57 protein-coding genes, 1 tRNA gene, 1 other RNA gene and 1 riboswitch (1 of these 60 only partly in view) are annotated in these 56,931 nt (G+C 56.4%); of the genes, 31 read left to right on the top strand and 28 right to left on the bottom strand.

Features of this window, described 5'->3' with window-relative positions; genetic code table 11:
- Nucleotides 1-87 precede the first annotated feature (87 nt).
- A complete protein-coding gene (locus G9Q73_RS16300) occupies nucleotides 88-1,269 on the bottom strand; it encodes an efflux RND transporter periplasmic adaptor subunit (RefSeq protein WP_177420713.1) in 1,182 nt (393 codons plus the stop codon).
- Nucleotides 1,270-1,378: 109 nt separating this feature from the next.
- On the opposite strand from G9Q73_RS16300, the gene G9Q73_RS16305 reads away from it, so the two are divergent.
- From G9Q73_RS16305 to pdxA, 3 genes are read left to right on the top strand one after another with little or no spacing between them, the layout of a single operon-like run.
- On the top strand, nucleotides 1,379-3,646 hold the full coding sequence (locus G9Q73_RS16305) for an LPS-assembly protein LptD (protein ID WP_177420714.1): 2,268 nt from the start codon (nucleotides 1,379-1,381) through the stop codon (nucleotides 3,644-3,646).
- 5 nt (nucleotides 3,647-3,651) lie between these two features.
- Nucleotides 3,652-4,959, top strand: coding sequence for a peptidylprolyl isomerase (locus G9Q73_RS16310; RefSeq protein ID WP_177420715.1), 1,308 nt, complete (start codon nucleotides 3,652-3,654; stop codon nucleotides 4,957-4,959).
- Entirely contained in the window at nucleotides 4,956-5,933 is a 978-nt protein-coding gene (gene pdxA / locus G9Q73_RS16315) for a 4-hydroxythreonine-4-phosphate dehydrogenase PdxA (RefSeq protein ID WP_304956615.1), read from the top strand. Before G9Q73_RS16310 ends, pdxA begins: the two co-directional genes overlap by 4 nt.
- A gap of 97 nt (nucleotides 5,934-6,030) precedes the next feature.
- Here the strand turns inward: pdxA and G9Q73_RS16320 are convergent, their stop codons facing one another.
- The 3 genes from G9Q73_RS16320 to G9Q73_RS16330 form a co-directional block, all read right to left on the bottom strand.
- Nucleotides 6,031-6,972: a Gfo/Idh/MocA family protein gene (locus tag G9Q73_RS16320; protein WP_177420716.1), complete on the bottom strand. Its 942-nt coding sequence runs from the start codon at nucleotides 6,970-6,972 to the stop codon at nucleotides 6,031-6,033.
- A gap of 71 nt (nucleotides 6,973-7,043) precedes the next feature.
- Nucleotides 7,044-7,208 carry a hypothetical protein gene (locus tag G9Q73_RS16325; protein ID WP_177420717.1) on the bottom strand — a complete coding sequence of 55 codons (165 nt, stop codon included), beginning with the start codon at nucleotides 7,206-7,208 and terminating at the stop codon, nucleotides 7,044-7,046.
- A 175-nt stretch (nucleotides 7,209-7,383) separates the two neighbouring features.
- On the bottom strand, nucleotides 7,384-7,854 hold the full coding sequence (locus tag G9Q73_RS16330; RefSeq protein ID WP_246345331.1) for an ankyrin repeat domain-containing protein: 471 nt from the start codon (nucleotides 7,852-7,854) through the stop codon (nucleotides 7,384-7,386).
- Nucleotides 7,855-7,972: 118 nt separating this feature from the next.
- On the opposite strand from G9Q73_RS16330, the gene apaG reads away from it, so the two are divergent.
- From apaG to G9Q73_RS16370, 8 genes are all read left to right on the top strand, one after another.
- Nucleotides 7,973-8,356: a Co2+/Mg2+ efflux facilitator ApaG/CorD gene (apaG, locus tag G9Q73_RS16335; protein WP_177420719.1), complete on the top strand. Its 384-nt coding sequence runs from the start codon at nucleotides 7,973-7,975 to the stop codon at nucleotides 8,354-8,356.
- Nucleotides 8,357-8,381: 25 nt separating this feature from the next.
- On the top strand, nucleotides 8,382-9,014 hold the full coding sequence (locus G9Q73_RS16340) for a DUF2238 domain-containing protein (RefSeq protein WP_177420720.1): 633 nt from the start codon (nucleotides 8,382-8,384) through the stop codon (nucleotides 9,012-9,014).
- A 16-nt stretch (nucleotides 9,015-9,030) separates the two neighbouring features.
- Nucleotides 9,031-9,870, top strand: a complete 840-nt coding sequence (locus G9Q73_RS16345; protein WP_177420721.1) for a symmetrical bis(5'-nucleosyl)-tetraphosphatase — start codon at nucleotides 9,031-9,033, stop codon at nucleotides 9,868-9,870.
- 60 nt (nucleotides 9,871-9,930) lie between these two features.
- Nucleotides 9,931-10,683: a TIGR00266 family protein gene (locus tag G9Q73_RS16350; protein WP_177420722.1), complete on the top strand. Its 753-nt coding sequence runs from the start codon at nucleotides 9,931-9,933 to the stop codon at nucleotides 10,681-10,683.
- A 239-nt stretch (nucleotides 10,684-10,922) separates the two neighbouring features.
- Entirely contained in the window at nucleotides 10,923-12,389 is a 1,467-nt protein-coding gene (locus G9Q73_RS16355; RefSeq protein ID WP_246345333.1) for a multiheme c-type cytochrome, read from the top strand.
- Between the two features lie 132 nt (nucleotides 12,390-12,521).
- Nucleotides 12,522-13,568, top strand: a complete 1,047-nt coding sequence (locus tag G9Q73_RS16360) for a peptidylprolyl isomerase (protein WP_177420723.1) — start codon at nucleotides 12,522-12,524, stop codon at nucleotides 13,566-13,568.
- A 167-nt stretch (nucleotides 13,569-13,735) separates the two neighbouring features.
- Nucleotides 13,736-14,914: an FIST signal transduction protein gene (locus G9Q73_RS16365; RefSeq protein ID WP_246345335.1), complete on the top strand. Its 1,179-nt coding sequence runs from the start codon at nucleotides 13,736-13,738 to the stop codon at nucleotides 14,912-14,914.
- A gap of 134 nt (nucleotides 14,915-15,048) precedes the next feature.
- Nucleotides 15,049-17,361, top strand: coding sequence for a PAS domain-containing hybrid sensor histidine kinase/response regulator (locus G9Q73_RS16370; protein ID WP_177420724.1), 2,313 nt, complete (start codon nucleotides 15,049-15,051; stop codon nucleotides 17,359-17,361).
- 91 nt (nucleotides 17,362-17,452) lie between these two features.
- Here G9Q73_RS16370 and folA read toward each other — a convergent pair whose 3' ends face one another.
- Genes folA through lgt form a run of 3 tightly spaced genes read right to left on the bottom strand, consistent with a single transcriptional unit; the run spans nucleotide 17,453 to nucleotide 19,576 of the window.
- Nucleotides 17,453-17,956 carry a type 3 dihydrofolate reductase gene (gene folA, locus G9Q73_RS16375; RefSeq protein ID WP_177420725.1) on the bottom strand — a complete coding sequence of 168 codons (504 nt, stop codon included), beginning with the start codon at nucleotides 17,954-17,956 and terminating at the stop codon, nucleotides 17,453-17,455.
- The gene (locus G9Q73_RS16380) at nucleotides 17,953-18,747 is read right to left on the bottom strand and encodes a thymidylate synthase (protein ID WP_177420726.1); all 795 of its coding nucleotides are present in this window, start codon (nucleotides 18,745-18,747) and stop codon (nucleotides 17,953-17,955) included. The genes folA and G9Q73_RS16380 overlap by 4 nt, the downstream gene beginning before the upstream one ends.
- The gene (gene lgt, locus G9Q73_RS16385) at nucleotides 18,731-19,576 is read right to left on the bottom strand and encodes a prolipoprotein diacylglyceryl transferase (RefSeq protein WP_177420727.1); all 846 of its coding nucleotides are present in this window, start codon (nucleotides 19,574-19,576) and stop codon (nucleotides 18,731-18,733) included. Before lgt ends, G9Q73_RS16380 begins: the two co-directional genes overlap by 17 nt.
- A 239-nt stretch (nucleotides 19,577-19,815) precedes the next feature.
- Between lgt and G9Q73_RS16390 the strand changes: the two genes are divergently transcribed.
- A complete protein-coding gene (locus G9Q73_RS16390; RefSeq protein ID WP_246345337.1) occupies nucleotides 19,816-20,190 on the top strand; it encodes a helix-turn-helix domain-containing protein in 375 nt (124 codons plus the stop codon).
- A 39-nt stretch (nucleotides 20,191-20,229) separates the two neighbouring features.
- Here G9Q73_RS16390 and G9Q73_RS16395 read toward each other — a convergent pair whose 3' ends face one another.
- From G9Q73_RS16395 to gcvT, 10 genes are all read right to left on the bottom strand, one after another.
- Nucleotides 20,230-21,426 (bottom strand): class I SAM-dependent rRNA methyltransferase, encoded by a 1,197-nt coding sequence (locus tag G9Q73_RS16395; RefSeq protein WP_177420728.1) that lies wholly within the window; start codon nucleotides 21,424-21,426, stop codon nucleotides 20,230-20,232.
- Nucleotides 21,427-21,522: 96 nt separating this feature from the next.
- Complete coding sequence (gene moaE / locus G9Q73_RS16400; RefSeq protein ID WP_177420729.1) at nucleotides 21,523-21,984, bottom strand: molybdopterin synthase catalytic subunit MoaE; 462 nt, start codon at nucleotides 21,982-21,984, stop codon at nucleotides 21,523-21,525.
- Between the two features lie 70 nt (nucleotides 21,985-22,054).
- Nucleotides 22,055-22,306, bottom strand: a complete 252-nt coding sequence (gene moaD, locus G9Q73_RS16405) for a molybdopterin converting factor subunit 1 (protein ID WP_177420730.1) — start codon at nucleotides 22,304-22,306, stop codon at nucleotides 22,055-22,057.
- Nucleotides 22,303-23,553, bottom strand: coding sequence for a molybdopterin molybdotransferase MoeA (locus G9Q73_RS16410; RefSeq protein ID WP_177420731.1), 1,251 nt, complete (start codon nucleotides 23,551-23,553; stop codon nucleotides 22,303-22,305). Before G9Q73_RS16410 ends, moaD begins: the two co-directional genes overlap by 4 nt.
- A 13-nt stretch (nucleotides 23,554-23,566) precedes the next feature.
- Nucleotides 23,567-24,097, bottom strand: a complete 531-nt coding sequence (moaB, locus tag G9Q73_RS16415) for a molybdenum cofactor biosynthesis protein B (protein ID WP_177420732.1) — start codon at nucleotides 24,095-24,097, stop codon at nucleotides 23,567-23,569.
- 17 nt (nucleotides 24,098-24,114) lie between these two features.
- Entirely contained in the window at nucleotides 24,115-25,050 is a 936-nt protein-coding gene (locus G9Q73_RS16420; RefSeq protein ID WP_177420733.1) for a carbohydrate kinase family protein, read from the bottom strand.
- A 339-nt stretch (nucleotides 25,051-25,389) separates the two neighbouring features.
- A complete protein-coding gene (gene gcvPB, locus G9Q73_RS16425) occupies nucleotides 25,390-26,847 on the bottom strand; it encodes an aminomethyl-transferring glycine dehydrogenase subunit GcvPB (protein WP_177420734.1) in 1,458 nt (485 codons plus the stop codon).
- 7 nt (nucleotides 26,848-26,854) lie between these two features.
- A complete protein-coding gene (gene gcvPA, locus G9Q73_RS16430) occupies nucleotides 26,855-28,252 on the bottom strand; it encodes an aminomethyl-transferring glycine dehydrogenase subunit GcvPA (RefSeq protein WP_177420735.1) in 1,398 nt (465 codons plus the stop codon).
- A gap of 16 nt (nucleotides 28,253-28,268) precedes the next feature.
- Nucleotides 28,269-28,661: a glycine cleavage system protein GcvH gene (gene gcvH / locus G9Q73_RS16435; protein ID WP_177420736.1), complete on the bottom strand. Its 393-nt coding sequence runs from the start codon at nucleotides 28,659-28,661 to the stop codon at nucleotides 28,269-28,271.
- Nucleotides 28,662-28,796: 135 nt separating this feature from the next.
- Nucleotides 28,797-29,888, bottom strand: coding sequence for a glycine cleavage system aminomethyltransferase GcvT (gene gcvT, locus G9Q73_RS16440; protein WP_177420737.1), 1,092 nt, complete (start codon nucleotides 29,886-29,888; stop codon nucleotides 28,797-28,799).
- A 140-nt stretch (nucleotides 29,889-30,028) separates the two neighbouring features.
- A riboswitch (glycine riboswitch) is annotated at nucleotides 30,029-30,116 on the bottom strand.
- A 333-nt stretch (nucleotides 30,117-30,449) separates the two neighbouring features.
- Here gcvT and G9Q73_RS20075 point away from each other — a divergent pair.
- A complete protein-coding gene (locus G9Q73_RS20075) occupies nucleotides 30,450-32,918 on the top strand; it encodes a nitrate- and nitrite sensing domain-containing protein (RefSeq protein WP_177420738.1) in 2,469 nt (822 codons plus the stop codon).
- Nucleotides 32,919-33,101: 183 nt separating this feature from the next.
- The gene (locus G9Q73_RS16450; protein ID WP_177420739.1) at nucleotides 33,102-34,052 is read left to right on the top strand and encodes a DUF4382 domain-containing protein; all 951 of its coding nucleotides are present in this window, start codon (nucleotides 33,102-33,104) and stop codon (nucleotides 34,050-34,052) included.
- A 159-nt stretch (nucleotides 34,053-34,211) separates the two neighbouring features.
- Here G9Q73_RS16450 and G9Q73_RS16455 read toward each other — a convergent pair whose 3' ends face one another.
- The 4 genes from G9Q73_RS16455 to G9Q73_RS16470 are packed head-to-tail and all read right to left on the bottom strand — an operon-like array spanning nucleotide 34,212 to nucleotide 38,553.
- Entirely contained in the window at nucleotides 34,212-35,459 is a 1,248-nt protein-coding gene (locus tag G9Q73_RS16455; RefSeq protein WP_177420740.1) for a UbiH/UbiF/VisC/COQ6 family ubiquinone biosynthesis hydroxylase, read from the bottom strand.
- The gene (ubiH, locus tag G9Q73_RS16460) at nucleotides 35,452-36,675 is read right to left on the bottom strand and encodes a 2-octaprenyl-6-methoxyphenyl hydroxylase (RefSeq protein ID WP_177420741.1); all 1,224 of its coding nucleotides are present in this window, start codon (nucleotides 36,673-36,675) and stop codon (nucleotides 35,452-35,454) included. Before ubiH ends, G9Q73_RS16455 begins: the two co-directional genes overlap by 8 nt.
- 5 nt (nucleotides 36,676-36,680) lie before the next feature.
- Nucleotides 36,681-38,000, bottom strand: coding sequence for an aminopeptidase P N-terminal domain-containing protein (locus G9Q73_RS16465; protein ID WP_177420742.1), 1,320 nt, complete (start codon nucleotides 37,998-38,000; stop codon nucleotides 36,681-36,683).
- On the bottom strand, nucleotides 37,987-38,553 hold the full coding sequence (locus G9Q73_RS16470; RefSeq protein ID WP_177420743.1) for a UPF0149 family protein: 567 nt from the start codon (nucleotides 38,551-38,553) through the stop codon (nucleotides 37,987-37,989). The genes G9Q73_RS16465 and G9Q73_RS16470 overlap by 14 nt, the downstream gene beginning before the upstream one ends.
- A gap of 109 nt (nucleotides 38,554-38,662) precedes the next feature.
- Here G9Q73_RS16470 and G9Q73_RS16475 point away from each other — a divergent pair, with 109 nt between their 5' ends.
- The 5 genes from G9Q73_RS16475 (at nucleotide 38,663) to G9Q73_RS16495 (ending at nucleotide 40,807) form a co-directional block, all read left to right on the top strand.
- On the top strand, nucleotides 38,663-38,881 hold the full coding sequence (locus tag G9Q73_RS16475) for a TIGR02449 family protein (protein WP_177420744.1): 219 nt from the start codon (nucleotides 38,663-38,665) through the stop codon (nucleotides 38,879-38,881).
- A complete protein-coding gene (locus G9Q73_RS16480; protein ID WP_177420745.1) occupies nucleotides 38,878-39,192 on the top strand; it encodes a cell division protein ZapA in 315 nt (104 codons plus the stop codon). Before G9Q73_RS16475 ends, G9Q73_RS16480 begins: the two co-directional genes overlap by 4 nt.
- 27 nt (nucleotides 39,193-39,219) lie before the next feature.
- Nucleotides 39,220-39,404, top strand: a non-coding RNA gene (gene ssrS / locus G9Q73_RS16485) — 6S RNA.
- Between the two features lie 26 nt (nucleotides 39,405-39,430).
- A complete protein-coding gene (locus G9Q73_RS16490) occupies nucleotides 39,431-40,015 on the top strand; it encodes a 5-formyltetrahydrofolate cyclo-ligase (protein WP_177420746.1) in 585 nt (194 codons plus the stop codon).
- Nucleotides 40,016-40,411: 396 nt separating this feature from the next.
- On the top strand, nucleotides 40,412-40,807 hold the full coding sequence (locus G9Q73_RS16495) for a hypothetical protein (RefSeq protein ID WP_177420747.1): 396 nt from the start codon (nucleotides 40,412-40,414) through the stop codon (nucleotides 40,805-40,807).
- Between the two features lie 75 nt (nucleotides 40,808-40,882).
- Here the strand turns inward: G9Q73_RS16495 and ilvA are convergent, their stop codons facing one another.
- A complete protein-coding gene (gene ilvA, locus G9Q73_RS16500; RefSeq protein WP_177420748.1) occupies nucleotides 40,883-42,403 on the bottom strand; it encodes a threonine ammonia-lyase, biosynthetic in 1,521 nt (506 codons plus the stop codon).
- Between the two features lie 161 nt (nucleotides 42,404-42,564).
- On the opposite strand from ilvA, the gene rpiA reads away from it, so the two are divergent.
- Nucleotides 42,565-43,224 (top strand): ribose-5-phosphate isomerase RpiA, encoded by a 660-nt coding sequence (rpiA, locus tag G9Q73_RS16505; RefSeq protein ID WP_177420749.1) that lies wholly within the window; start codon nucleotides 42,565-42,567, stop codon nucleotides 43,222-43,224.
- A gap of 73 nt (nucleotides 43,225-43,297) precedes the next feature.
- On the opposite strand, the gene G9Q73_RS16510 is transcribed toward rpiA, so the two are convergent.
- From G9Q73_RS16510 to rplM, 6 genes are all read right to left on the bottom strand, one after another.
- Nucleotides 43,298-43,990 (bottom strand): transposase, encoded by a 693-nt coding sequence (locus tag G9Q73_RS16510; protein WP_177420750.1) that lies wholly within the window; start codon nucleotides 43,988-43,990, stop codon nucleotides 43,298-43,300.
- 989 nt (nucleotides 43,991-44,979) lie between these two features.
- A complete protein-coding gene (locus tag G9Q73_RS16515) occupies nucleotides 44,980-45,948 on the bottom strand; it encodes a porin (protein WP_177420751.1) in 969 nt (322 codons plus the stop codon).
- 412 nt (nucleotides 45,949-46,360) lie between these two features.
- Nucleotides 46,361-46,434 (bottom strand) — tRNA-Gln (locus G9Q73_RS16520).
- A gap of 14 nt (nucleotides 46,435-46,448) precedes the next feature.
- Nucleotides 46,449-46,832 (bottom strand): four helix bundle protein, encoded by a 384-nt coding sequence (locus G9Q73_RS16525; protein ID WP_177420752.1) that lies wholly within the window; start codon nucleotides 46,830-46,832, stop codon nucleotides 46,449-46,451.
- 44 nt (nucleotides 46,833-46,876) lie between these two features.
- Nucleotides 46,877-47,266: a 30S ribosomal protein S9 gene (rpsI, locus tag G9Q73_RS16530; protein WP_177420753.1), complete on the bottom strand. Its 390-nt coding sequence runs from the start codon at nucleotides 47,264-47,266 to the stop codon at nucleotides 46,877-46,879.
- A 25-nt stretch (nucleotides 47,267-47,291) separates the two neighbouring features.
- Entirely contained in the window at nucleotides 47,292-47,720 is a 429-nt protein-coding gene (gene rplM / locus G9Q73_RS16535) for a 50S ribosomal protein L13 (protein ID WP_177420754.1), read from the bottom strand.
- Nucleotides 47,721-48,050: 330 nt separating this feature from the next.
- On the opposite strand from rplM, the gene G9Q73_RS16540 reads away from it, so the two are divergent.
- From G9Q73_RS16540 to rapZ, 11 genes are all read left to right on the top strand, one after another.
- Entirely contained in the window at nucleotides 48,051-49,019 is a 969-nt protein-coding gene (locus G9Q73_RS16540; protein WP_177420755.1) for a calcium/sodium antiporter, read from the top strand.
- A 74-nt stretch (nucleotides 49,020-49,093) separates the two neighbouring features.
- Nucleotides 49,094-50,092, top strand: a complete 999-nt coding sequence (locus G9Q73_RS16545) for a KpsF/GutQ family sugar-phosphate isomerase (RefSeq protein WP_177420756.1) — start codon at nucleotides 49,094-49,096, stop codon at nucleotides 50,090-50,092.
- A 208-nt stretch (nucleotides 50,093-50,300) separates the two neighbouring features.
- The gene (gene kdsC / locus G9Q73_RS16550) at nucleotides 50,301-50,822 is read left to right on the top strand and encodes a 3-deoxy-manno-octulosonate-8-phosphatase KdsC (RefSeq protein WP_177420757.1); all 522 of its coding nucleotides are present in this window, start codon (nucleotides 50,301-50,303) and stop codon (nucleotides 50,820-50,822) included.
- 12 nt (nucleotides 50,823-50,834) lie between these two features.
- Nucleotides 50,835-51,398, top strand: a complete 564-nt coding sequence (gene lptC / locus G9Q73_RS16555; RefSeq protein ID WP_177420758.1) for an LPS export ABC transporter periplasmic protein LptC — start codon at nucleotides 50,835-50,837, stop codon at nucleotides 51,396-51,398.
- Nucleotides 51,385-51,894 carry a lipopolysaccharide transport periplasmic protein LptA gene (gene lptA, locus G9Q73_RS16560; protein ID WP_246345339.1) on the top strand — a complete coding sequence of 170 codons (510 nt, stop codon included), beginning with the start codon at nucleotides 51,385-51,387 and terminating at the stop codon, nucleotides 51,892-51,894. The genes lptC and lptA overlap by 14 nt, the downstream gene beginning before the upstream one ends.
- A complete protein-coding gene (gene lptB / locus G9Q73_RS16565) occupies nucleotides 51,891-52,616 on the top strand; it encodes an LPS export ABC transporter ATP-binding protein (RefSeq protein WP_177420759.1) in 726 nt (241 codons plus the stop codon). The genes lptA and lptB overlap by 4 nt, the downstream gene beginning before the upstream one ends.
- Nucleotides 52,617-52,820: 204 nt before the next feature.
- Entirely contained in the window at nucleotides 52,821-54,302 is a 1,482-nt protein-coding gene (locus G9Q73_RS16570; RefSeq protein ID WP_177420760.1) for an RNA polymerase factor sigma-54, read from the top strand.
- A 46-nt stretch (nucleotides 54,303-54,348) separates the two neighbouring features.
- A complete protein-coding gene (gene hpf, locus G9Q73_RS16575; RefSeq protein ID WP_177420761.1) occupies nucleotides 54,349-54,675 on the top strand; it encodes a ribosome hibernation-promoting factor, HPF/YfiA family in 327 nt (108 codons plus the stop codon).
- An 18-nt stretch (nucleotides 54,676-54,693) separates the two neighbouring features.
- Nucleotides 54,694-55,164 (top strand): PTS IIA-like nitrogen regulatory protein PtsN, encoded by a 471-nt coding sequence (gene ptsN / locus G9Q73_RS16580; protein WP_177420762.1) that lies wholly within the window; start codon nucleotides 54,694-54,696, stop codon nucleotides 55,162-55,164.
- Nucleotides 55,161-56,108, top strand: coding sequence for an HPr(Ser) kinase/phosphatase (gene hprK, locus G9Q73_RS16585; protein ID WP_177420763.1), 948 nt, complete (start codon nucleotides 55,161-55,163; stop codon nucleotides 56,106-56,108). Before ptsN ends, hprK begins: the two co-directional genes overlap by 4 nt.
- A gap of 140 nt (nucleotides 56,109-56,248) precedes the next feature.
- Nucleotides 56,249-56,931, top strand: the 5' portion of a protein-coding gene (gene rapZ / locus G9Q73_RS16590; protein ID WP_177420764.1) for an RNase adapter RapZ. Its footprint extends 184 nt past the window's final position; the window shows 683 of its 867 coding nt (coding positions 1-683); it begins with the start codon at nucleotides 56,249-56,251; the stop codon falls past the right edge of the window.

Consider the following 56,931-nt stretch of genomic DNA (forward strand, 5'->3'; position numbering starts at 1 on the left):
GCATGGCATACCAGGAGAGCACTCCGGCCAGCAGAATGATCGCCAGCAGCAGGTTGACGATCAGTGGGTTGCGGATGGAGAACTCGATCACCGACCGGACTCCACTGCCTCAACCGTTACCTTGATCCCGTCACTCAGCACCTCCACATCCCGTGCCACCAGCGGCTCCCCCTCAGCCAGACCGGAGAGAATCACCTGCAGACCGTTGTAGCGAATGCCCGGCACCACCGCACGCCGCTGCAGCCGCCCAGCGTCAACCACGAAGACATAGGCCAGCCCCTCTTCGCGCAGCAGTGCCGCCGGCGGTACGACCAGTGCGCCGTTGCGGGGTTCCAGAGGCAGCAACACCTCTCCCAGCATGCCTGGCAGCAGACCATCTGCGGGGAGACGGATCTGCAACGGATGAGTATGGGTCTTGGCTTCAGGATCCGGCTGCAGTGCCGTCAGTTCACCCTCCAGCTCGGCGCCATCAATCTTTATGATCAACTTCTGACCCATCGTCAGGGCCGCCGCCACGTCGCCACTCACCTCGACATAGAGTTCGAGGAATTCACCCTGAATCAACTCCACCACACGGCCACTGGTCTGCAGATAGTCACCCACCTCCGCCTCGACCCGGTTGATCAGACCATCGAAAGGCGCGAGCAACCGGGTTCGCTGCAGATTACGTTGCGCCCGTTTCAGGGCCGCCTCCTCCCGTACCAGCCGGGCCTGACTGCTCTCGATACTGAAGGCCAGCCGTGCCTCGTCACTCGACAGTTTGAGCAGTTGTTGGCGAGCGCTGCCACGGGTGGAGGCGGAGGAGAGAGAACCCTCCCCCAGTTTCACCAGGCGCCGATACTCCTGCTCCGCCAGTTTGCGGTTCTCCTTGGCCAATCCCAGCAGGGAGCGGTCACGCCGGATAGCCGCACGGGTCTCGGTGAGACGGGCTTCGTTCTCGGTTACCGCATCCCGGTAGTCCGCATCGTCCAGCCGCAGCAGCAACTGGCCGTGTTCAACCTTCTGCCCCGGCTCGACCAGCCGCTCCACCAGATCCCCTTTCACCTCGAATCGCAGAGAGGCCACACGCCAGGGGCGCAGCAGGCCGGTCTGCCGCACCAGGGGGTTGATATCCCGGGCCACCGCCTGCACCACCTCTACTCGTGTAACCTGGGGCTTTTTCAAAACCACTTCCGGCTGAGGACGGGTACGCCACAGTGCCATCACCACAAAAACAGTCAGCAACAGGATCAAAAAGGTCAGCAGTGTACGGCGCAAAGAAGATGCCACAATGGTTTCCAGCAATCAGAGGAATTGAAGATTAGACGATTCTATGCGATTTTATGCCGCGCGACAGCTCAGTCACCAACCACAAGGCATCACAACCCCAACAAAAGACATGAATCGACTGAGTCTCCGACACCTTCGCATCTGGCCGGTTCCCCTCCTGCTGATTGCCGCCCCGACCCTGGCAGCCGACAATGACGGCGAGAACCTGCGTATCGACCAGGGACTGAACTGGGAATACTGCGATCCTGCCACCGCCCACGAATCCACGCCCCTGCCCTTGGAAGCGGGTCAACCCGGCAGCACCCAGGTCGAAGCGGATGCCGCGGAGTTGGATCAGCTCAATAACCGCACTTATTTTTTTGGCGGCGTGCAGGTCAGACAGGACGACCACTATCTTGAAGCCGATCACGCCTATTATCAGCGGGACACCCGACTGCTCGAACTCGACGGCAACATCTATCTTGAGAAACCGGGACTCAGGGTCGGCGGCAAAGAGGGGCAGATGGATCTGGACAACAATAACGGCTGGCTCACGGAGACGGAATTCCGCCTGCCGGAACGCAACGCCAGAGGCAGCGCCAGCCGGGTGGATATAGAGTCGAAGACACTCTCCCATTACGAGGATGTCTCCTACACCACCTGCCGCCCTGGCGCCGGCGACTGGAATATCGAGGCCGAGACGCTCGATATCAATATGGACGAGGGCTGGGGCGTGGCGCGCAATGCCAAGCTGCGATTCGGCGGCGTCCCTGTCTTCTATACCCCCTACTTCAGCTTCCCGGTGGACGACCGGCGCAAATCGGGCTTCCTGCTGCCTGCCATAGGTTCATCCAGCCGCGGCGGCGGTGAGTTCTCCATCCCCTACTATCTGAACCTGGCGCCCGACTACGACGCAACCATCACCCCCCGTCTGATGAGCAAGCGGGGCCTGATGCTGGGTGGCGAGTTCCGCTTTCTCAGTGAAAACCAGAAAGGCAACTTCACCGGTGAGATCCTGCCCAACGATGGAGACGCCGACAACGACCGCCCCTCCACCCGCGGCGCGTTCAATATGCGCCACAACAGTTGGCTGGCCCCAGGACTGACCACCACCATCGACGCAGGTTATGTGAGCGACAAAGAGTATCTGACCGACTTCGGCAAGGGGCTCGCCATCACCAGCAGTCGGCATATCGAACAGCGGGGCGATATCAGCTACACCAACGGCGATTGGTCACTGTTGGGCCGCCTGCAGAATTTCCAGACCGTGGACAAGGATATCGCCCGCATCGACTATCCCTACAGCCGGCTGCCGCAACTGCTCGCCAGTTATGAGCACAGCTTGGACGAAACGGGACTCGATCTGTCACTGGAGGCCGAATATGTCTATTTCGACCACGTCGAGCAGGTACGGGGACACCGGGTCGCCATCTCGCCCTATCTGAGCCTGCCACTGCGGCGCTCCTGGGGCCATGTGACCCCCAGAGTCGGTCTCAACTACGCCAATTATCAGCTCAGCAATACGGACGCGGGGGATAATTCCGCCCCAAGCCGGATGGTGCCCACCCTGAGCCTGGACAGCGGCCTGATCCTCGAACGGGACAGTAACTGGTTCGGCAGTGCCGCCACCCACACGCTGGAGCCACGTCTCCACTACCTCTACGCCCCTTACGAGGATCAGAGCGACACACCAAATTTCGATTCATCCGAGCTCGACTTCACCTTCTCCAGCCTGTTCCGGGACAACCGATTCAGTGGCCGAGACCGCATCGGCGATGCCAATCAGATCACACTGGCGCTCACCTCACGTTTGCTGGAGAGCGACAGCGGCCGGGAACGATTTCGCGCCAGTCTCGGTCAGATACTCTATTTCGAAGATCGCAAGGTGCAACTCAATGGCACGGACGTTACCGCAACCACAACCTCGTCGGTGGTGGCGGAACTCTCCTCCCGGTTGAACAGCAACTGGAGCAGTTCCGCCACCCTGCGTTGGGATCCGCATCTGGAAGGCGGCCGCATGGACAAAGGCAAGTTCGCACTGCGCTACAATACCTCTGCCGGGCAACTGCTCAATTTTGATTACAACTACACCCGCGAGAGCATTGAAGATATCAACGTCTCGGCCTATTGGCCCATCGGTCATAAATACACCCTGCTGGGTGTCTGGAAACATTCATTGCTGTTTGAACGGGACATGAACCAGATCCTGGGAATGGAGTATTCAGGACACTGTTGCTGGAAGCTGCGGGCACTGTTACAGCGTTATGTCACGGATGCCGACGCGGCAGCGGACACCAGTTTCATGATACAACTGGAACTCACTGGACTGGGCGCACTGGGTGACAACATTCAGGACACCCTGGAAGAATCCATCTACGGTTATCAATCGGGAAATTAGATTTCATGCAGTCATTCTTTAGACCCCTGCAACTGCTAGCTACTCTGCTGTTGCTCTTGAGCACACTGCCACTCAGCGCCGCCGTCGAGGAACTCGACCAAATCGTAGCCGTGGTGAACGAAGATATTATCGCCCGCAGCGAACTCGACAGCAGCACCCGCGAACTGGCCGCCCAACTGCTGGAGAAAGGCACCGGTTTGCCAGCAAGGAGCATCCTGGAACGGCAGGTGTTGGAGCGCATGATAAGCAAGCGTCTGCAGATGCAGGCGGCAAAGCAACTCGGCGTCGGCGTGGATGACGCCACCCTGTCGAAAACCATCTCCAACATCGCCAAACGCAACAACATCACCCTGGGAGAACTCCGAGACACCCTTGAGTCGGACGGCATCAATTTCACCCTTTTCCGCGAGAAACTGCGCCGGGACATCATCATCAACCGGCTGAAGCAGAAAGAGGTGATCAATCGCATCGTGGTCACCGACCAGGACATCCGCAACTTTCTCGCCCGCGAAGCCGGGGGAAACCGGCAACGCTCCGCCCTGCTTCTGCAGCATATCCTTATCGCCACCCCGGAAGGCGCAGCACCGGAGGATGTCCAGGCCGCTAAAAAGCGCTCGGAGGAGCTGGTCGTCCAGTTGCGGGAAGGTGCCGATTTCGGCGAGGCGGCCGTGCGGGAATCCGATGGTCGTCAAGCACTGGAAGGCGGTGACCTGGGCTGGATCGAGGCAGCCCGTGTTCCCTCCATCTTCACTCAGGTGGTGGATAATATGGAGCCGGGAGATATCAGTGATCCGATACGTAACGCCTCCGGTTTCCACATCGTCAAACTGCTGGAGACAAAAGGTGCAAAACGCCATCTGATCACCCAGACACACGCCCGCCACATCCTGATCAACACCAATGAAATCGTCTCGGATTCCGAGGCTCGCCACAGTCTGGAGACCCTGCGAACCCGCCTGGAGAATGAGGAGGACTTCGGCACGCTGGCACGCTCGCATTCCAATGACAAGGCATCCGCCATCAAGGGCGGCGACCTGGGATGGACCAGCCCCGGTGACATGGTGCCGCAATTTGAAAAACAGATGGACACCCTGGAACCCGGCGGGATCAGCCACCCTTTTCAGACTCAATTCGGCTGGCATATCGTGCAGGTGCTGGAGCGCCGCAAGCACGACAATACCGAAGAGGTGATACGCACCAACGCACGCAAGGCGATCCGCAAACAGAAGGCGGAGGAGGCCACCGACCTCTGGTTGCGCCGTCTGCGCGACGAGGCCTACGTGGAGATACATCTGGAGCAGGAACCGGGTTGAAGGCGTTACGCATCGCCCTGACCCCTGGCGAACCCGCCGGGGTCGGGCCGGATCTATGCGTGATGTTGGCCCAGGGGCCGCTGACAGCCCCGGTTGTCACCATCGCCGACCCTGGACTGCTGGAGCGGCGCGCCGAACAACTGGGGCTGCCGCTGACGTTGATCCCGCATGATGCCGTAGAAGCGGAACCGGGCAGTCTCCGCATCCTGCCGGTTCCGCTCGCTGCCGCAGAGCAGTGCGGCAGGCTCAATCCGGCCAACGCCGGTTATGTCCTCGACACCCTGCGCCTGGCAACCGAAGGGTGCCTGAACGGCAACTTCGATGCGCTGGTCACCGGCCCGGTGCATAAAGGCGTCATCAACGATGCCGGACACACATTCACCGGGCATACCGAGTTTCTCGCTGAACTCACCCAGGCACACCCGGTGATGATGCTTGTGACCAAAGGCCTGCGGGTGGCTCTCGTCACCACCCACCTGCCGCTGAGCGAGGTCAGCCGCCAGATCACATCCCAACGGCTCGAACGGGTCATCCATATTCTGCATAACGACCTGCGTCGGCACTTTGGTCTGACAGATCCCCGCATACTCGTCTGCGGCCTCAATCCCCACGCCGGGGAGGGCGGCCACCTTGGGCGGGAGGAGATAGAGGTCATCGAGCCGACCATCGACCGGCTGCGGCAGAGGGGCATAAACCTCACCGGCCCGCTGCCCGCTGACACCCTCTTCACACCCAAGTATCTGCAACAGGCAGACGCCGTGCTCACCATGTATCACGACCAGGGCCTGCCGGTGCTCAAACACCTGGGGTTCGGCAGGGCGGTCAATGTCACACTGGGTCTGCCCATCATCCGCACCTCCGTGGATCACGGCACCGCTCTCGATCTGGCGGGAAGCGGTCAGGCGGGGATCGGCAGTCTACAGGCGGCTGTCGCCATGGCAGTGGAGATGGTTGGGGCAAAACGCAGGGTGTAGGAGCCGCGCCCTCGCGGCGAAAGTTCGGATTCCATGCCCGTTCGCGGCGGAGCGCCGCTCCTACCGATTAATTGTCATTTTGACCGGGAAAGAGAGATCACCCCGGCTGCAGAATCTTCGCTTTCACCTGCATCGCCACTTCCAGCGCCTTCTGGCCGACCTTCCCATCCACCAGCGGGACTTCGCCACTGTTGATGCAATCGATAAAGGCCTGCAGCTCGGTGTCCAGCGGCTTCACCGGCTCCACCTGCAGACGCTCGGTGACGATCTCGGGCCACTCCTCACCAGGTTGTGGTCGTGGATGGGCGGTATCGATGGTCTGCGCGATGAAGTCGAGAGATTCGTAACGGTTCTCCTCGAACACCCGGATACGGCGCGTCGTCTTGTCCGATACCCGGCTGGCAATGATGTTGGCGACGGTACCATTGGCAAACTCAAGCCTGGCGTTGGCTATATCCACATGGGATGTCAGTACCGGGGTGCCGACTGCGGCAATGGAGGTGATCTCCGACCCCACCAGCGAGAGGATGATATCGATATCGTGAATCATCAGATCGGAGACCACATCGACATCGGTTGCCCGGGCGACGAACTCACCCATGCGGTGGGCCTCGATGAAACGGGGCTTCTTGATCCGCTCCGCAAGTTTCATGACGCCTGCATTGAAACGCTCCAGATGACCGATCTGCAGCACTGACCCGGAAGCCTTCGCCAAGGCCACAATCTTTTCTCCCGCCTCGACAGTGGATGCTATCGGCTTCTCCAGCAACATGTGGATGCCTTTTTCAAGGAAGGGACGGGAGACGTCCAGGTGCAGAGAGGTGGGAACCACGATGCTGACCGCATCGACCTTGTCCAGTAGCTCGTGAAAATCGGTATAGGCGGCACATCCGGCTTCTTGCGCCACCCGATCAGCCGTCTCCTGATCGGTATCCACCACACCGACCAGTTCCACATCACTCATTCTGGAGTAGATAAGGGCATGAAAACGCCCAAGATAACCCACCCCAACTACGCCAACACGTCTCTTTTCCGCCATCGTCTGTAACCCTGTTTTTCAAACAGGCGGCAATCTACCACATCAGAGAAAAAACTTGTCAGAAAACCAGGTTACCCTTGATTCAGATAGAACCCGGACGCCACCGGCGCAGCCATGATCTCCGTCGTATCCGCCGAGCGCATCTGCAGGGAGACGCTTAAAGTGACTCCGAGCAGGACCAACATGACCAGCACGAAGAAGAAGTCGGGTTTTCGATGAGGATGTTGTAATTGCATGACAAAACTCCTGAAACACCATTTGCCTTGACCGAAGCATGGTTCAGTCTGTAGACAGCCGCTTTGAAACCGGTCACATTCACCATAGAATGGCGACAGTCTTTGTTTAAAGTGTGAAGTAAAAACAGTCGGTTATGGTTCCAGCTCACACTCCTGGAAGTCACAAGGGATCCGGCTATTTCTTTTTATCCCCCTCTTCAGCGACCTCGACGGCACCAGCTGCGGTGAGCATCTTCACCATCGCCCCATGTCCTCCCCTGCCGGCAAGACTCAAAGCCGTATTTCCGCCCTGGTCCCTGGCATTCACATCCGATCCCGCCTGGATCAGCAGGGTGACCACCTTGGGGTGATTGAAGGAGGCCGCCTGCATCAGTGCGGTGGCTCCCTTTGCGTCAACGAGATCGACATCCGCCCCCGCACTCACGAGTGCGCGGACGCTGTGCAGGTTCCCGTTGAACGCTGCCAGCAGCAGGGCTGGGCGCCCAGCCGCATTTTTGCTGTTGGCATCCGCGCCCTGCGCCAGCAGGTCGTGCAGCGTCTCCACCCGGCCACTCATCGCGGCTGCCACCAGTTCCTGAGCCTGATCCGCCGCAAAAACCGGGAAGATCAGGAGAAAAAACAGGGCAAAAAAAGTCTTTTTGCGCATCACAAACACCATATAATCCATTTATAATAGATGATCGGCCAGACGCCAAAAAACTTGATTCCACTGCACATTGGCAGAATTTCCCGCCTTTGCGCCCTAGATGAAACCAGCAAAATTAATGACCTCAAAAAATCCGCACCAGATTGGCATCCAGGTAGAGACAGAGTATGTCGAGTCCCAATCCACCCCCAGGACAAACCGTTACGTCTTCTCCTACACCATTACCATCCGTAACGATGGTACCGAGGCGGCACGTCTGTTGAACCGGCACTGGGTCATCAGCGATGCCAACGGCAAGGTACAGGAGGTGCGTGGCGAAGGGGTGGTGGGCGAACAGCCCCGCCTCGGTCCCGGCGAGTCTTTCCGCTATACCAGTGGCACCATACTCGACACTCCGGCAGGCAGCATGCAGGGCAGCTATGACATGGTGGATAGCCAGGGCAACCACTTCGATGCGACCATCCCCCCTTTTTCTCTGGCCAGACCGGGCAGTCTGCACTAGAAACCCTGTTGCCTCCGGACCCTTAATGAGAACATCTTTTCAAAACGAACCCCTGGTGTTGGGAGCAGGCATTCTGCTGATCCTTATCCTCAGCGGCCTCGATCCTGTTGCCGACCGCCTGACCTGGCTGCTGGAAACGGTGCCGGTGATGATCGGACTGGTCCTGCTTACGATGACTTGGCAGCGATTTCCCCTCACTCCCCTGCTCTATCGCCTGCTTGCGCTGCATGCCGTCATTCTTATGATCGGTGGTTACTACACCTACGCAGAGGTTCCGCTTTTCAACACGCTGCGCGACAGCCTCGATCTCTCCCGCAACCACTATGATCGCATCGGCCACTTGGCGCAGGGGTTTATTCCCGCCATCCTGGCCAGAGAGATCCTGCTGCGTCGCTCGCCTTTACAAGCTGGCCGCTGGCTCGCCTTTACGGTGATCAGTATCTGCCTCGCCTTCAGTGCATTTTATGAACTGATCGAATGGTGGGTTGCGTTGGCAAGCGGTGAGGCGGCAGAGGCCTTTCTCGGCACCCAGGGCGACCCCTGGGATACCCAGACAGATATGTTTCTGGCGCTGATCGGCGCTATCATGGCGCTGCTGCTGTTGCAGCGAGTCCACGACCGGGCGCTGGCAAATCTGCTTAGCGTTAACAAGCAGTAGAATGGAGGCATCCTAATTGGCCGTCTACGCCATTGGCGACATACAGGGTTGTTACGATGAACTGCAGCGCCTGCTGGAGTTCATCGAATTCGATCCATCCAAGGACAAACTCTGGCTGGCGGGAGACATCGTCAATCGCGGCCCAAAATCCCTGGAGGTGATGCGGTTCGTCAAATCCCTCGGCAAACGGGCCATCACTGTGCTGGGCAACCACGACCTGCACCTGCTGGCACTCTCCCAGGGTAATCGGCGTCACTCCAAACACGGTACCCTCGACAAGGTCCTGCAGGCTCCCGACCGCGATGAACTGCTTCACTGGCTGCGACACCGGCCGGTGATGCACCATAGCCGCAAGCAGGACTTCAGCATGGTTCACGCCGGACTGCCACCACAGTGGGACATCCCTACGGCCCTGGCCCTGGCCGGGGAGTTGGAAGCGGTAATACGTGGCCCGAATTTCCACAAGTTCTGTCGCCAGATGTACGGCAATGAACCCGACCTCTGGTCCACTAACCTGACCGGCATGGCGCGGCTCCGTTTCATCACCAACTGCTTCACCCGTCTGCGCTTCTGCACCCCCGGCGGCAGGCTCGCCCTGCAGGAGAAGGGCTCTCCCAACTCCCAGCATGGCAAGCTTTTGCCCTGGTATGAGATGCCGAAACGGGCAAGCCGAAACGACCGCATCCTTTTTGGCCACTGGTCGACGCTGGGCTACCATGTGGCACACCAGATCTGGTCTCTGGACACCGGTTGCCTCTGGGGCGGCGCACTGACCGCACTGCGTCTACGCAAAAAGAAAAAGCCCAAACCCATCCACCTGCCATGCTCAGGCGCCCTAAGACCCGGCAAGGGTTGAGCACTACCGCAAACGTTGCCTGTCATGACACCTGTTTGAAGCACCTCGGGAGAAACCACCATGAAAGCCCACGAAATCGACTACAAAATCATCGGCCACGACATGCAGCTGGTGGAGATTGAACTCGACCCAGAAGAGACAGTCATTGCAGAGGCCGGCGCCATGACCTACATGGAACAGCAGATCAGCTTCGAGACCAAGATGGGTGATGGCTCCAATCCGGACCAGGGCATCTTCGGCAAGATGTTCAGTGCGGGCAAGCGCATGATCACCGGCGAATCCGTCTTTATCACCCACTTCACCAACAGCGGCAGCTCGGGTAAACAGTGTGTCGCTTTTGCAGCGCCCTACCCGGGCACCGTCATGCCTCTCGACCTGTCCCAACTCGGGGGACGCATTATCTGTCAGAAAGATGCCTTCCTCTGTGCCGCATTGGGCACAAAACTTGGGATCGCCTTCAACAAGAAACTGGGCACCGGACTGTTTGGCGGCGAAGGCTTCATCCTGCAGAAGCTGGAAGGGGACGGCCTCGCCTTCATCCAGGCCGGCGGCACGGTTGTGGAAAAACGGCTAAACGGCGAGACCCTGCGCATCGACACCGGCTGCCTGGTGGGCTTCACCGACGGCATCGACTACAGCATTGAGATGTCCGGCGGACTCAAGTCGATGGTCTTTGGCGGGGAAGGGATCTTTCTCGCCACCCTCACCGGTACCGGCACCGTCTGGATCCAGAGCCTGCCTTTCTCCCGTATGGCAGACCGGATCCTGAAACACGCCCCACAAGGTGGTGGCAAGGAGCAGGGAGAGGATTAGCGTCCACTTATCCGGCAACCCAATTTCACGCCGGGAATCTCATGGGGGATCCGGATCCCCCCAAGAGAGCGTCAGATCACTTCAGGCCTTTTCATGGTTTTTGATGCCAATCAAGTAAAACCACACGAATTATAAGTATAATGGAGTCGTTATTTGAGACCTGTTTAAGACGCATAGAGATTCACTCACTATTTCCATCTCTCAACGCACCGTCATCGGGAAGGGGTATAGTCATGAGCATGAGACCGATACGATCCATGGCGATCGTCATCACCGCCTTGATCGGCAGCCTGTGTTTTTCGGGCCAGGCGTTCGCCGAGGAAACGCAGAAAAAACTATTCAGCGCAAAGATTGAACACAAGGATCAATCATGCATTGAGTGCCATGTGCAAGAGACGCCGGGCATCGTCCGGCAGCATATGTCGAGCAAGATGGGCAATCCGAGCAACGCCGCTGACTATGTCGGCTGCAACGACTGCCACGGCGACACCCACAATGAGTCAGACGACGCCAATCTCGCCGAAATGCCGACGCCTGCAACCTGTACCGTATGTCACAAGGAGCAGGTCGAGCAATACGAGGCAGGCAAGCACAATCTGGCCTGGTATGGCATGAAGACGCAGGCCGCCTGGCATCATCAGCCGGCATCCATCGTCAAGCAGGGTTATCGCGGCTGCTCGGGCTGCCACAAGCTCGGCACCAAGGGCCTGCTCGGCGTCAAGGAGGGCAACTCCGGGCCACTCAAGCATGATGGCGGCAAGGAGGCAAGCGAGTATCGTTACGGTAACGCCCAGTGCGATGCCTGCCATACGCGGCACAACTTCTCCAAGGCCGAGGCGCTCAATCCACGCGCCTGCTCCAATTGCCATATGGGTTTTGACCACCCACAGTGGGAGATGTGGATCTCATCCAAACACGGCATCGGATACCTGAGTAATCCCGATGATTCCAATCATGGCGGCTATCCGAGTTGCCAGACCTGCCACATGAACGGCGGCAACCACGAAGTCCGCACACCCTGGGGTTTCCTGGGGCTACGTATTCCCACCAAGGAGAATGTGCTTGCCCTGATCGATGTTGCCCCCTCCCTGAAGGAGCAGTTGACCTCGTTGGCCGCAGCCTTGCCGAGCGGCAATTTCATCGATCTCGATGACGACCCGCAGTGGACCTTCGACCGTGCCCTGATTCTGCAGGCCGCTGGCGTGCTGGATGCAAACCTGCAGCCGACCGAGCGTTTCGTCGATGCCGTCATTCAGGCAGAGATCGCACGCGGTCCTGAGGCGTTCAACGAAGAACGCACGCGCATGAAGCTGATCTGCAGCAACTGCCACAGCAACTCCTATGTCGATGACTTCTTCAAGAGCTCAGATGACGTCCTGAAAAACGTCGATCACGTCTTCGCCAAGGGCATTGCCGCAGTGCAGGGTCTATACAAGGACGGCATACTGACGAAACCCGAAGGCTGGGAATATGGTCCTGATCTGTTGATGTACTATGACACCAAGACGGCCATTGAACAGGAGCTGTTCATGATCGTGCTCGAGTACAAGCAGCGTGCATTCCAGGGGGCCTACCATGCCAGTAACGACTACATGCACTGGTATGGCTGGGCACCGTTGAACCGTGCGGTCAACGAGATCCTCGAGGAAGCTGAAAGACTGCGCTTCGAACATGAAGTGAAGCAGAAGCTAAAAATAAAGGGATGATTCTCAGCGAGTGAATCATTCGGCGGGTGCAGCTCACGCTGCACCCGCATTTTTTTGCCATGGGACTGGTAGTCTTTCCATGCAGCAGGCTATTCTTCCAGTCCTTTTCACTCATCGGTGGGAGTTATCTCGATGCAAAGTAGCCTCTCTTGTCCCAGCTTTCAGGCACTCATCCTTACCACATTGTTGGCCATCACCGGCTTTTCTGCAGCAAATGCCGCAGACGAAGGGCTTTTCGCCGAAATCCACACAGGCAAGGGCGTTATCACCGCACGACTCCATTATAAGTTGGCGCCTTTGACGGTGATGAATTTCATCGGGCTGGCCGAAGGTACGACAGAATGGACGGATCCCGGGACAGGAGAAAAAAGGCAGCAGCCTCTCTACCGCGAACTCACCTTTCATTCGGTCAAGGAGTTCATGATCCAGACCGGTGATCCAAGCGGGTCAGGCAGGGGGGGGCCAGGATATATTTTCGATGATGAGCTTCACCCACAACTCACACACGACAAGCCCGGTATTCTGTCGATGGCCAATCGCGGCCCCAACACCAACGGCAGTCAGTTTTATATCACCAAGGTTCCGGCGCGCTGGCTAGACCGCCACAGCGTGTTCGGTGAAGTGGTCTCGGGTCTCGATATTACCAACAACATAGTCCAAGGCGATCTGCTCAGGAAAATCAAAATAGTACGTAAAGGCGAGGCAGCCCAGGCATTCAATGCCAAACGCGCCCACAGGTTAGCCGAGCAAAACCTGGTCGCGCTAAAAGAAGCGGCAAGAAAAACCATTCCTGACGCCACCTCCCCGCTGGATTCATCTAAGGCGCCGGGCAATGATCAGCCCGCAGTCTCTCCCGGAAATTTTGAATTTCTCGTTATCGGTCACACTGGAATCAAGGATTTTTCCCGGCTCAACCGGGTCTTCTATTACGACCATGACGGAGCAATTGAAGTGGCCCGCAAGCTTGTGCGTCTGGCCCGTGCCGATGGCGTCGATTTCACCACGCTGATCGAGAAATACACAGACATGCCCGATAACCGGTTTCGGAGGGGGGTCAAGGATACGTTGTATCTTCCCGCTGGCTTGAAGAAGATATTCCATCTTAAACCGGGTCAGATCAGCGATCCTGTCGATCTTTCCACTGGTGTTTATGTTTTCCGGCGCCTGCCGCATAGTTAGTGCTCACCTGGCGACACCGTTTCAACCACGAAGCGCCCTTGAGGTTTTAAGGAATCTGCTAAGATTACACAGGTACAGGAATTGCGATAATGCCCCTAAAGGGTCTAACACTGTTGTCGATATAGTCAATAGGCGACACAGAGCAATAAAAGGCAACGTTAGTCCAGATGAAATCAGATGGCATGAGTTCCGGCAACAACGCAATCCGACACCTTCCATTGAATACGGCGTCACTCAAGGCCCTGCTGCAAACGTGGCGCACCGAATATCCGCATGCAGGCGTACTCGCCCTATTGCCGGAGAGCGAAAAAGATAATCTGCACATACTCCAGAGCTGTTGCGGTGACCAGGGCATCCCCCTCGCAGGCGCTATTTTTCCTGCCCTGCTGATCGGTAACGATTTTCACCAGGAGGGCGTATTACTGTTTCGCTTCGATGAGTGGGTGCCCAGTTTTCTGATCCCTGAGATCAATGACGGCCAATCCCTGCCAGAGGAAAAAATCTCCCAAGCGCTCATTCCGACAATCGAGGCTATAGATCCCGACGCAGCCAAGCCGTCGCTCTATATGATTTTCGATGGTTTACTGCCGAATATTGCCAGCATTCTCGAAGGTCTCTACCTGCAGCTATCGGATCGGGTGAGTTATGCCGGCGTCAACGCAGGGAGCGAGACTTTTCAACCCATGCCCTGTCTGTTCGACGGTGACCGCATTGTCGGTAACGGCGTCCTGTGCCTGCTTATACCGACTCACAATGTAACCGTGCTCGAACACGGTTACACGGCCCCCAAACATGCCATGAGCGCAACCTCCACCAATGGAAACCAGATTCTCAGCATCGACTGGCGTCCGGCATTCGAAGTCTATCAGGAGATCATCAAACGGGAGTATGGGATTGCCCTGACCCAAGAGAACTTCTATCACCATGCGGTGCATTTTCCATTCGGCATCCCCCGAGCCAACGAGGATCTGGTAGTACGGATTCCGGTGGCCCTGAGTGAAGACGGCTCCCTGTTCTGCGTCGGAGAAGTGCCGGAGAACGCCATGCTGGTTCTGTTGCGGGCGCCGGAAGCCGGAGAAGGAGACTGCATCAACCATCTTGCTGCCGACCTGCAGTCAAGCAACGGTTCGTTACGGGGCCGCAGTATACTGACCTTCTATTGTGCCGGACGCCGCATGCACCTGGGCGAAAACTCGCGCCAGGAACTCACGGATCTCCTGAAGGAGACAGGTGCAGCACATCTTGCGGGCGCGCTTTCCCTGGGCGAAATCGGCGGCACCGGAGAGTGGGACTATCCGATGTTCCATAACGCCACCCTGGTCTGCACCCCCTGGGGAACCAATTGATGGAGCGAGAGTACATCCTCTCGGTCCTATACGATCTAACCCTGACAATCGGGGGAGAAACACAGCGGGACACCCTGTTCAGAAGGGTCTTGCAACGTTTGCTCTACCACACCGCATTTCCAGCTGGCCTAGTATTGACTGACAACAAAACCGAGGGCGAAACCACATACGCTCGTATCGCCACAGTTATTGGCGACCACCTGCTGGAACAGCGCCGCGGACAGATACTCGAACTGCCCGCGACTTTGACCGACACTTCTATCGAACTGCTCAACGCTACAGCCTTGCCCACCGACCTGAACAGCAGTGAAAAATACCACTACTGCCTGAAACTCCCGATCGATGACACCAGTCTCATCCTGCTGCTCTCTCCACACAAACCCACCAGCAAGCTGCCACTGACCCAGATATTCAAACCGGTGCTGGCCAACCTCTCCAGGTCCATTCTGTTGTGCCGCCACAGTGAGCAGCTCACCCGCACCCTGGAGTCTGACCGCGATCAGGCGCGCTCAGACCTGGCCGTCGCCCTGGAACGATCCGAACGCGAACGCACCCTCCTGCGAAGCCTCAATGACACCATCCCTGACCTGGTGTGGCTGAAAGATCCCGACGGTATCTATCTCGCCTGCAACCGGGCGTTCGAGGGACTGTATGGCACTACGGAGGAAAAACTTATCGGAAAAACTGATGCCGATTTCGTCAGCGTCGATTTGGCCGACTTCTTCCGCAAAAACGATAAGGCAGCCCTCAAAGCCGGTATTCCGAGCATCAATGAAGAGTGGCTGACCTTCGCCTCCAATGGCTATCGAGGCCTGTTTGAAACCATCAAGACGCCTCTCAAGACGGAAGATGGCAAGGTCCTTGGGGTGCTCGGCATCGCCCGCGATATCACCGGGCGCAAGCAAGCCGAGCAGGCCCTGCGAGCCAGCGAGGAGCGCTTCGAATTGGCAATTCAGGCAGCCAATGACGGCCTGTGGGACTGGAATCTACAGACCAATGAGGTCTATTACTCACCGCGCTGGAAATCAATGCTCGGGTACGAAGATCATGAACTGGAGAATGCGTTCAGCACCTGGGAGCAATTGGTCAATGCGGATGATAAATCAAAGACTCTGGCGCTAATCGATGATTGTATGGCAGGTAAATCCGATGGCTTTGTGACCGAGTTCCGCATGCGCCACAAAGAGGGTCATTGGGTATTTATCCTCTCACGAGCGGTCATGGTACGTGATGACAAAGGCCTGCCGGTACGCATGGCTGGCACTCATGTGGATGTCTCCGAACGCAAGGCGGCTGAACGCGCCATATTGGAGAAGGAGCAAGCTGAAGCGACTGCACTGGCCAAGAGTCAGTTCCTGGCCAACATGAGCCACGAGATCCGCACGCCGTTGAATGGGGTGCTGGGTCTGGCGAAGATGGGTGAACGTGAAAACTCGCTGGAACAGTCACATAAACTCTTCCAGCGGATTGGCACCTCCGGGCAGCACCTGTTGAATGTCGTCAACGACATTCTCGATTTCTCCAAAATCGACGCAGGAAAGTTGGTGGTGGAAAATCAGCCCTTCATGCTGATGACCTCGGTGGATAATGCAGCGAATCTTATTAGAAGCCAGGCAGAAGAAAAACACCTGCTGTTTCATGTGGACGTGGCAGATAAGTTGCCGCCCTGGGTAAAAGGTGATGCATTGCGACTGGAACAAATCCTGGTCAACATGCTCTCAAATGCAGTGAAGTTCACGCCGCAAGGTGAGGTCAGTCTGCGTGTGACGGCACAGGAAAAAAGCCTGCTTTTCCGGGTAAGCGATACCGGCATTGGCATGTCGGAAAACCAATTGGCTCAGCTGTTTAAACCCTTTGAACAGGCTGACAGCTCCACCACCCGCCGTTTTGGCGGGACCGGGCTGGGACTGGCCATCAGCATCAACCTGGCGAAGATCATGGGCGGGGATATACAGGCGGCCAGCCGGGTGGGCGAAGGAAGTGAATTTACCCTTACCATGCCTCTTGTCCCAGCAGTCCAGGTCAACGAGCCAAATGCACCTGTCACACCAATCACCGGGAGTCGTCTGCAAGGAGTGCGTCTTTTGGCGGCGGAGGATGTTGACATCAACCGGCTTATTTTAGAAGACCTGCTGATGGAAGAGGGCGCCCAGGTGATCTTTGCTGAGAATGGCCAGCAAGCCCTGAAACAGTTGGAAGATCAAGGGGTGTCCAGTTTCGATCTGGTGTTGATGGATGTACAGATGCCTGTAATGGATGGTTATGAGGCGACTCGCCGGATCCAGGAGATGGCCCCTGGGCTGCCGGTAGTTGGACTAACAGCCCATGCCCTTGAAAAGGAACGGGAGAGGTGCTTTGCCGCTGGCATGGTGGATCACATAACCAAGCCAATCGACCCGGATCACCTCATAGCAACAATACAGCGCCATATTACGAGGCGCTCATAAGCGCCTGAGTCCGGTGGGAATGGTAATTTAAGGTGCACACCCAGCAATCTTTTGAGAATGGTCCGGCAGCATCTTGATGCGCAGGCCCTCACTAATTTTCACGTTCGAGGGTAACAAAACTATAGGCGAAGCAATTTTTTTCGTCAGCGGAAAAATCCTCCCGCCCGACCTCCCGCCAGACCGACAGATCAAATTCGGGAAACCAGGCGTCACCCTCCACCTCCGTATGCACCAAGGTGAGATAGAGCCTGTCCGCCCGCGGCAACATCTGAGCATAAAAGGCGCCGCCGCCGACAATCATGATCTCCTGCGCATCCCCCGCAGCAGCGACGGCCTCATCGATGGAGTGAACCACCAGGGCGCCCTCCGCCCGATAGTCCCGATTGCCGGTGACCACGATATGCTGCCGCTTCGGCAACAGTCCCGGCAGGGACTCCCAGGTCTTGCGCCCCATTACAATGGGCTTGCCCAGTGTGAGCCGTTTGAAGTGCTGTAGATCTGCGGACAGATGCCAGGGCAGCTGGTTATTGCGCCCGATCACCCGATTCTCCGCCATCGCCCAGATCAGGGAGATTGTGGGCCTATCTCCACTCATACGGCAACCTGCGCCTTGATGTGCGGGTGCGGATCGTAATCGACCAGCTCGAAGTCTTCGAAGCAAAACCCGAAGATATCCTTCACCTCCGGGTTGATGCGCATACGGGGCAGATTGCGCGGCTCGCGGCTCAACTGCAGATCTGTCTGTTCAAGGTGGTTGGAGTAGAGATGGGCGTCACCGAAGGTATGCACAAAATCCCCCGGTTGCAGCCCCGTCACCTGGGCCATCATCATGGTCAGCAGGGCGTAGGAGGCGATATTGAACGGTACGCCGAGAAATATGTCCGCGCTGCGCTGGTAGAGCTGGCAGGAGAGCCTGCCCTCCGCCACATAGAACTGGAACAGACAGTGGCAGGGGGGCAGCGCCATCTCATCCACGTCCGCTGGATTCCAGGCGGTCACCATGAGGCGGCGGGAGTCCGGATTGCTGCGAATCTGCTCCACCAGTTGGCTGATCTGATCGATACTGCGCCCACCGGATGCCGGCCATGAGCGCCACTGATAGCCATAAACAGGACCCAGGTCGCCATTCCCGTCCGCCCACTCATCCCAGATACGCACCCCATTCTCTTTCAGATAGCGAATATTGGTGTCGCCCTGCAAAAACCAGAGCAGTTCATGAATGATGGAGCGCAGATGCAGTTTTTTTGTCGTCACTGCGGGAAAACCCACTGACAGATCGAAGCGCATCTGGTAACCGAAGACACTCTGCGTCCCGGTGCCGGTTCGATCCCCTTTGACCGTGCCGGTATCCCGCACATGCCGCATCAGGTCAAGATACTGTTTCATGGCGCTCCTTAGTATAAGCCAGGATCAGCAGCAGAATACCGAACAGGATCATCGGCAGGCTCAACAACTGGCCCATTGTCACCCAGTCAAATGCCAGGTAGCCGAGATGGACATCCGGCATACGCACGAACTCCACCCCAAAGCGGAAGGCCCCGTAACAGAGAAGGAAGAGTCCTGAAACCGCCATACGCGGTCTACCTCGGGCGGAAAAAAGCCATAACACCAGAAATAGCACCACCCCTTCCAGCAGCACCTCATAGAGTTGATTCGGATGCACCGGCAGCGAGTGGATGCCATCAACTGCAACCCCGACCCGACTGCAGAGATCACCCGCCTCTACGCAGGGCACCTGCATGCCCCAAGGCAAGCGGGTCACTCCCCCCCAAAGCTCACCGTTGATAAAGTTGCCCAGACGTCCCGCCCCAAGACCTATCGGGATCAGCGGGGCGATAAAGTCCGTGGCCTCAAAAAAGGTTCGCCCATACTTGCGACCAAAGAGCCACATGGCAATCAACACCCCTATCAGACCGCCATGAAAAGACATTCCCCCTTCCCAAACTTTTAACAGGGTCACAGGATCTTCAATAAAACGGGGGAAACCATAGAAAAGTGTGTACCCGAGCCGACCGCCCAGCACCACTCCTACTACTATATAGAAAACCAGGTCATCGACTTGCGTGACCGTCCAGCCGCTGCCCGTTTTTTTTGCGCGCACCCGGCCAAGCCACCAGCCACCCCAGAATCCAACCAGGTACATCACGCCGTACCAGTGAATTTCGAGCGGCCCCAGTGCAATCAGAACAGGGTCGATCTCAGGATAAGTCAACATTTGTGGATATAACCTCAGGAATAGAATTCATGAACTTTGCCGGAACTAATCGATTTAGCTATCGTCTACCCATAATGATGGTAAAATTATGTGACGTGGTTCGCATTTTTCAGGTTTTCTGGAATGAGATTCACAAAAATTGTGACGGCTTTTCGCAGAGTGTCAAGATTTTGCTTCCCCGGCCGTTAAGTAAGTCAGACGATGCAGTACTCCACTTCATCTAGAGACCAGGAAGGGATATGACTTACGCACAAGCACAACACTTTGAGACTTATATACCAAGAAATATGGAAACACTAGGTTCAAGATTAAGAAGAAAGCGCCGCGAGCGCGGTTGGACCCAGGAAGAACTCGCCTTACGGGCAGGCACTAATCAAGCCGTGATCCAAAAGATTGAAAACGGCAAGAGCCTGCGGCCACGCAAGATCGACGAAATTGCTCAGGTACTGGACGTCAATCCAGCCTGGCTGATGTTTGGCGAGAAATCAGGCCCAGCCCTCGACGACGATGCCATCGAAGTCGCAAAAGCCTGGCAGCGGCTTCCTGAACCCATCCGTACACGGATCAAGCGTAACATTTTTGAGCAGGCGCTGCTCCATTCGTCCAAGAAATAGGGCCAGGTTATCGGGGCGCTTGTGCGCCCCGGCCCGTTTTCAAAAGACCGGCAGCACTCTCAGGAAGTAGCTCTTCAGGTAGGCCGTCTCCGGAATCGCCGGATGCACAGGATGATCCATCCCCTGGTGGCCGCTTTCCAGCAACTGCAAGCTGCGTTCCAGATGACGTGCGCCCTGCTGTATCCTGCTCAACAGCTTTTCTCCTGACATATGATGTGAGCAGGAGGAGCTAATGAGCACACCATCCCGCTCCAACACCTGCATGCCCGCTTGATTGAGGCGCCGGTAAGCCAGCTCCCCCTCTTTCTGATCCTTGCGACGCTTGATGAATGCGGGCGGATCGAGCAGCACCACATCGAAACGCTCCCTTGCCTGTCGCAGGGCTTTTAACACCGCAAACGCCTCCCCCTGATGGACCTGAATCCGATCCGCCACGCCATTGCGTTCAGCATTTACCCCAACCTGCTCCAGGGCAGACCCCGACAAATCGACACAATGCACTTCCCTGGCGCCATTCCTGGCCGCAGCAACTCCCCAACTTCCTGTATAGCTACAGACGTCGAGCACCCTTTTGCCGGAAATATATTTAAGCATCCGGCTGCGATTCTCCCGCTGATCGTAAAACCAGCCGGTTTTTTGCCCTTTCATCAAAGAAATCTGAAAGGCTGTGCCATTCTCCTCCAGCGTCAGCCATTCAGGCACGTCGCCAGCCGCTGTTTCGATAGTACTTTCCAGACCTTCCATTCCCCTGGTCGAGGTGTCGTTGCGGAACAGCACACCTGCCGGTCTCAGCACCTTCTCCACGGCAGCCACGATCTCACTCTTGATACGCTCCATACCCGCAGTGGTGATCTGGATCACAACCTGATCGCCGTATCGATCCACGATCAAACCGGGCAGACCATCGCTTTCACCGAAGACAAGCCGGTAGAAGGGGCTGGGATAGAGCCGCTCGCGCAGACCCAGGGCAATCTTCAAACGATGCACCAGCAGCGATTGGTTCAACGGATGCGCAGGGTCGCGGCTGACAAGCCTTGCACAGATGAGTGAGTGGGCATTCACATACCCTGTACCAAGCCACTTCCCCCTGTGACTGAAAATCTCCACCGGCTGCCCCGGCTCGAAGCCGGTCAGGGGCGTGGCACTGATATCGACCTCATTGCTGAATACCCAGCAGTGACCGGCATGCAGACGGCGCTCACGGTCTTTCTTCAATTTCAGCGGTGCGATTTCCATGAAAATGTCTCTTGATTATTGGCAGCGGAAGCGGAAACCCCATGCAGTCTGTCAATTTGAGAGTGCCCGATCCGCTACGCTTGATCGGGCCTACGCTTACGTTTTAAGTTTCCAGCGCGCCTCAGCTTCATCATCGCTATGGCGGGCATCCACCCAACGACTGCCTTCCGGCGTTGACTCTTGTTTCCAGAATGGGGCTCGGGTCTTGAGGAAGTCGATGATGAACTCACAAGCTTGAAACGCCTCTCCCCGATGCGCACTGGCCACGGCCACCAGCACGATAGGATCTGTGGGTTTCATCTTTCCAACCCGATGAACCACACGACAGCCCAGCAGATCCCAGCGCTGATTCGCCTCATCGACAATCGTTTGCAGCGACTTCTCCGTCATGCCCGGATAGTGTTCCAGGGTCATGGTGGAGACCGTTTCCCCTTCGTTGATATCGCGCATCAGGCCGATAAAGCTCACAACGCCGCCGATAGCAGGGTTCCCGGCTCGCAGGATGTCGACCTCGATGTTGGGGTCGAAGGGTTCGGACTGGATGCGGATTTCGTTCATGGGCAGACAGCAAGCTCCGGAAACACATGCTCTTGAATGGAAAACAAAAGTCTCAAATATAAATCGCAGTTCATCCTCCGGTCACGGGAGGGAAGAAGGCGACTTCATCACCATCCAGAACCGGCGTATCGGCACCCGTCATCTCCTGATTGAGCGCCATCATAACTGTTTTATCGGCTGCAAAAACATCGGCCCAGATGCCGCCCCGCTCTCGCAGGCGCATCAAAACCGCCCCCAGGTCCGCAAGATCCTCTGCCTCCATCTCCAGGGACGCTGCATCGAGCCGCTCCCGCAAACTGGCGAAAAAGAGCACCTTGATCATGACATCAACTCATGGAAAGAGAGAAACTGCACCGGATCACCCTTTTTCAATATCTCCCGCTCCGGAATGATCGCCAGTCCATTCGCCCATGCCACCGAACTCAAAACCCCTGATGAACGGCTTGGAAAGAGCGTGACCACCGCTTCGCCGGATTCATTGAGCGTCATCCGTGCGCGGGCATATTCTCGGCGCTTGTCAGGCTTGTTCCAGTCAAACCCTGCCTTGGCGGTCATCGGCGTGGGAATTGCACCTTCCATCACTCCCTGGCAGCGCAGGATATAGGGGCGTGCAAACACATTGAAGGTCACAAACAGGGAGACCGGGTTACCGGGTGTGCCGATGAACGGCGTCTCGCCAATATGGCCGAAAGCCAGCGGTTTGCCGGGACGGATCGCGATCTTCCACAGATCCAGCGACCCCAGTTTTTCCACCGCAGGTTTGACGTGATCCTCTTCACCGACAGAGACGCCGCCTGAGGCGACCACCAGGTCGGCCTGTTCGGCCGCGCGCGCCAAGGCATCACAGGTTGCCTCGAAGGTATCCTCGATGATACCGAGCTGAATCACCTCACAGCCCAGCACCTGCAGCATGCCGCCCAGGATAAACTGGTTGGAGTTGTAGATCTGACCGGGACCCAACTCACTGCCGGGCATCACCAGCTCATCACCGCTGGAGAAGACTGCAACCTTGAGCCGGCGAAAGACGGTCAGATCCGCGACTCCGACTGCGGCCGCAAGACCCAGATGCTGTGGACCCAGACGGGTACCGGCGGAGAGGATCTCCTCTCCCTCTTTGATGTCCTCTCCGGCAAGACGGATGTTGGCACCGACCTTGGGCGCATCGTTGACGACAACGTCATCGCCATCCTGCTCGCAAACCTCCTGAATCACCACCGCATCGGCACCTGACGGCACCGGCGCGCCGGTAAAGATACGCGCCGCAGTACCCCGCTGCAGCGGCTCCCCGATGACCCCCGCCGGGATGCGCTGGGAGACCGGCAGGCGGGTGGAATCAATCTGCAGATCAGCCGTATTGACCGCATACCCGTCCATCGCACTATTGTCCCAGGGCGGTACCGTCACCAGACTGGCCACCGGTTCGGCCAACACCCGTCCCAGGGCGTCCTCTGTTGCGACCTGCTCTGTTTCGCTCACGGCATGAACACGCGCCAGCAGGAAGTCGAGTGCCTCTTCGATGGGTTTCAGCGCAGGTCCGCTGTGGTGGGATCCGCAGTCACATCCACTCATGATTCAAAACTCCTTACACTTCAAGAAGACGGGGGAACATCTGGGCAAAATTACAGGGCCGCGTACGATGATCGAGTTGCGCCAACAGAATCTTGTCCCAACCTGTACGACAGGCCCCGGTAGAGCCCGGCAGACAGAAGACCAGGGTACCGTTGGCAAGCCCGGAAATAGCCCTGGACTGAATGGCTGACGCGCCGATCTCCTCCAGAGAGATGGTGCGAAAGAGTTCGCCAAACCCCTCGATCGACTTGTCGAAGAGGGGCATCAGCGCCTCCGGGGTGCTGTCGCGGCCGGTGATGCCGGTGCCGCCGGTGCTGATGATGATGTGCACATCGGGATCGGCGATCCAACGCGAGACGATGGCCCGCATCTGATAGACATCATCGGGCACGATGACTTTCTCAACCACATTGTGTCCCGCCTCGACGGCGCGATCCCGGAGGGTATCACCCGATTTGTCGGTCTCTTCGGTGCGCGAATCCGAGACGGTCAACAGCGCAATATTCAGGGGCACGAACCCGGTATCTTCAAAATGTCCACTCATGCTTTATCGGTTTCCTGTTACTGGAATGTGTAGCCGAATGCCTGCTTGAAACGCGCAGCAAACTCTTCGCGGGTAAAGATATGATTCTGGGTACCCGCCTGCTCGATCTTATAGGCCCCCATCAGCGCCGCGATCCGCGCGGTGGTCTCCCAGTCCATCCCGTTCATCAGACCATACAACAGTCCGGCGCGATAGGCGTCACCACAACCGGTGGGGTCATTGACCGCATTGACGGGGGCGACAGGGATATCGATACGCTGCTTCTTTGTATAGATGCTTGAGCCCTCGCCACCCCGGGTGACGATCACCGCCTCGACCATCTCCGCCAGTTGCTCCGGTGTCTTGCCGGTACGCTCCTGCATCAACTGTAATTCATAGTCGTTGAAGGCAAGCCAGGTGGCCTGCTCGGCAAACCCAAGCAGGTTATTGCCATCGAACATAGGCATACCTTGACCCGGATCAAAGATGAACGGCACATCCGCATCGGCAAACTGTTCGGCGTGATCAATCATGCCCTGGCGACCATCCGGAGAGACCATGCCGATGGTACAGCCCACGACCTCGGTGACATCTATCTCATGGGCGTTGTTCATCGCGCCGGGATGGAATGCGGTGATCTGATTGTCATCCCTGTCCGTGGTGATATAGGCCTGTGCGGTATAGGTATCCTCGATCACCTTGAGATACTCACGGCTGATGCCGCACTCATCCATCCATTTTGCATAGGGGCCGAAATCCTCACCCACGGTACCCGCCGGTTTTCCGTCTCCGCCCAGCATCTTCAGATTGTAGGCGATATTCCCGGCACAACCGCCGAACTCGCGGCGCATGTCAGGCACCAGAAAGGAGACATTCAGGATATGCACCTGCTCGGGCAGGATGTGATTTTTGAATTGATCATGGAAGACCATGATGGTGTCGTAGGCGAAAGAGCCACAGATCAGTGCAGACATGATTTATCCCGCGCAAAAAACTAGAGATAGTACACCAGTGCGGGATGGGATTCAGCGGGTAGGAGGCTAAAGGCTAAAGGCTAAAGGCTAAAGGCTAAAGGCTAAAGGCTGGCAAATTGAAAATTTGCCTGAATCTTGCGTCAACAGCTAGCGTATAGGCCCGATCAAGCGTAGCGGATCGGGCATCCAGGCTTTGACATAACGATTCAGGCTGCCGGTTCCGCTACGCTTGAACCGACCTACGCGACTAACCGCAGTAACGACAGCGTTCGCCCAATCCGTTGGCACGACCTCCTTTCGCCTTTCTCCTTTCGCCTTTCTCCTTTCGCCTTTCTCCTTTTACCTTTCGCCTTTCGCCTTCCATGCCAAATCCAGATCCCGGGCGGCCCGCACATCATCAAGCCGCCTCACCGGCAGATCATGGGGGGCAGACTTCACCTGCTCCGGATCACTCTGCGCCTCATGCAGTATGGTTGTCATAATATCCACGAAGCGATCCAGCTCATCCTGCGCCTCGGTCTCGGTCGGCTCGATCAACAGGCACTCAGGCACCAGCAGGGGAAAGTAGGTGGTGGGCGCATGCACACCGAAATCGAGCAGCCGCTTGGCAAAGTCCATGGTATTAACGCCCAGCTCCCGGGCCTGCCGCTTCAGGGTCAGGATAAATTCATGGCTGGCGCGCCGCTGCGGATAAGCGGCATCGAAACCGGCGTCGGTAAGGCGCTTCAGCAGATAGTTGGCGTTGAGGGTGGAGAACTCTGCCACCCGATGCATGCCGTCACGCCCCAGCATGCGGGCGTAGATATAGGCCCGCAGCAACACGCCTGCATTGCCGGCAAAGGCGGAGAGCCGCCCAATGCTCTCCGGCCGGTTATCTTCGGTCAGCCAGACATAATCCTCACCATCCTGTGCCACCATCGGCACCGGCAGATAGGGTTCCAGCCGTTCGCTCACCCCCACCGGACCGGCACCAGGGCCACCACCGCCGTGTGGCGTGGAGAAGGTCTTGTGCAGGTTCATGTGGATGACATCGAATCCCATATCGCCAGGACGCACCTTACCGAGGATGGCATTGAGGTTGGCGCCATCGTAATAGAGCAGCCCGCCAGCCTCATGGACCAGACCGGCGATCTCTTTGATGCGACGCTCGAACACGCCCAATGTGGAAGGATTGGTGAGCATAATGCCTGCGGTCTGCGGCCCCAAAACACCTTTCAGTGCCTCGACATCGATATCGCCGTCCGCACCAGTGGGGATCTCCCGCACCTTGTAACCGCACATCACCGCCGAGGCGGGATTGGTGCCGTGGGCCGCGTCCGGCACCAGAATCTCGTCGCGGGCATCATCGCCCCTGGCATCGTGATAGGCGCGGATCATCGCCACCCCGGCAAACTCCCCCTGAGCGCCCGCTGCGGGTGAGAGTGAAACCGCAAACATGCCAGTCACCGCTTTGAGCATCTCCTGCAGATCGTACAGGCAACCCATGAAACCCTGGCTGTGAGTCTCCGGCGCCAAAGGATGGCGCGCAAGGAAACCGGGCAGCGAGGCAAGACTGTTGCTGGCCCGTGGGTTGTACTTCATGGTGCAGGAACCCAGCGGGTAGAAGTGGGTATCGATGGAGAAGTTCTTCTGCGAAAGCTGGGTGTAGTGGCGCACCACCTGCATCTCGGAGACCTCGGGCATCGACGCTGACTGACGGCGGCGAAACTGCGCCGGTATCCCCTCCAGATCAACCTGTTGTAGCGGCGCCTGGGCAGTTGCACGACGACCCGTGCGGCTTTTTTCAAAGATCAACATAGTCGTATCACCAATCAGGTTTCAGCTTGCAGGGGGTCTGGATACGTGCGTTGATCACCCGCTCCAGCTTGCTCCGATACTGCTCGATATCCTCATCGCCCCGCATCTCGGTGGCACAGACCAGAACAGCATTGCCGAGTTCGGGATAGTCGGCGCTCAAATCGAAACCGCCCAATACGTTGTGGGCCGCCAGGGAGCGCAGTGCATCCTTCGCCTCCAGCGGCAGGCGCAGCACGCGTTCATGGAAGACCGCTCCCTTGAATACCGGAGCGACGCCAGGCAACGCACTCAAGACCTTGACCAGCTTCGAAGTGTTGGCATGGCAGGCAGCCGCAACCCGCTCCAGGCCTTCCGCACCCAACAGCGACATATGGATGGTCGCCGCCGTGACCATCAGACCCTGATTGGTGCAGATATTGGAAGTCGCCTTGGAGCGACGGATATGCTGCTCGCGGGCCTGCAGGGTCAGGGTGTAACCAATCTTGCCGTCGAGGTCGAGGGTGCGACCAATGATACGTCCCGGCATCTGGCGCACCAGCTTCTGGGTGCAGGTAAGAAAGCCGAAATAGGGGCCACCCGACGCCAGGGGCGCTCCCAGGGGCTGTCCCTCGCCACAGCAGATATCCGCCCCCTGTTCACCCCACTCGCCCGGCGGTTGCAACACTGCCAACGCCACCGGGTTAGCCACCGCGACAGCCAGCATCCTGTTGGCGTGCGCCCAGTCGGTCAGTTCATCCACCAACTCCAACACCCCGAAGAAGTTGCACTGGGGAATAACCAAGGCCGCAAAATCCTCACCGGCATACTGCTCAAGAGCCTCTGGATCTGTCTGCCCGCACTCCATATCGAAGGGCAGTTCCACCAACTCTATGCCCTGATTGCGCACGATAGAGTGGACCACGCGCCGATAGGCGGGATGCAGTGAGCGGGGCATCAGGATACGCTTCGACTTGGACTTGCGGTTCGCCCGCACCGCCATCAACACCGCCTCGGCCAGGGCGGAGGCCCCGTCATAGAGGGAGGTATTGGAGACATCCATGACGGTGAGCGCCGTCATCATCGACTGGAACTCATAGAGCAGTTGCAGGGTGCCCTGACTCGCCTCCGCCTGATAGGGGGTATAAGCAGTGTAGAACTCACCCCGCGAGGCAAGCTGCCAGACCGCAGCCGGGATATGGTGGTCGTAGGCGCCAGCGCCGATAAAACAGAGCGGCTGCCCATCCTGGCGGGCGCGGGCGTTCATCAGCCGCCCGACCTCCATCTCCGACATCCCCTGCGGGATCTGCTTCAGCTCGCCACAGCGCAAGGCCTGCGGAATCTCGTCGAAAAGGGCATCGATATCCGGCGCACCGATGGTCGCAAGCATGGCCTGAATATCAGTTTCAGTATGGGGAATGAACGGCATGAATCAGGACCTGTCTTTAAGCTTCTTCGGCAACCAGGGCATCATACCCCGCCGCATCGAGCAGACCGTCCAGGTCTGCCCCGTCAGAGAGCTTCACCTTGAAGATCCAGCCTTCACCGAAGGCGTCGTCATTGATCGTCTCAGGGGCATCATCCAACGCTTCGTTCACTGCGATAATCTCACCACTGACCGGACTATAAATATCGGAGGCAGCCTTCACCGACTCCACCACCGCGCACTCAGAGCCGGCCTCGACGTTGTCGCCCACCTCGGGCATATCCACGAAGACCAGGTCTCCCAGCAGCTCCTGGGCATGGTCGGTGATGCCGATGGTGACGGTGCCGTCCCCCTCGTTCTTCACCCACTCGTGGGACTTTGCATAGCGCAGTTCGCTTGGTGTATCACTCATCTCTGGTTCCCCTTTCAATCTTAAAAGCATCTTGGCGAAGGGGTCGGAGTCAAATTTAATCGAAGCCACAGCGCCATTGGTTCCGTGGTAACCATCAAATTTGACTCCGACCCCTGTGATATTCAAATTGGAATTCTATAACGAAATGCAGGCTTTGCCATTACGCACGAACGGCGCTTTCACCACTTGCGCCGCCACCCGCTTGCCACGGATCTCCACATCACAGGTTTCGCCGATCCCGGCGCTAACCCTGGCAAAGGCGATGGATCGTCCAAGGGTCGGCGCAAAACCGCCGGAGGTGATCTCGCCGATCTCTGTTTCACCGGCAAAAACCTTCAGATGGTTGCGCAGCACCCCGCGTCCGGTCAGCAGCAGTCCGACGAAACGGCGCTTGCCGGTATCCTTGCGCTGCGCCTCCAGAACGCTGCGACCCACAAAGTCACGCTCGACGGGCTCCCAGGCAACTGTCCAGCCCAACCCGGACTCCAGCGGCGAGACGCTCTCGTCCATGTCAGAACCATAGAGATTCATTCCCGCCTCCAGGCGCAGGGTATCCCGCGCCCCCAGACCGCAGGGAGCAACACCCGCATCCGCCAAGGCCTGCCAGAAGCCCGATGCTTCACTCTCGGGCAGCACGATCTCGAAGCCGTCCTCGCCGGTATAACCGGTGCGGGCAACGAACCAGCCATCGCCCGGGTGCGCATTGAAGGGCTTGAGTGCCGCGACGCTTTCGCGCATCTCCGCAGGCAACAGGGGCAGTGCCTTCTCCCGCGCATTCGGCCCCTGCACCGCAATCATCGCCAGATCGCGCCGGGGTTTTATCTGCAGGTCGAAGTCCTCAGCCTGCTTTTTCAACCAGGCCAGATCCTTCTCCGTGGTACCGGCATTGACCACCATCCGATACCAGTCGTCCCGCAGATAATAGACGATCAGGTCATCAACCACTCCGCCCTGCTCGTTCAACATGCAGGAGTAGAGCGCCTTGCCTGAATCCTTGAGCCGTTCGACATCGTTGGCAAGCAGACGTCGCAGATAGGGACGGGCGTCCGGCCCCTCCAGATCGACCACGGTCATATGGGAGACATCGAACATACCTGCATCCCGGCGCACCTGATGGTGCTCCTCTTTCTGCGAACCATAGTGCAGCGGCATCTCCCAGCCGCCAAAAGGAACCAGGCGGGCGCCCATCGACTTGTGGGCCGCATAGAGGCAGGTCTGTTTATCCATCACGATTCTCCAGATCATAAACGCAAAAGGGCGGCGCAGAACTACTGCTCTGCGCCGCCCCTCTGTCCAAAACCTGAGAGTTTGCAGCCACTGGCCGCTGCCCCGTCGGTGGGTCTAATGACCGCTCTCCAGAGTCGACCCTAGTCCCCGCGGTCCTTTTGCCTGAGCGATTCCGGGCGGATTGCGCCTTCGGCGTCGGTAAAAACCGATCTCTCCCACGGGGGTTGGTCGAGGGCAGGACTATACCGCTCTGTCTAGTGTCCGTCCAGACACGCAAAGTTTTGGGAGGACGCTACCTATGAGAGTCCACGCAGCAAACAACAGGAGGCAGAGCGAAGCAGGAAGCCAAAACCAAGCTTGCTAACCGCTTCATTCACGCCCCTTCACCCCCATTTCCACCGAAATCTCTACTGATAAATGTCAAAAAAATCCCCAATAAACCGTTATTTATCCCTAAATCCGAAAATAACCTAAAGAAACAGGAGACAGCTCCGATAGCACTCTCATACCGCCAGTGGTTTGCTCCCCCCAATGGCACACATTATTCGAGGAAATCACGAAATGAAATTTATAGCCAATCTGAAACTCTCCCACAAACTGGCACTCATGGTGCTGGTGCCGCTGATTGTAATGATTGGGTTTGCGGCCACCCAATCGATCTCGGCCTTCTCACTGCGCCAGATCACGGTCCAGCTGCAAACCATGAGCGAACTGAGTGTCAATATCAGCAACCTGGTGCATGAATTGCAGAAAGAGCGCGGCATGACCGCCGGCTTCATCGGTAGTGGAGGGAAAAAGTTTGGCGACACCATCAAAGATCAGCGCCAGGAGACGAACCAGAAACTCGCAGTGCTGAAACAGTTCCTGGAAACATTCGGTGGCTCTGCACTGGGATCAAAATTCCAGAACAACCTGGGAAAAACACTGGAGCGCCTGGATCAGCTTGAGAACAAGCGTAAGGCAGTCGATACCTTTACCCTGAAACTCGGCGACGCCCTGAGGTACTACACCGGCAACAACGCAGCACTGCTTGGACTGATCTCCGAATTGTCCACCCTCAGCCCCGAGAAAGAGCTGGCGATCATGACCGCAGCCTACGCAAACTACCTGCAGGGCAAGGAGCGGGCCGGCATCGAGCGGGCCGTCATGTCCAATGTATTTGCCAAGGATCAGTTTCTCGGCGGCCTGTTCAACAAGTTCATGTCTTTGATCACCGTACAAAACACCTACCAGGAGGTCTTTCTCTCCCTCGCAAAAGAGGAGAACAAGGCGCTCTACAAGAACTCCCTGCAGGGTGAATTCGTTGATGAGACCGAACGGATGCGCAAAGTTGCTATCGATAAGGCCACATCCGGCGGTTTCGGTATCGATGCGGTCTACTGGTTCAAGATGCAGACAGGCAAGATCAATCTGTTGAAAAAGGTAGAAGACCAGCTCGCAGCTGGGTTGCGCATCAAAGCCGATGAACTCAAGGCCAGTGCAACCATGGAACTGGCGCTCTCTCTACTGATCGCACTGCTGGGGCTTGCGGTCTCCGCCGGCCTGGGCTTCTATGTCGGACGCGGTGTCCGGCAGCAGTTGGGCGGCGAACCCGGCCATATCGAAGAGATCGCCAACCGCATCGCCAACGGCAGCCTCGACATGAAACTGCAGTCTACCGGGGCAACCGGCATATACGCAGCCATGATCACCATGCAACAGCGGCTGTCGGAAGTCATAGAAAGGGACATACAGTCTATCGTCGACTCCGCACGCGCAGGAGATCTGAGCGGCAGGATTCCACTGGAAGGCAAGCAGGGTTTTTATGAAAAACTCAGTTCCGGCGTCAACGACCTGGTGGAAGTCAGTGAGAATGTCATCGACGACACCCAGCGTGTATTTGGCGCGCTCTCCCGGGGCGATCTGAATGAACGTATCGAACGGGAATACAAAGGCTCCTTCGACCAGCTGAAACAGGATGCCAATGCAACCATCCTCAAGATCCAGGAGGTGATAGAGGGGGACATACAGTCACTCGTGGATGCGGCCCGCTCCGGTGACCTGAATCAGCGTATCGATCTGGGCAACAAGCAGGGTTTCTTTGCGACATTGAGTAGCGGCATCAACGAACTGATCGATTCCGTGGAAAATGTTTTCAGTGATATCGCCCAATCCATGCACGACATGGCCAAAGGAGACCTGACCAAACCGATCACGAGAAACTATCAGGGTACCTTCGATGACCTGAAGCAGGACATCAACCAAACCATGACCAACCTGGAGCAGATTATTATCCAATTACGTGAATCGGGCGAGGTAATCACCACCGCCTCGGGCGAGATCTCCTCCGGCAACAACAACCTCTCATCCCGTACCGAACAGCAAGCCAGCTCACTGGAGGAGACCGCCTCCAGCATGGAAGAGCTGACCAGCACGGTGAGGAACAACGCCGACAACGCACAACAGGCCAATCAACTGGCCGCCAACGCATGCCGTACAGCAGAAGCGGGTGGTGAAGTGGTGCGACAGGCGATAGAGGCCATGGAGGCCATCAACCAGTCCAGCAGCAAGATCACTGAGATCATCGGCGTCATCGATGAGATCGCCTTTCAGACCAACCTACTGGCCCTTAACGCCTCTGTCGAAGCCGCCAGAGCCGGTGAACAGGGGCGGGGTTTCGCGGTTGTTGCCACAGAGGTTCGCAATCTGGCTGGCCGTAGCGCGACGGCCGCCAAAGAGATCAAAGAGCTGATCCGGGACAGCGGAGAGAAGGTGAAGACTGGCGCGGAACTGGTCGACCAGTCAGGTGAAAACCTGGAAGAGATCGTCAATGGCGTGAAAAAGGTCGGTGACATCGTCTCCGAGATCGCCGCCGCCAGTCAGGAGCAGTCTGCCGGTATCGATCAGGTTAACCAGGCGGTGACCAGCATGGACGAGGTGACCCAGCAGAATGCCGCACTTGCCGAAGAGACGTCCGCCGCGGCCGCCTCGATGAGCGAGAAGGCGCAGGAGATGGATCAGCTGATGGGATTCTTCACGGTCTCCAGATGAGATCGCCGGTTCCGCTACGCTTGAACCGCCTACTTCAACGCTGTAGGCCAGATCAGGTGAAGCGGCTCCTGGGATCTATATTCTTAAGTCCGCCATACTGTGCTTCCCGCACATTTTTCTCAGCAGTTTATCCGTAGACTGTCACTGATTTTAGTAAATACCAAGCTGTATTTGGAGTTCATCATGTACAAACATATCGCGCTTTCCGGTCTCTCTTTTTCCCTCATGCTCCTGCTACTTGCAGGGTGTGGCGGCGGTGACACCGGCACCACAACCGCCAGCCGGATAGACCTTGGCATTACCGACGCGCCGATAGATGGTGCCGACGCGGTGTGGGTCGAATTCAGCGAGGTTGTCATTCAACCTGCCGACGGCGCACGCATCAACATTCTGATGGAGGACGTGAACGGCAACCCCACCCCCAAACGCATCAATCTGCTCGACCTGCAGGGCGGTGTGCGGGATATGCTGCTGGACGGCTATGAGCTTCCCACAGGCCAGTACAGCTGGATTCGTCTCATGGTCAACGCTGAGGCCGACGGCATACTCGATTCCTATATTGAGTTTCCCGGCCCGCTGCAGTACGAACTCAGGGTACCCAGCGGACCCCAGACAGGGCTTAAGATAAACACCGGCTTCGAGATCCTGGAGGGTGATACCAACGATTACACCATCGATTTCGACCTGCGCAAATCCGTGCATCAGCCCAATGGGCAGGTAGGTCCTTTGGGGCCGGTCTATTTCCTGCGCCCCACCCTGCGCCTGGTAAAAACAGCCACCACCGGCACCATTTCAGGCACTGTCGATCCTGTCGTCTTTGCGGGTGAAGCCTGTGACGGCAACACTGTGGGTTACGCTGTGTATGTCTTTAGCGGCGCCGGTGTAATCCCCGTCGATGTCAACGTCAACGATCCCGATCCTGCAAGAAACAACCCGGTCACCACTGCTGCCATCTCCGACGACGGCAACTTCACCTACACCGCCGCTTACCTGAGCGGGGGGACATACACGGTGGCTGCAACCTGTGCGGCCGACCTGGATGATCCGGAACAGGATGATGCTGCCGTCACCTTTGTCGGCACTGCTGATGTCAACGTCACCGCAGGCGGGGAGACGCTGCACCCCATTCCCTGATCCATACGGATCGACTGCTGTAGGTCGGGTTAGATGCGCGTTGCTTCGAACCTGGATTTTACCACCAGACTTTGCGCGCATCGTAACCCGACAAATTGTCGTCGGGTTACATCGCGCACAGAATGTAGTACCGGATTGAAACTTTCTACCGCTGCGCGATTAACCCGACCTACGTTCTGTTGATCTGTCCCAATCGCGCCGCGCCAGCTTTGGCAACTCCCCCACCATCCCCATCGCCCGCCGTACCACGATATGTTTGAGCGGACCTGAATGGTCCACCAGACTCAACCCCAGGTTGCGGGCCAGCTTGAGGGGCAATATTTCGTTGCTGAAGAAACGTTTGAAAAAATCCATGGCGCCGAGCATGCCCATGTTTGCCCCTTTACGCGCCCGTTCATAACTGCGCAGGGTGGCCGGCGAACCAATCTTGCGTCCCGCCTGCCTCGCTTCAATCAATACCTCCGCCAGTTGCGCCGCATCGAGAAAACCGAGATTCACGCCTTGGCCCGCCAAGGGGTGAATGGCATGAGCGGCATCCCCCACCAAGGCCAGCCCTTCACGAATATAGGTCTCCGCATGTCCCAGGCGCAGGGGGAATGCCGCCCTCGGCCCCACCTCAAGCACCTCCCCCAGATTCTGCTCACTGGCCCGGGTCAACTCCCGGCAGAAACCGGCATCGTCCAGCGCCATCAACTCCCTGGCCAGCAGGGGGGAAGTCGACCAGACGATAGAGCAGCGGCCGTCATCGATAGGCAGAAACGCCAGGGGGCCGGTAGGCATAAATCGCTGCCAGGCGGTATTCTGATGATGTAACGCGGGGCGCACGGTGGCGACGATGGCGTGCTGATCGTAGTCCCAGCCACGGGTGCCGATTGCCGCCATCCTGCGGATCAGGGACTCTCGCCCATCCGCGCCCACTACCAGTTTCGCCTGCAGAGAGGCGCCGTCTCTCAGCGTTACTGAAGGTGTCGGCCCCATCTTGAGATCGGCCACTTCAGCCGGACATATCCGGGTGACATTTTCATAGGTTGCCAGCCGCTCCCAGAGCGCCAGTTGGGTGACCCTGTTCTCCACGATATGGCCGAGATTGGACTCACCGACGTCGTGACAGCTGAAGTGGATGCTGCCGCTGCCCCCCGCATCCCAGACGTGCATATCGCTATAGGGTGAAACGCGTTTCTCGCACATGCGATCCCAAACCCCCAGGTTTTCCAGCACCTGCTGGGAGGCCCGCGTCAGGGCTGAGACCCGCAGGTCGACCTCATCCTCGGGCCAGTCGGTTTGCGGCTCACGCAACTCCAGCACACAGAGATCGAAACCGGCATCGGCCATGGCGCAGCCGAGGGCGCTGCCCACCATGCCGCCACCCACGACGATCAGATCAAAACTGTCTCGTTGTTCAGACAAGAGGAATACCTCGCGCCAGTCGCGGCAGCCGTCCGTTCAATCCCATGAACTGACGAGCCACCAGATGCTTCAACCCCGGGGCGCTATCCAGCCCGAGCAGCGCGAGATTGCGCGCCAGACGCAACGGAGTCAGAGGATTGGCAAACAGGCGCGCCAGGGTATCGGTAATCATGGCCACCGCATTCTGATCCCGCCGCCGCCAGTCGACATAACGCTGCAGCAGATCCATGCTGCCGGGATCGCCCTGCCCTGCGGACACGTCAGCCAGAAGATCGGCAAGTACAGCAACGTCGCGAATTCCAAGATTGAAACCCTGTCCGGTAACCGGGTGCACCGTGTGCGCGGCATTGCCGATCAGCGCGATACGGGGGCGCACATGCTCATTGGCCTGCCGCAGCTTCAGAGGATAGGCAAAGCGTTTGCCGCACTTTGTCAGATATCCCAGGCGATAACCAATGCGAGTCTGCAGACGTTCCAGGAAGGCGGTTTCACCCAGCGCCATCAGCTCAGTGACCTGTTCATCTTTTGCCGTCCACACCAGAGAGCTACGCCCCTCGGTCATCGGCAACATTGCCAGGGGACCGGTATCGGTAAACCGTTCATAGGCGACCCCCTGATGAGGCCGTTCGGTAGTGATATTGGCAATGATGGCAGTCTGGCCATAGGTCTGCTCTTTGGATGAAATCGCCAGGCGACCTCTTACCACAGAGTCGCCACCATCCGCCGCGACCAACAGTGCTGCTGTCACGCGCCGGTCAATACCCGCTGCTTCCAGACTCACATCGACTGAATCATCAGAAACGGAAAAGCTCTTCAGACTCGCGGGACAGAGCAGATCGATATCCGACTCCTGTTGCAGATCCTTGAGCAGGGCCTGTCCCAAAGCACGAGCGGTGGCAACATAACCCAGCGCCTCCACGCCCTCACTGCGATTGTTGAGCCGGGCAAAACCGAAGTGGCCACGATCAGAGATATGGATATCTGTGATTGGCTCCGCCTCGCCGGAGAGCCCCTCCCAAACCCCCATGCCCTGCAGTATCAATCGGGTCCCCCAGGAGAGGGCGATAACCCGGTCGTCATAGCTCGGCTGAAGATCGGAGTTGAACGGCCATGCCTCCACCACACCAATCTTCAGACCCAATCCACAAATGGAACGGGCAAGGCTGGCCCCCACCATGCCGCCGCCGATAATGAGAACGTCGTAATCGTTTGCCATTTCAACTAGGACCTGTTGACCCTAACCATCAGGGTTTCGAGCTCGACTACCGTCTTGGGCGTATCCTTGGTCAGCAGATCACAACCATCCTTCGTCACCAACACATCGTCTTCAATCCTGATGCCGGTGTTCCACCACTTCTTCGCCACGCCTCTGGTGCCGGATGGGATATACAACCCCGGCTCGATGGTCAGAACCATGCCCGGCTCGAACAGCCGCCAGGTTCCATCGACCTTGTAATCCCCCACATCGTGCACATCCATACCGATCCAGTGGCCGGTGCGGTGCGGATAAAATTTCTTGTACTTCTCCTCACGGATCAGCTTGGGTACCGAACCTTTAAGAATGCCCAGCTTGACCAGACCTCGGGTCATGATGCGCACGGCAGCCAGGTGAGGATCGTTCCAGTGGTTACCCGGTTTCACTTTGGCGATGGCGGCCTCCTGCGCCGCCAGCACCAGCTCATAGAGTTGCCGTTGGGGTTCTGTAAAAACGCCATTCACCGGATAGGTGCGGGTGATGTCGGAGGCGTAACACTCCAGCTCACAACCGGCGTCGATCAACAGCATGTCGCCATCATTCAACTTGTCCCGGTTATCGATATAGTGCAATACACAGGCGTTGTTGCCACCGCCCACGATAGGCGTATATGCCTGTTCACGCGTGCCGAGACGGCCACACTCGGCCAGGAACTCCGCCTCCAGCTGATACTCCCAGACACCCGCACGACAAGTCTTCATCACCCGTTTGTGCGCCTTGGCGGAAATCTTTGCCGCCAGCCGCATCACCTTGATCTCGGAACGGCTTTTAAAAAGCCGCATCTCATGCAGATAGTGATCGAGGGCGATGATCTCCATCGGCCCCTGGCCACCACTGCGGGATTCGCATCGAATCTGATTGATCCACTCCATCAGTCGCTTGTCCAGATCAGGACTGCAACCCATGGCATAGTAAACCCGGTCGGTCTGCTCCAACATGCGCGGCAGGATGTCGTCGAGATCGCCGATAGGGAAAGAGTCGTCGGCATCGTAACTATCACAGGCGCCCTCCTGACCGGCCCGTGGACCATCCCACTGTTCCATCTTGGGATCCCGTTCGCGATTGAAGAGGATATACTCAGCCTGCTTTCTACCGGGAATCAGAACCGTGACAGCCTCCGGTTCAGGGAAACCGGTGAGGTAGAAAAAATCACTGTCCGGACGGTAATGATAGTGCACATCACGGTTGCGCACCTGCAGCGGTGAGGTCGGCAGGATTGCGATACTGCCCGGACCCATGATGCGCATCAGTTCACGACGACGCCGTTTGAACTCACTCGCTACCATTACCCTTCTCCCGCTTGCCGGTCAGTGCCTCCCGGATCAGAAACACCGCCACCCGCAGAAACTCCTCCAGTTCGACATAGGCCAGTTCGGCCTCCTCACCTGGTTCAATATCCGCATGGTCGAGGCGGGTAAATTCCGTGATATCCCGGATCGCTTCTCCTGCCTCATCTTTCAACTGGGCTTCAGTGATACCCGCCAGCCCCAATCCATAGAGATAACCCTGACACCATTCACTCAATGCCTTGGCGCGTACCTCTATCTCCAGTTCGTCATCCGGCAGAAACGGCGTGAAATTCAGATCTTCCCCTTCGATGTAACCCTGGGTCGACTGATAAAGCTGACCCAGCAACTGCCTGGCTTCAACCACCAGAAGATCATCGTCCGAGCGACCTTTGAACAATTCGACAAACCAGGCAGCATGGGCATCAGAATGACCGGCACAGAGTATGCCGCTGATCACCCCATGAATCTCGCTCGCGCCAATATCCAGGCCGATCGATTGCAGAACCTGATCAAAGCGTTCGAACTGGGGCATTGCCGGAGTATCGTTCATGCAGATTTTCTTTACTTAACCTAATATTGAAGAAGAATCATAACATGAGCTGTAAAGATTGACCGTTCCCTGAGCGCCCTCTATATTGGGGAACATGATCGAAGATGAGATGAAAGAGAGCACAGAACTCGACCTCAGAAAACTTGAGCTTCAGATTGAAGAACTCATCCAGGCCTGCGCCTATCTGAAAGATGAGAATAAATCCCTGCGTGCCCGCCAGGATCGCCTGGTGGCAGAACGCGCCTCTCTGATCGAGAAGACTGAACTCGCCCGCACTCGGGTCGAGGCAATGATCACCCGCCTGAAGTCCATGGAAGCCCCACAGTGAGTGAGACACAGACTCCCATCACCGTCCTGATTCTGGATAAGGAGTATCGCGTCACCTGCGAACCGGAAGAACGCGAGTCGCTGATCGACACCGCACGCTTTCTCGATGACAGGATGAGAGATATCCGTAAGGCGGGACGGGTCATCGGCACCGAACGCATCGCAGTCATGGCCGCACTCAATATCGCACACGAACTACTGGAGCAGCGCAGCAGCAAATCCAGCGATGTGCAGAATATCTCCCGCCGCATTCAAAATTTGCAGGAGAAGATCGAGATCGCGCTGAATTCAAGCAACCAACTGGAACTTTGACCCATTTAGGTTTAGCCTATAGGTAGATGACCCCTGCCGTGTTCGTTAGTGACCCGGGTATTTTCTTGAGCCTAATTAGTGCCCTGGGAACAAAATGTCGATGCCGGTGTGCATGTCCGCCTCGTAGCGGGAAGCCTGAAGCATCCCTGCTGTTCCCACTTGAACCTACCGGTTCAAGAACAATGGTTTGCGACGGCACATGTGGGGGTTGTCTCTTTCAAATCACTCCCCTGCTCCGATGAATACAAAATCGCTGCGCCACGTGGTCCGCACCCGACGGCGCCAATTGAGCAACCAGACACACAAAGCCCACAGCCTGCAGATGAAACGCCTGGCTTCGGCGTATACAGCATTCAGACACAGCCACCGCATCGCTTTCTATTTTGCTGCTGACGGAGAGATGGACCCAGCCCCTTTGGTAAAGCACGCACGCCACTCCGGTAAGCGCTGCTTCTTCCCCGTCCTGCGCAACCGCCCATCGCGATCCCTTTGGTTCGCGGAGCATAAAATAGAAGGTCGACTGAAAAACAATCGATTCGGAATCCCCGAACCTGCATCACACCATAAACATATTTCCATGCCCTGGGGGCTGGACCTGATCTTCGTGCCACTGGTTGCATTTGACATCCAAGGTAACCGACTAGGAATGGGAGGTGGCTTCTATGACCGCACACTCGCATTCAGAAAAAATCGTCATCACTGGCCCGGACCAAAACTGGTTGGACTTGCCCATGAGTGCCAAAGGGTCGATGGCCTTCAGGCAAAACCGTGGGACATCCAACTCGATGCGATCATTACCGAGAAGAAGATCTATTCATTGTAACTTTTCAGCTCACTCCTGATTTATACATCACGACCAATGAGCGAAATGAAGAACTAAAATAGATGCAGGCCGGTTCAAGCGTAGCGGAACCGGCAATGCTCTACCCGCTTTCAGTGATTAAACGCCCGAGCCGCTACGCTTGATCGGGCCTACATCCATGATGGACAGACAAACATCTTTGACCCGTATTCCGTTTACACTTTCCACATCGATAACATCCACTCGCAGGAATCCTCATCAATCAATCCTAGCAACGATAGTATCGTTCACTTACTCTACTTGAATACAAGCAACAGACTGTATTAAATAAGAAAAAACGTATTTATTCTGGATTTTTTTTCAAGCTGACTTATACTCAGTGCATCATATGGGGTAGATGTCTCTGGAGGACATGTTATGGCGAAGAAAAAAACCGCCAAAAAGAAGGCCGCTGTAAAGCGTAAAGTTTCCACCACAAAGAAAGTAGCTGCCAAGAAAAAAGCATCTACCAGGAAAAAGTCGGCAGCAAAAAAGATCGTCTCAAAGAAAAAGGTAGTCACTAAGAAGAAGACAGTAAAGAAGAGGGCCTCCAAGAAAAAGGTTGCTGCCAAAAAGAAGACCGTAAAGAAGAGAGCCGCCAAGAAAAAGGTTGTTGCCAAAAAGAAGACAGTAAAGAAAAGAGCCGCCAAGAAAAAGGTTGTTGCCAAAAAGAAGACAGTAAAGAAAAGAGCCGCCAAGAAAAAGGTTGCTGCCAAGAAACAAGCAGCTCGGCCACGCAAGGTCACGCCACGCAAAAAGGTCACCCAAAAATAGGGTCGATCTGATCACCACCTAAAAAAACGCCCCATGAATCATGGGGCGTTTTTTACTTCCCTGCAAAAAACCGCGTCAGTCCACACCCGCAAAGAGTTGATATGCCGGATTATCGCTCTCTTCCCAAAAGGTGTAACCCAGGTCTTTCAGCATTTTCCTGAAATCACCTTTTTCACCCACTGGAATCTGTATACCCATCAGTACACGTCCATAGGCTGAACCGTGATTTCGATAGTGGAACAAACTGATGTTCCAGCGTTTGCCAATATTGGACAGAAAATAGAGTAATGCACCAGGGCGCTCGGGAAATTCAAACCGCACCAGCATCTCGTTTTCAACACCCTTGGCATGGCCGCCCACCATATAGCGAATGTGCAGTTTAGCGGTTTCATTATCGGTCATGTCGACAATGGGATAGGATTTCTTCTCGAACCTGGCGACCAACTCCTCTCTCTCCCGATCCCCGTCACTCAACTCCACACCGACGAATATCTGTGCAGTGCGGTCACTGGCATAACGATAGTTGAACTCAGTGATACTGCGTTTGCCTATTACTTTGCAAAACCGATGAAAGCTTCCCGGCCGCTCAGGAATCTGCACTGCAAAAAGCGCCTCTCTTCTTTCGCCGAATTCCGCGCGTTCAGCAACATGGCGCAGACGGTCAAAATTGATATTGGCGCCGCTCTCTATGGCGATCAGATCGGTCCCTTTGATTCCTTCACGCTGCACATATTTTTTCAGACCCGCAACAGACAATGCACCGGCAGGCTCGGCAATCGTTCTCGTGTCATCAAAAACGTCCTTTATCGCAGCACATATCTCATCTGCATTGACCAGGATCACCTCATCCACAAGCTTGCGGGCCACACGAAAACTCTCTTTTCCTATCTGCCTGACCGCCACGCCATCTGCAAATATTCCCACCTGCTTAAGTTTGACCCGGCGCCCAGCCTCCATCGCCCGATAGAGCGTAGGCGCGTCATCCGGCTCAACACCGATAATCTTCACCTCGGGCCGTACATATTTAACATAGGACGCGATCCCCGCAATCAACCCGCCACCGCCCACCGGAACAAAGATTGCCAGCGGGGGCTCCGGATGCTGCCGCAACAACTCCATCCCAATCGTGCCCTGACCCGCAATCACCTCCGGATCATCAAAGGGATGAATGTAGGTCAGCCCCTTCTCCTCCGCCAACTTCTGGGAGTGCGCATAGGCTTCATCATAGGAGTCTCCGAACAATACAATCTTGGCACCAAGATTACGCACCGACTGTACTTTGATGGGCGGTGTCGTACGCGGCATAACAATAAGCGCCTGAATCTTCAGCTTGCGGGCCGACAGAGCAACACCCTGGGCATGATTACCGGCAGATGCAGCAATGATCCCCTTCTCCCTCGCCTCCGGCGAAAGACTCTGAATCTTGTTATAGGCCCCCCTCAACTTGAATGAGAATACAGGCTGCAGATCCTCCCGCTTCAAAAAGATCCGATTCTCCATCCTTGCAGAGAGCAGCGGCGCATAATCCAGAGGCGTCTCATGCGCCACGTCGTAGACCCGCGCGCGGAGGATTTTTTCTATATAACGCTGTGGCATTATTCTATTCCAATGTGAGATTGCCGCACCTGACATCAAAGAGGTGCATCGGTATGATAACCCCCAAAATCCGATAAACGTTAGATAATATCGACAAAGCAGGCAATCGGGCTTCTAATCCGAATCCCCAAGCTTGCAGTCGATAGCAAAGGAGTTAGCGCATGAATGCAGACGAAATGAAAAAAATGGCCGCAGAGGCCGCGCTGGAGTATGTCGATGGCGGCATCGTCGGTGTGGGTACCGGTTCAACGGTCAACCATTTCATCGACTACCTGGCCACCATCAAGCATAAAATCGATGGCGCGGTTTCAAGTTCCGAAGTTTCGACCGAACGCATGAAGAGCCACGGCATTCCGGTAATGGATCTTAACGTAGCGGGGGAGCTGGATATCTATGTGGATGGCGCAGATGAAGCGGATCACAATCTGGCGCTCATCAAGGGCGGTGGTGGCGCGCTGACCCGCGAGAAGATCATCGCGGGCGCCAGCAGAAAGTTTGTCTGCATCGCAGACGGCAGCAAACTGGTGGACATACTGGGCAAGTTCCCACTGCCGGTGGAGGTCATCCCCATGGCCCGCAGCCATGTGGCACGCCAGCTGGTCAAACTTGGCGGCACCCCGGTCTGGCGTGAAGACTTCATTACCGACAACGGAAATGTCATCCTGGATGTTCACAATCTGGAGATCATGAAACCCATCGAGATGGAGAACCGCATCAACGCCATCGCCGGCGTGGTCACCACCGGTCTCTTTGCCATGCGTGGCGCTGATGTGTTGATCCTGGGCACCGAGGATGGCGTCAAGACAGTGCTGCCCAAATAAGAGGGCCGAGGTTGATAGGGCCGAGGGCCGAGGATCTAAATTGGGGTGGATCTAAATTGGGGTCAGACTCGAATTAGTCACGTGTGCTCCTAGGTCTTCCTCTAGGCCTCGGTGCCGCACGCCGACCTGTTAACTTTTCAATCTTTTCACGAAAGCGGTCATTGCCCATCGCCCAGCCTTTGTTGGTTGATGCCCGAATAACCTCAAGATCTGATTTTCCGATACCTGCCTGAAAAAGCAGACAATATGCGGACTGCCTGTCAGCTTCACTATCTCCCAGATGACGGTACAAATCATGCGGCTTTAGCAGCTTGTTTATATTTCCAAAGGCATTACTGGCATAACTTGACCAAGGGTATTTTTGGGGATGGTCGACCATTCCTGTACGCACTGGATTGAGTTCAATATAGCGCATACAGGTCAACAGATAGTGGTCGCTGTCGATAAGCGTAGCCTTATAACGTCCCTCCCATAAGGTGCCCGTACGTTTGTAACGGTAGTTGAAATATTGAACATATCTGCGGCCAACTGATTGCAGAGTCTTGGGAATGCTGACCTCTGCTTCAGGACTAGCCAGTAGATGCACATGATTTGTCATCAAGACATAGGCATGAACCGTGAGTTCATGGAGCTTTGCGGCCTCTTGCAGACAATCCAGATAGAAATGGTAGTCATCGCTTGCCGCAAAGATCGGCTCACGATTATTTCCCCGCTGGATGATGTGCTGAGCCTGACCTTTGACAAAGTAACGAGGAAGACGTGCCATGATATCTGCTTCCGTGCAAATAAAATAAAGAGTCTAACAGAGGTTCTGTCTTAATTCTTAATTCGAGTCTGACCCCATTAGTCTTGGGTTTGCCTCTTTCTTTCAGGGGGCCGTGTAGCTATGGGGCAAGCATCGAAGTAGGGTGAGAATACTACCCGCCTCATCCCTCTCACAGAGAACAAGCCGTACAGTGGACCACGTATACGGCTCCGCAAACCAGGTATCTGAATGCTTTGGGGCAAATACTAATGAGTACTGGCCATATCCACCAGCACAACTCCTCACGAAGCCAGCGGTTTTGGCATGGCAAAACTGGCTAAGGTTTGACCGCCAACTATGCATCGGACAAACTTAAACGTTGGCTTTGTAGCGCCTTGCTTCAACCTTCGGTACAACCGTTCGGCTTCTTCCATATTTCAGTTGCGGATGCGTGATCGCCGTCGTATTTGTGTACTTCGTTCAGTTACGTATTGCTCTTCGCATCTCATGCCAGCTTTTGGCTGTCACAAGCCCACTGAACCTCCGTCAGTGGTCATTCCGGTTTTCTCCTCCACACTGTTACCAGGCTTCACAGGCCGGAACTTCATCACTACTACGAGCTCATCTGCCACACCTCCACACTTAAACATCTTGGTCTCCACTCTTGATAGTGAGCCTTGAAAACAAGGACTGTGAGCTTCCCCGTTACTACAGCTCCCGGTAAGCAGCATGCATCCTGCAACACACCACAGGCCTGATGACCATTATTGGGCTTCGCCCTATTTCTGAAGCTGACCCACCTGTTGTGCCGACCAGGTTCACTTGCGTTATGTAATAAAGCACTTCCTATGGCTTCCTTCAGACCCAGCCGTTACCAGCTACGCCCTTGCCAATCGGATTGTCTTCCCTCGATCGGGGTGACGCCTCTTCTTCAGAGGGCGGGTTTGCCTACTTCGCAGAACGACAAAAACAGAGACGAGGCCCCGTCTTCTTCCTCACTAAAGTAAGACTTAGAAGTTGTGGCTCAGCTGCAGAGAGATAACGCTGCTGTCGGTGCTTGGTGCACCAGCTGCGTCGTCTACGTCACGAGCATTGTAGAGAACCTGTGCATCGGTACGCTTGCTGAAGCTGAACTGGTAGCCAATAGCATAAGTATCGAAGTCGGTACCTGCGGTGTTGTCGAAGTCAGCAGAACCGTACATGCCCTTGATGCGGTGCATGCCCATGTCGTATGCGCCAGACAGCTGGTAGGTTGCCTTGTCGTCATTGGCAACGCCGCCGATGTCGGAACGCGTCTCGTAAACACCGGTCACGCTGATGTTGTTCCAACCCAAAACGCCGCCGCCGATGCGGAACTGAGTCTCGTTCTCAGCAGGTGCGCCGAAGTTGTCTTCATCAAGCTGCTCGTAAGCGATGGCACCGTAGAAAGGGCCGTTGCTGTACATACCAGCGATGGAGTAAGCATCCTGGAAGTCTTCGGTGGCCAGAGTCTGAACGACTGCACCAGCAAGGGTGAGACCGGAGAAAGAGGGAGAGATGTATGCAATGGCACCATCAACGCGACGATCCATGAACAGGTTGGTGTGGTTGCCGCCCTGATCGTAGTCAGCAGCGGTATCTGCGAACAGATCCAGCTTGCCGGTGGACATCTTCAGAGGAGTGTCGTGACGACCGGCAACAGCGGTACCGAAACCACCAGCCAAGCCGACGAAAGCGTTACGACCAGACCAGTTGAATGCAGAACCTGCAGCCATGCCGAACTCCATCTGGTAGATGGCTTTCAGGCCGTTGCCCAGATCTTCGGAACCCTTGATACCAAGACGGGAAGCTTGATCCTGCATGCCCCAGGAATCAAGACCATTGTCGACATCCCACTTGTCAGAAGCGACACGAACCTTACCGTAGATGGTGGAATCAGCCATGGCAGCCGCAGGGGCAATCAGAGCAGCAGCAATTGCGAAAGAAAGGATTTTCTTCATTTTTAAAAAACTCCAATGAGTTAGAGATGAATTCTGTACGTTCGCTGGCAATACTAGATAAGCCAGCGCTGCATTGCAAGTCTTTTTTGTAAAAAAATCACATGTGGTAATTTTGTTGCAAAAAAAATACACCTCACATAGGACAGGCAATTAAAATGCGGCAATTCCGTTAGTTACCATCATTTCCTCGAATTCCCAATAAAATTCAACCAACAACATTTAACCATCTGCAGGTAAATTATTGTCTCAGAGACTCGAAATATAGGAGTAGTGACATAAAGAAAACAGGGCCGAGGATTTAAGGGCCAAGGGATAAGGGATAAGGTGGCGGTCCTCGGCCCTAGGCCCTATCAACCTCGGCCCTGTTTTTTGGCCCTAAAACAAAAAACCCGCCGAAGCGGGTTTTTTATTTTGGCTGGGGATAGAGGACTCGAACCTCTACAAACGGAGTCAGAGTCCGTTGTCCTGCCATTAGACGAATCCCCAATTTTCTTTAGGGCCTAGGGCCGAGGATCTCCACCTTGGCCCTCTCTACCGGCACTTCGCTCAAAATAAACGATTAGCCCGTATACCATCTTTGAAATCTGTATGATTTCTTCGGATTTTTCAAGGCCGATTTCACGATCAATCAGATCTGACTCGATGCCGATCAGAATTTGTGTCCAGGCCTCATAGCTGGAAGCCTTTGCAATCCGAAGGAAGTGAATGCGCTCTTTGACTGATTCCCGCCCATAACCTTCAGCTATGTTTGAGGCTATGGAAAGCGCCGATCTTCCCAACTGATCCCTGAAGCCAAAATTGGCACAGCCACCAATCAGTTTGTAAATATCTGCTGAGAGCCGACAAGCCCTCTTCCATACATCGAGGCTTATCAGGGCATCCATGCCCGCCTCCTAGGCCCTCGGCCCTTAAAACCTCGGCCCTATTTTTATCGTTTGGAGAACTGAGGACGCTTGCGCGCCTTGTGCAGACCGACTTTCTTACGCTCGACCTCACGGGCATCACGAGTCAGGAATCCGGCTTTGCGCAGACCAACATGCAGCGACTCGTCATATAGATCAAGGGCACGCGCTATGCCGTGACGAATGGCGCCTGCCTGACCAGTGGTGCCGCCACCTTTTACGGTGACCTTGATATCAACCTTGTCGAGTGTTGCGGTGACGTCCAGCGGCTGACGCACGACCATACGCGCTGTTTCACGGCCAAAATATTCGTCCAGAGGACGATTATTGACAACGATGCTGCCGCTGCCGGAGGTCAGGAAGACCCGGGCTGCTGAGCTTTTGCGGCGGCCGGTGCTGTAATGAATATCTGCCATCGGTTTTACCTGATGAAAATGGTGATCAGATGTCCAGCGGCTGAGGCTGCTGGGCCTGATGAGTGTGTTCGGGACCTACAAAGACGCGCAGCTTCTTGAACATGGCGCGACCCAGAGGATTCTTAGGCATCATGCCCTTGACGGCATGCTGAATCACCCGCTCCGGCGCCTTGTCCAACAGCTTTTCCAGGCTGATCGACTTGAGGTTGCCTATATAACCGGTGTGATGGTGATACATCTTGTCCGACATCTTGTTGCCGGTCACATGGATCTTCTCCGCGTTGATTACCACGATGTAATCCCCGGTATCCACATGAGGGGTATATTCAGGCTTATGCTTACCGCGCAGGCGGCGCGCAATTTCGCTGGAGAGGCGACCGAGGGTCTTGTCGGTTGCGTCCACGAGGTACCAGGTGCGGCGTACCTCAGCCGGTTTTGCACTAACGGTTGTCATACCGAGTCGCTCCAATGGAGAACTATTATCGTCCGAAAAAGACGGCGAATGGTACCGGATGATCCGACAGGAAACAAGACCTCATTCGCCGCCGGCAAAAAAAAAGCGCAACGGAGGACGTTGCGCTTAAATATAACCACCATTTTAGGAGGATGGAGGAGTACTGACACTCGCCATCGGCAGGTAATCAGTATGTTAGAATTATCTGATATTATTATTGATATGTCAAGCTCAGCGAGCAACCCGGCTAACATCTCTTTGGACTTTCCCCTCCGGGTCTGAAAAAATTGCGCCCTTCCCCGACAACACAATAAACCTTAATAAGAAGAGATGCTGATCGACTCACTTGCCATTCTCGTCGGACTTGCCATCCTGGTTTGGGGCGCCGATCGCTTTGTCATCGGCGCCGCCGCTCTGGCCAGCAACCTGGGTGTGTCAGCGATGCTGATCGGGCTCACCATCGTCGGCTTCGGCACATCCGCACCGGAGATACTGGTCTCGGTCGTCTCCTCGCTCGATGGCAATCCCGGCCTCGCGATCGGTAACGCACTGGGTTCGAATATCGCCAATATCGGCCTGATCCTTGGCACTACCGCGCTTATCGTCCCTCTGACCGTCCACTCCAGCGTATTAAAGAGGGAGTACCCCCTGCTGCTCGGCGTGACCGGCCTCAGCCTGCTGCTCATGCTGGACGGGGAACTGAACCAGCTCGACGGCGTGATCCTGATTATCGTCTTGATCGCCGTGCTCGGCTGGATGATCCACGCCGCTAAAACCGGCTCTCCAACCGACCCGATAGCCGACGAGTTCGATGCCGAAATCCCTCACGACATGCCCACCCGCCGTGCGATCTTCTGGCTGATACTCGGGCTTATCTGCCTGCTGGTGAGTTCACGCATGCTGGTCTGGGGGGCAGTCAACATCGCCACTGCGTTCGGCATCAGCGATCTGGTGATCGGCCTTACCATCGTCGCCCTGGGCACCAGCCTGCCCGAGCTGGCGGCAAGCATTGCCAGCGCCCTCAAGGGAGAGGACGATCTTGCCATCGGCAACATCATCGGTTCCAACCTCTATAATCTGTTGGCGGTCCTGAGCCTGCCGGGCCTGATTGCACCGGGCGCCTTTGCCCCAGCCGCACTCTACCGGGATCAACCCATGATGATTGGGCTGACCCTTGCCCTCTTTGCCATGGGCTATGGTTTTGGGAAACTGAAAGGGCAGATCAACCGCATCGAAGGCGTTCTGCTGCTGCTCGCTTTCATCGGCTATCAGTCAGTGCTGTTTTTTACCTTAAGTTAGACTATTTTGCCTGATCCGCTACGCTTGATCATGCCTACGAACGGCTGTTTTTTACGTTTAATCGAGAGAGATCAATGAGACAAGGCAAACCGATCACCCAGGAAGAGGCCGGTAGACTCCGAAGCCTGGGACTGGCAGTGATCGAAACCGAGGCTGCTGCCATCTCATCGCTGGCAGCGCGCATCGACGACGATTTCGCCCGCGCCTGCAGCTATATGCTTGAGTGTCCCGGTCGCATAGTGGTCATCGGCATGGGAAAATCAGGGCACATCGGCAGCAAGATCGCCGCCACCCTCGCCAGTACCGGCAGCCCCGCTTTTTTCGTCCATCCCGGTGAAGCCAGCCATGGCGATCTCGGCATGATCACCAGCGGTGATGTGGTGCTTGCACTCTCGAATTCAGGGGAGACCGGCGAACTGCTGACCATCCTGCCATTGATCAAACGTCTCGGTGTGCCACTCATCAGCATGACCGGCAACCCGGAATCCACACTGGCATGCGAGGCGGAAGTCAGCATCGATGTCAGTGTGGAGAAGGAGGCCTGTCCCCTGGGTCTCGCCCCCACCTCCAGCACCACCGCTGCACTGGCAATGGGTGACGCCCTGGCGATCGCCCTGCTTGAGACGCGGGGATTCACCGCCAAGGACTTCGCCCTCTCGCATCCCGGCGGCAGCCTCGGACGGCGCCTGCTGCTGCACATCGGTGATATCATGCACACTGGGGATGCGATTCCAAAGGTCTCCATCGGTGCCAGCCTGAACACAGCACTGATCGAGATGTCATCCAAAAGCCTCGGCATGACTGCCGTGGTTGACGGGCAGGGAGCGTTGGCGGGAATCTACACCGACGGGGATCTGCGCCGCACCCTCGACCACAAAGTGAACATTCACGCAGCGGGTGTGTCGGAGGTGATGACCGTAAACTGCAAAACGGTGGCGCCGGAGATGCTCGCTGCCGAAGCCCTGCAGCTGATGGAAGAGAACAAGATCAGCGGCCTGCTGGTGGTAAACGGGCAAGGTGAACTGGTCGGCGCATTCAACATGCACGACCTGCTGCGTGCCGGTGTTATGTAAGACAGGGCCGAGGTTTTTAGGGCCTAGGGCCGAGGAAGGGAAAGGAGGTACAACTTACCTTTGGTCCTTGGTCCTTGGTCCTTGGTCCTTGGTCCTTGGTCCTTGGTCCTTGGTCCTTGGTCCTTGGTCCTTGGTCCTTGGTCCTTGGTCCTTGGTCCTTGGCCCTCGGCCCTAATAACCTTGGCCCTAATAAAATCGGAGAGAGAAAGTGCAGGACATCCAGGAAAAGGCTCGCAACATCAAGCTGGTCATATTCGATGTCGACGGTGTGCTCACCGACGGCAGTCTGTTCCTCGGCGATGATGGACAGGAGTACAAGGCGTTCAACTCCCGGGATGGCCACGGCATGAAGATGCTGCAGGCCAGCGGTGTTGAGATCGGCATCATCACCGGCCGCTCCTCGGAAGTGGTGCGCATCCGCATGGAGAGCCTGGGGATCAAACACGTCCACCAGGGCAAGCTGGATAAGCTGCCCACCTATCTCCAGTTGCGGGATCAGCTCGGCCTGAGCGATGAAGATGTCGCCTACGTGGGAGACGACGTGGTCGATCTGCCCATCATGCGCCGCGTCGGCCTCGCTATTGCGGTCAATGACGCACACCCCTTTGTGCTCCAGCATGCCCACTGGCAAACCCCGCATGCGGGGGGCCGTAGCGCCGGGCGGGATGTCTGCGAACTACTGATGGATGCTCAGGGCAATCTTCAGTCTGCGCTGGAAAACTATCTTTAAGCCGTTACGCTGGTGAATCGTCATACGCTCTTCATCGTCCTGTTCACTACCGCCATTGCGGGACTGAGTTGGTGGCTGGCCGAGATAACAGAACCGAAACAGCAGCGCCAGCAGGTCGCAGGACACCATCCAGACTACTACGCCGAAGACCTCACGATCACCACCTACAGTGAGGCAGGCACCCCAAAACACCGCCTGGTAACGGAGCGTTTGGTCCACTTCAGGGACGACGACAGCGCCGAATTGGACAATCCACATCTGTGGATATTCGATCCAGCCACCCCGCCCTGGAAGATGCGCGCCAAGCAGGCACTCATCACCAACAAAGGCGAAAACATCTTCCTTCCGGGCAAGGTATTCATTGACCGGGAGGGGCAGGGGAAAAACCGCCCCTATCACATCATCACCTTCGATCTGAAGGTACATCCCAAACTCTCCTACGCCGAAACTGATGGCGCATTTCGTCTCGACAGCCGCCGGGACTGGGTCACCTCCATCGGCATGCAGGGCTGGTTCAAAGAACCCGCCAGAATCAAACTACTATCCGAGGTACGAAGCCGTTATGAAACCCAATAACCGGCTCTTGAGTCTGCTGCTCGCCCTCTCCCTGTCCATGCCGGCCCTCAGCCTCGCACTCAGCACCGATAAAGATCAGCCGATGTATCTGGAGGCGGACAGCGTGGACATCGATGACGCCAAAGGCGTCAGCATCTACGAAGGCAACGTGGTCATCACCCAGGGCAGCACCAAACTGTGGGCCGACAAGATATGGGTCTATCGTGTCGATGGCGAAACAGAAAAGGTCTTCGCCATCGGCAAGCCGGTGCGCTTTCAGCAGCGCATGGACGACAGCGACGAGGTGGCCCGCGGACAGGCGCTGCGGGCCGAATACTATGCCAGGAAGGATGAGATCTATTTGATCGGGGAGGCGCTGCTGCAACAGGGCAAGGATCAGTTTCGCAGCGACCGCATCACCTACCTGCGCGGAAAATCCCAGGTCAAGGCGGGCGCCAGCGCCGCAGGCAAAAAGCGGGTTCGGGTGGTCATAGAACCCAGGAAAGAACAACAATGACCCAGTTGCTCGCCACCAACCTGGAGAAGCAGTATCGCGGCCGCAAAGTGGTTGACCGGATTTCGCTGGAGGTCGACAAGGGCGAGGTGGTCGGACTGCTCGGTCCCAACGGCGCAGGCAAGACCACCAGTTTCTACATTATCGTGGGTCTGATCCCGGCGGACGGCGGCAGCGTCATGGTCGACGGACGTGAGGTCACCGATCTGCCTATGCACAGCCGGGCCCGGCTCGGCATCGGCTATCTCGCCCAGGAGCCCTCGATCTTTCGGCGGCTCTCTGTGGAAAACAACATTCTGGCCATCCTGGAGACCCGCAAATCCCTGAAAAAGGCGGAACGCCAGGAGATCTGCGACAGACTGCTCGATGAGTTCGGTATCGCCCATCTGCGGGATAATATGGCCATGAGCCTCTCCGGCGGCGAACGGCGGCGACTGGAGATCGCCCGTGCACTCTCCATCGAACCCCGTTTCGTGCTGCTGGACGAACCCTTCGCCGGGGTTGACCCCCTCGCGGTGCTGGAGATCAAAAAGATCATTCTGCACCTGAAAGAGCGAGGCATCGGCGTACTGATCACCGACCATAATGTGCGGGAGACCCTCGACATCTGCAATCGCGCCTACATCATCAACGCAGGCAGCGTGCTGGCGGAGGGGACGCCGCAGGATATTCTTGTAAACCCGGAAGTTCGCTCTGTCTACCTGGGAGAGCATTTTTCCATGTAAGGAGAGAGGGATTTTTCCACAAATTTCAAGCGGTTACTTGTCTCGATTCAGATATCAGGCCAGCTGCCGACAAGTTCAATAACGATTTCATGATCCAGAACAACTGAAAGCTGCGATAAAGTTTTCCGCACCTTCCATTTTTGGCTAGAATGAAATTAGGAAATCCATACAAATAACGTACCAGGTTTTGATAATCACCTGCAGATGAAGCAAACCCTTCAGCTCCGACTCGGACAGCACCTCACAATGACGCCACAGCTGCAACAGGCTATCCGCCTGTTACAGTTGTCTACGCTTGACCTCTCCCAAGAGGTGCAGGAGGCCCTGGAGGCAAATCCGTTACTGGAGACCGAAGAGGAGTTTGAGCGGCTCAAGCAGAACAGCGATGAAACGGAGCAGAAACCTGAAAAACAGGAATCCACCGCCGAGCCGTTCAACGACGTGAACAACGAACGTGAGGTTCAGACGGAATCCCCAGAGATGCCGGAAGAGCTGCCCGTGGACAGCGAATGGACCGATGTCTACGATAGCTATACGCCACCCACCAACAACGGCTCTGCCGAGAGTATGGACAGCGATTTCCTGGCCCAGCGAGGGCAGGCGCAAACACTGCAGGACCATCTGTTCTGGCAGTTGAACCTCACCCCCTTCTGTCCTACCGATCGTGTCATCGCCACCATGATCATCGATGGCGTCAATGAAGACGGCTATCTCACCACCAGCCCCGAAGAGATCCTCGAGACTTTGGAGGACGAGGAGATGACCCTGGAGGATGTGGAAGCGGTACTCCATCGAATTCAGGCATTCGATCCCCCCGGCGTGGCCGCACAGGATCCCCGTGAGTGCCTGCTGATTCAGCTGCGGCAGCTGCCTGAAGATACGCCATACCTGCAACCGACCATCCGCCTCTGCGAGGATTTCTTCAAACTGCTCGCCAGTCAGGACCAGGCTCAGATCAAGCGCCGCATGAAGGTTACGGACGACGAACTCAGCAGCATGACCCAGCTGATTCGTTCCCTGCATCCCCATCCCGGCAGCCTGATCGCCGAGTCGGAACCTCAATATGTCATCCCCGACGTCTTTGTCACCCGGCGCAACGGCACTTGGCGAGTGGAACTAAACCCGGAAGCAGCCCCCCGTCTACGGGTCAATACCGACTACGCAAAACTGATCCGCCGCGCCGACTCGGGTAAAGACAACACCTTCCTGAAAAACCATTTGCAGGAGGCCCGCTGGTTCATCAAGAGCCTGCTGAGCCGCAACGACACGATCCTGCGGGTTGCCTCCAGAATCGTCGAAGTCCAACAGGCCTACTTCGAACACGGCGCCGAGGCGATGAAACCCCTGGTGCTGCGAGATATCGCCGAGGCGCTGGAGATGCATGAGTCGACCATTTCACGGGTCACCACGCAGAAATATATGCACACGCCCCGCGGCACCCTGGAGTTTAAATACTTCTTCTCTAGCCATGTTAGCACCAGCGCCGGCGGCGAGTGCTCAGCCACTGCAATCCGCGCTTTGATCAAAAAACTGATTGCCGCAGAAAAGCCATCAAAACCACTCAGCGACAATAAAATCGCCACTATACTGTCAGAACAGGGCATCAATGTTGCCCGCAGAACAGTGGCCAAATACCGCGAGTCGATGACGATTCCGCCATCGAACGAGCGTAAACGCCTGGTATGAATACGGGCAGAATGATGGAAAATCCCATCGGAAACAGGAGTTAACTATGCAAATTAGCCTGACCGGTCATCACATCGATATTACTGACTCTCTGAAAGACTACGTCGACACCAAACTAGAAAAACTGGAACGCCACTTCGACAACGTCACCAATGTGCATGTCATCCTCAGTGTGGAGAAACTGCGTCAGAAGGCGGAGGCGACACTGCACGTCAACGGCGCGAATGTTTTCGCGGATTCCGTGCAGGAGGATATGTATGCAGCCATCGATTCCTTGATCGACAAACTCGACCGCCAGGTAATCAAACACAAGGAGAAACTAAAAAATCATCGTGGCAATGGCGTGGATCTCAAATACGCTACCGAAGAATAGACGCGAAGCGAGGTCTGCATGTTTCCCGACGGCTTTATTGTTGAGGAACGCATCGGTTGTCGAATCGAAGCCGGTAGCAAGAAGAGGGTGCTGGAGGAACTCGGCCGACGCCTGGCCGGGGAGATTCCAGCGCTGACTCAGGACAGGGTCTTCGACAGCCTGCTGCTGCGTGAACGTCTGGGCAGTACCGGGCTGGGCCGGGGCATCGCCCTGCCCCACGCCCGCATGCCACAGGTAAAAAACGCTATCGGCGCTTTCATCCAGCTCCAGCGGGGCGTCGATTTCGACGCCGTGGATGGGCAACCGGTCGACTTGGCCTTTGCCATGCTGGTGCCGGAAGAGGCGACTGATGCGCACCTGCAGCTTCTGGCCAAATTGGCTGCCATGTTCAGCGACGCCGGTTTCTGCGACAAACTGCGGCAGACCAAAACGGCAGAAGATGCTTTCGAACTCATCCGTCTGCGGGATGGCGCCGACACCGGTCCATGAATCCACCCGTCACCCTTTATGATCTGATCAGCCAATACGGTACAGAACTGGCGCTCAGCTGGTTCCGCAGCCGGCAACCTGTAGATCGCCATATTCACCCAGTGGATGAGCAGGATGATACTCAGCCCCCCGTGGGTCCGATGAACATGATCCGGCCCAATCGGATACAGGTCATAGGCCCACAGGAGCAGCGCCACCTGCAGTCGCTTGACGAGACCCACCACCGAAAAAGCCTCAAACGACTATTCGGCGCCAATCCCGCAGCCATTATCTTTTCCAACAGCTGTACTCCCAGCAACGATTGCTTCCAACTCGCCACAAAAAACGACATCCCCCTCCTGATCACGCCAACGGGAGACCATGAGATCATCACTCGATTGCAGCACCTGCTCAATCAACGCAAATCCGAAACCACACTGGTACATGGTGTCTTCCTGGAAGTACTGGGCAAGGGGGTCCTGCTGAGCGGCGATGCAGCGGTAGGTAAAAGTGAGCTGGCCTTGGCGCTGATCTCCAGGGGACATCGTCTGGTAGCTGACGATGCCACCGAGATCACCCGCATCGACAACAAAACACTAAGCGGCAGCTGCCCTCCGGTATTGAAGGATTTTCTGGAGGTCCGGGGCCTCGGCATCCTCAATATCCGCGCCATGTTCGGCAACTGCGCCGTCAAACCCCGCAAGAACCTGAACCTGATCATCGACCTGCAGTGTCTCGACGACGATGAGGTGGCGCAGATGGACAGACTCCAGGGCAGCCATTCCTTGAAAAACCTGCTCGGCGTCGACATCCACCAGACAATGCTGCCGGTGGCGGCAGGGCGCAATCTGGCGATCATGGTGGAAACTGCAGTCAGACAACACCTGCTACGTATCGATGGTTACAATGCGGCTGATGATTTTTCCCAGCGGCAACGCCATTTCATCGACCAGCAACAGGATTAATTTAATTTCAAGGGCAAAATATCTGCTGCGAGATAGGCTTTTAGTTTGTAAAATGCCACTCTGGATTTTCAATCTGGCGACAGATTGCGCTACCCTACCCATATTGCGGCCTCCAAAATAATACCAACGTGCAGTAAGACATGACAGCTGGCATCAGACTTCTTATCCTCACCGGACTCTCGGGTTCAGGAAAATCCATCGCCTTGCACACCCTGGAAGACCTGGGTTACTACTGCATCGATAACCTGCCGGTCTGCCTCTTCGAGGCTTTCTCCAAACATTTGATCGAAAAACCGGAAGAGATCTTTCAATCCACCGCAGTCGGTATCGACGCCCGCAGCCAACCCGACCAATTGGGCAGACTGCCCAAGATGGTCGACAAGATGCGTGCGCAGGGTATCAAGTGCGAGATGATCTTTCTCGAGGCGCAGAGCGATACCCTGATCAAACGCTTCAGTGAGACGCGCCGCAAACACCCGCTCTCCACTGCGGACATCTCCCTGGATGAGGCCATCAAGCGTGAACGGGTTCTGCTCGAACCCCTGATCAGCAACGCCGACCTCTGTATAGACACCACCCACACCAATCTACATGAACTGCGGGACCTGATTCGTGGCCGGGTGAGCGGAGACAAACAGCAGGTATCACTGTTGGTTGAGTCCTTCGGTTTCAAACATGGTGTGCCACGTGACATCGACTTCGTCTTCGACGTGCGTTGCCTGCCCAATCCGCACTGGCAAGCAGAGCTGAGGCCCTTTACAGGTCTCGACGGGCCGGTAGCACGATTTCTGGAAAACAGCGAAGACACCCGGCAGATGCGAGC

The sequence above is a fragment of the endosymbiont of Lamellibrachia barhami genome, assembly GCF_011947365.2.
Classification (GTDB): Bacteria; Pseudomonadota; Gammaproteobacteria; order Chromatiales; family Chromatiaceae; genus QGON01.

Bases quoted from the DNA above. Each gene is read 5' to 3' on its own strand.
- G9Q73_RS16305 (WP_177420714.1), top strand. From the start codon at position 1,379: ATGAATCGACTGAGTCTCCGACACCTTCGCATCTGGCCGGTTCCCCTC.
- G9Q73_RS16310 (WP_177420715.1), top strand. From the start codon at position 3,652: ATGCAGTCATTCTTTAGACCCCTGCAACTGCTAGCTACTCTGCTGTTG.
- G9Q73_RS16320 (WP_177420716.1), bottom strand. From the start codon at position 6,972: ATGGCGGAAAAGAGACGTGTTGGCGTAGTTGGGGTGGGTTATCTTGGG.
- G9Q73_RS16325 (WP_177420717.1), bottom strand. From the start codon at position 7,208: ATGCAATTACAACATCCTCATCGAAAACCCGACTTCTTCTTCGTGCTG.
- G9Q73_RS16330 (WP_246345331.1), bottom strand. From the start codon at position 7,854: ATGCGCAAAAAGACTTTTTTTGCCCTGTTTTTTCTCCTGATCTTCCCG.
- apaG (WP_177420719.1), top strand. From the start codon at position 7,973: ATGACCTCAAAAAATCCGCACCAGATTGGCATCCAGGTAGAGACAGAG.
- G9Q73_RS16340 (WP_177420720.1), top strand. From the start codon at position 8,382: ATGAGAACATCTTTTCAAAACGAACCCCTGGTGTTGGGAGCAGGCATT.
- G9Q73_RS16350 (WP_177420722.1), top strand. From the start codon at position 9,931: ATGAAAGCCCACGAAATCGACTACAAAATCATCGGCCACGACATGCAG.
- G9Q73_RS16355 (WP_246345333.1), top strand. From the start codon at position 10,923: ATGAGACCGATACGATCCATGGCGATCGTCATCACCGCCTTGATCGGC.
- G9Q73_RS16360 (WP_177420723.1), top strand. From the start codon at position 12,522: ATGCAAAGTAGCCTCTCTTGTCCCAGCTTTCAGGCACTCATCCTTACC.
- G9Q73_RS16365 (WP_246345335.1), top strand. From the start codon at position 13,736: ATGAAATCAGATGGCATGAGTTCCGGCAACAACGCAATCCGACACCTT.
- folA (WP_177420725.1), bottom strand. From the start codon at position 17,956: ATGAGTGGAGATAGGCCCACAATCTCCCTGATCTGGGCGATGGCGGAG.
- G9Q73_RS16380 (WP_177420726.1), bottom strand. From the start codon at position 18,747: ATGAAACAGTATCTTGACCTGATGCGGCATGTGCGGGATACCGGCACG.
- lgt (WP_177420727.1), bottom strand. From the start codon at position 19,576: ATGTTGACTTATCCTGAGATCGACCCTGTTCTGATTGCACTGGGGCCG.
- G9Q73_RS16390 (WP_246345337.1), top strand. From the start codon at position 19,816: ATGACTTACGCACAAGCACAACACTTTGAGACTTATATACCAAGAAAT.
- G9Q73_RS16395 (WP_177420728.1), bottom strand. From the start codon at position 21,426: ATGGAAATCGCACCGCTGAAATTGAAGAAAGACCGTGAGCGCCGTCTG.
- moaE (WP_177420729.1), bottom strand. From the start codon at position 21,984: ATGAACGAAATCCGCATCCAGTCCGAACCCTTCGACCCCAACATCGAG.
- moaD (WP_177420730.1), bottom strand. From the start codon at position 22,306: ATGATCAAGGTGCTCTTTTTCGCCAGTTTGCGGGAGCGGCTCGATGCA.
- G9Q73_RS16410 (WP_177420731.1), bottom strand. From the start codon at position 23,553: ATGAGTGGATGTGACTGCGGATCCCACCACAGCGGACCTGCGCTGAAA.
- moaB (WP_177420732.1), bottom strand. From the start codon at position 24,097: ATGAGTGGACATTTTGAAGATACCGGGTTCGTGCCCCTGAATATTGCG.
- G9Q73_RS16420 (WP_177420733.1), bottom strand. From the start codon at position 25,050: ATGTCTGCACTGATCTGTGGCTCTTTCGCCTACGACACCATCATGGTC.
- gcvPB (WP_177420734.1), bottom strand. From the start codon at position 26,847: ATGTTGATCTTTGAAAAAAGCCGCACGGGTCGTCGTGCAACTGCCCAG.
- gcvPA (WP_177420735.1), bottom strand. From the start codon at position 28,252: ATGCCGTTCATTCCCCATACTGAAACTGATATTCAGGCCATGCTTGCG.
- gcvH (WP_177420736.1), bottom strand. From the start codon at position 28,661: ATGAGTGATACACCAAGCGAACTGCGCTATGCAAAGTCCCACGAGTGG.
- gcvT (WP_177420737.1), bottom strand. From the start codon at position 29,888: ATGGATAAACAGACCTGCCTCTATGCGGCCCACAAGTCGATGGGCGCC.
- G9Q73_RS20075 (WP_177420738.1), top strand. From the start codon at position 30,450: ATGAAATTTATAGCCAATCTGAAACTCTCCCACAAACTGGCACTCATG.
- G9Q73_RS16450 (WP_177420739.1), top strand. From the start codon at position 33,102: ATGTACAAACATATCGCGCTTTCCGGTCTCTCTTTTTCCCTCATGCTC.
- ubiH (WP_177420741.1), bottom strand. From the start codon at position 36,675: ATGGCAAACGATTACGACGTTCTCATTATCGGCGGCGGCATGGTGGGG.
- G9Q73_RS16465 (WP_177420742.1), bottom strand. From the start codon at position 38,000: ATGGTAGCGAGTGAGTTCAAACGGCGTCGTCGTGAACTGATGCGCATC.
- G9Q73_RS16470 (WP_177420743.1), bottom strand. From the start codon at position 38,553: ATGAACGATACTCCGGCAATGCCCCAGTTCGAACGCTTTGATCAGGTT.
- G9Q73_RS16475 (WP_177420744.1), top strand. From the start codon at position 38,663: ATGAAAGAGAGCACAGAACTCGACCTCAGAAAACTTGAGCTTCAGATT.
- G9Q73_RS16490 (WP_177420746.1), top strand. From the start codon at position 39,431: ATGAATACAAAATCGCTGCGCCACGTGGTCCGCACCCGACGGCGCCAA.
- G9Q73_RS16495 (WP_177420747.1), top strand. From the start codon at position 40,412: ATGGCGAAGAAAAAAACCGCCAAAAAGAAGGCCGCTGTAAAGCGTAAA.
- ilvA (WP_177420748.1), bottom strand. From the start codon at position 42,403: ATGCCACAGCGTTATATAGAAAAAATCCTCCGCGCGCGGGTCTACGAC.
- rpiA (WP_177420749.1), top strand. From the start codon at position 42,565: ATGAATGCAGACGAAATGAAAAAAATGGCCGCAGAGGCCGCGCTGGAG.
- G9Q73_RS16510 (WP_177420750.1), bottom strand. From the start codon at position 43,990: ATGGCACGTCTTCCTCGTTACTTTGTCAAAGGTCAGGCTCAGCACATC.
- G9Q73_RS16515 (WP_177420751.1), bottom strand. From the start codon at position 45,948: ATGAAGAAAATCCTTTCTTTCGCAATTGCTGCTGCTCTGATTGCCCCT.
- G9Q73_RS16525 (WP_177420752.1), bottom strand. From the start codon at position 46,832: ATGGATGCCCTGATAAGCCTCGATGTATGGAAGAGGGCTTGTCGGCTC.
- rpsI (WP_177420753.1), bottom strand. From the start codon at position 47,266: ATGGCAGATATTCATTACAGCACCGGCCGCCGCAAAAGCTCAGCAGCC.
- rplM (WP_177420754.1), bottom strand. From the start codon at position 47,720: ATGACAACCGTTAGTGCAAAACCGGCTGAGGTACGCCGCACCTGGTAC.
- G9Q73_RS16540 (WP_177420755.1), top strand. From the start codon at position 48,051: ATGCTGATCGACTCACTTGCCATTCTCGTCGGACTTGCCATCCTGGTT.
- G9Q73_RS16545 (WP_177420756.1), top strand. From the start codon at position 49,094: ATGAGACAAGGCAAACCGATCACCCAGGAAGAGGCCGGTAGACTCCGA.
- lptA (WP_246345339.1), top strand. From the start codon at position 51,385: ATGAAACCCAATAACCGGCTCTTGAGTCTGCTGCTCGCCCTCTCCCTG.
- lptB (WP_177420759.1), top strand. From the start codon at position 51,891: ATGACCCAGTTGCTCGCCACCAACCTGGAGAAGCAGTATCGCGGCCGC.
- G9Q73_RS16570 (WP_177420760.1), top strand. From the start codon at position 52,821: ATGAAGCAAACCCTTCAGCTCCGACTCGGACAGCACCTCACAATGACG.
- hpf (WP_177420761.1), top strand. From the start codon at position 54,349: ATGCAAATTAGCCTGACCGGTCATCACATCGATATTACTGACTCTCTG.
- ptsN (WP_177420762.1), top strand. From the start codon at position 54,694: ATGTTTCCCGACGGCTTTATTGTTGAGGAACGCATCGGTTGTCGAATC.
- hprK (WP_177420763.1), top strand. From the start codon at position 55,161: ATGAATCCACCCGTCACCCTTTATGATCTGATCAGCCAATACGGTACA.